The sequence below is a fragment of the Nostoc sp. DedQUE08 genome (assembly GCF_034530895.1).
In the GTDB taxonomy this organism is placed as follows: domain Bacteria; phylum Cyanobacteriota; class Cyanobacteriia; order Cyanobacteriales; family Nostocaceae; genus Nostoc.
The window spans coordinates 1-57,671 of record NZ_JAVRCD010000012.1 but is presented as its reverse complement, the minus strand read 5'-3'; the positions used below and the strand labels follow the sequence as shown (position 1 = coordinate 57,671).

The window sequence follows — 57,671 nt, the reverse complement described above, 5'->3', positions numbered from 1 at the left end:
ACAAAGGAAAACTGGACAATTAGCTGCACAAGCAGCAATAAAGCTTGCTAAAAATCGTAATGGTTCGCGTTCAGCTAATATTATTTTTGGTGGTGTTCCACATTCTGAAATATGTGTTAATTCTAAATATAATTCTTGAGCTATTTGATTAAATTGATGGCTATCATAACCGATTAGCCAATCATTTTGAGCTAGCTTATTAAGACAGTTTAAAGGTCGTTCCATAAACTTTGAAGCCAGGTTTCTTCTTGTTCAAAAAAATGGTCGATGCCAAAACCAATCGCTCTGTTGTTTTGGGATAATTCCGCCGCTAGTTGGAGTGCTGCAAGTCTACCGATCGCAGTTTCAAATACTGATGAAAATACAGTATCAATTTGATATTGGTGGCAAAATTTTCTTAGACGAGATGGCGATCCAACGATCCCAGGCTTGATGACAAAAATTCCTCGCCAACCTTGCTGATGACAGGTGGCGAGTTGTCCAAGTGTGGCAACAGATTCATCTATTGCGATCGCAGTTTCATAACTCGTACTCAATTCCAACATCCCCTGAAATTGCTCAACAGGTAGGGGTTGTTCGATAAATTCAATTTCTAGGGGTAGTTCTGAATTTGCCTTGAAATTGTCGCAAGTCCACAGCCATAATTTAGCTTCCTCATAGCTGAGTCCACCGTTGGCATCTAATCGCAGTTTGGTAAAGGCTGGTAAGGTTTGTATCAGTGACTCAAAAATTTCTAGTTCATCAGCGATCGCATCCACACCAATTTTCCACTTAAATGTGCGATATCCTTGCTGCCATAGAGTTTCCAATTGATTTAAAGCCGCTTTCCCAGATGGTAATAAGCCACTAAAAGATTGCGTATTGGGTATGGAAAAGAATTCACTTCCCCACTCGCAGGCTGACTCAAAGCCAAATTGACAAGCAGGTAACTCATCTCGGATGGAGAAAATTATCTCGTCTGTGATTCTTTCTGGGAGTTGGCGACAAAAATCTAAGGCTTGTTCTAGGGTTTCGGAACCAAACCAACTAATAGGGGCGATTTCTCCCCACCCGACTTTACCTGATTCATCAGTAAGGCGAAGAATAATACCTTCACGAATATCCCACTTACCATGATTAGTGGTAAGCGATCGCAAAAATCTTCGCTGATATGGACGAAATTTAAATTGATAACGCATCAATTAGTAATTGCTAAAGTATAAATCCCAGTCCAAGCAGCAAGCAAGCCCAGAAATGCACGGCTACGGCAATGAATTTACAGTTACTAACTTTGTCCGGCTGATTGTGATTTTCTTGGACATGGCGGCATAATTTGAAGGCAAAGGGTAAACTTACCCAACTTAGTAATGTCCAAACTGGAAAAATCCCCAATAGCACAAATAGCAAGGTGAGAGGATAAATGCTAGCAGTGAACCAAACTAGGAGTTTGGCCCCTTTTGCTGTTCCTAGACGGACGATAGGCGATCGCTTGCCTGCGGCTATGTCATCCTTAACTTGGTGAAAGTGCGAGCAAAACAAAATTAAGGTTGTGGCAATCCCGACAATCACTGAGGCTGCTAAACTTGTCATTGACCAAGTTTGCGTTTGGCTGTAATATGCTGCCTCCACTGCTAAGGGGCCAAAGGCAAAAAAGCAAATAATCTCGCCTAAACCCTGATATCCTAAGCGAAAGGGAGGCCCTTGGTACGTATAGCCTAAACCACAGCATAGTAAAATAATGCCGATAACAGTTAGGTCATGTTGCCAAAAGGCGATCGCTAGTATGCCCAGCAATCCCAAACCTAAACACAAATTTCCTATCCAAAATATTAATGGCTTATTGCCTGTTAAGTTCACCAGAGAATGGTGCTTATTTTGATCAATACCTGTTTCGGAATCAAACACATCATTACTGATATTTTCCCAGGCAAGAATTAAGATTGCCGCAGCTACAAAAGTAGAAAATACTACAGTATTGAAAGTTTTAGTTTCGGCAAATGCTACTGCTGTTCCCACCCAAATGGGCATAATGGCAACGCTATACATTGGCGGTTTAATCGCTGCCATCCATAACTTAGTGTTGGGATATAAAATTTGCTTGGTAGTCATCAGTTGTGATTAATTAAATTACCGGAATATTACTCACACTTGAGATTTTATGGTTTAAAGAGACGCTAGATATGGGTGATATACAAACAACTGTCACTTTTACTATGGCTTGTTAACCTGGTGTTGTTAATACTCACCCTCACGTTGCAGTCTCAGGCTGAAACTGTCTTATCATAGTCTGAGAACACCACAAATAAGGCAAACCCTACGCTGGTGAAATAGCAACTTAATATGTTACCTGTAAAAATACGACCACGATTAATTACACTTTAGGAAGTTAACTTAAAAAAAATTTACTATCGTTAAATCCATGACAGTTTTACCATGTCGTAGCAACTTCTTTGTAAAGCACAAAGATTTATATCAATTTCTGGTAGCAGTGCAAGAAAAGTGCGTCAAAAATAATTGCAGACAAATTGTCAGTGTTTCCCAAGAAATTGATTTAGTTGACCCTTTACTTGTATTAGATAAACTTACACAAGCAAATGAAATAAATTTTTACTTTGAGGACAGAGGTAAAGGAGAAGCGATCGCAGCAATTGATGCTGTAGCAAAATTACAGATTGATGGCTCAGACCGTTTTAATCAAGCAGAATATTTTATCAAATCTTGTCTAAAAAATATAATTAATTTTGGTAACGCAAACCAACCTTTTTCTGGGCCTCACTTTTTTTGTTATTTCAGCTTTTTTGATAAAAATGCCCAAGTAGATTATCCATTTCCATCTGCTACCATTTTTCTTCCACGTTGGCAAGTAGCTGTCAAAAATCAGCGTTGCATATTAGTAACAAATATAATTATCAATCCAAATGTAAATATTGAAAGATTGTTGGAGAAAATTCAAAATAAAATTGAATTTATCCAAACTTTAGAAAATTACTCTACTAATATTGATTATTTTTCTAGAAACTTATATAAAAAATCTCTCACAAATGCTGCCCAATTTAAACGTTCAGTAGTATCTGCTTTAGAAAAAATTCAGTCTAGTCATTTAAGCAAAATTGTATTAGCAGATATATTAGATGTAAAATCAAGCAACAACTTTAGCTTAGTTAAATCATTAAATAATCTTAGACAAAACCATCCTAATTGTTATATTTTTTCTACAAGTAATGGCAAAGGACAAAATTTTATTGGTGCAAGTCCAGAAAGATTAATTAGTATTAATAATCAACAGTTAATCACTGATGCTTTAGCTGGTTCTGCACCACGAGGTAAAACCCCTGCTGAAGATGCAGCTAATGCTAATCGCTTACTAAATAGTGAAAAAGAAAAGCATGAACATTCCCTAGTGCTTAATTTCATTACACAACGACTATGCCAACTAGGCTTATTACCGCAAATATTAGCACCCCGATTGCGACAATTATCGAATATCCAGCATTTATGGACACCAATCAGTGCTATGGTTCCCGCTGACATACACCCATTGAAGATTGTCGGACAATTGCATCCTACGCCAGCCGTTGCAGGTGCAGCACAAGATGTAGCTTGTGCCGAAATTCGTCGTTATGAAAGCTTCGAGAGAGGTTTATATGCTGCACCTCTGGGTTGGATAGATTCTCAGGGTAACTGTGAGTTTATTGTGGGAATTCGTTCAGCATTGATTGATGGCGATCGCGCCAGATTGTATGCTGGTGCTGGTATTGTGGCTGGCTCCGATCCTGACAAGGAGTTTGCAGAGGTGCAGCTTAAGCTTCAGGCATTACTGAAAGCATTAGTTTAAAGTTAATTACTAATCTTGTATGCCAGCTAAAGATATTTACCACAATTCTGTTAGAAACGCTCTTGAAAAAGAGAGTTGGCATATTACCAACGATCCATTTATCTTAAGATGGGGTGCAAGAGATTTATATATTGATTTAGGTGCCCAAAAGCTAATAGCAGCAGAGAAAAGCGGACAGAAAATAGCAGTAGAAGTTAAAAGCTTTATCGGTGCTTCTCCAGTAACCGATTTAGAAAAGGCTCTGGGACAATATATTTTATACTACGATATTCTCAGTCGCTTATAACCAGACCGCCGCTTGTATCTTGCTATTCGTCAACAAACATACTTAGAATTATTTCAAGAACCAATTGGTAAGATATTGATAGAAAATCAGCGTCTTTGTTTACTCGTCTTCGATTCAGAACTAGAGGTGATTCTAAAATGGATACCTTAGATAATTATCGCCAAATAATTGAAAAAATATTAACTGAATATGCCCAACTTCCTTACGCTCATGGAGAACTAGAAAGACAGCTAATTATTGATGAAAATGCAAACCATTACCTACTACTCACACTTGGCTGGGAAAACAAACAACGAGTACATGGGTGCCTTGTCCACGTTGATATTATCAACGATAAAATTTGGATTCAAAGAGATGGTACTGAAGATGGTATTGCTAACGAATTCGTCAGTGTCGGCATTCCTAGAGATCGTATCGTTCTAGCCTTTCAACCTACTGAAGTAAGAAAGTATACTGATTTTGCTGTTACATAAATTTTAAATCTAGCGATCGCGTGAGATTGTATGCTGGTGCTGGTATCGTGGCTGGCTCCGATCCTCACAAAGAGTTTGCAGAGGTGCAACTTAAACTTCAAGCTTTACTTAAAGCCTTAGTTTGACATTCAAAAAAGGGCGTTTTTAAACAGACTATTTGAGTTGATTTTAATTATCCAAAGAATTGTAGGCTTCATTCAGTTTGGCGGCTGACTCTTCTAATAAACGTTGTTCATGAGTATTTCTTGGTAACACCAGTTGGCGCTCAATACCTTGGGCGCTAATGATACATGGAAGTCCAAGAACAACTTCATTGCCAACTCCATAGTTAAAATCTGCTCTGGCCGATACTGGAAATATCTGCTTTTCATCTCGCAGGATGGTATCAACTAACTGACAAACTACTATTGATATGCCATAGCTAGTATTTCCTTTACGTTTAGAAATGTTATAACCTCGTTTACGGGTTAACTCTGCGTACTCTTGCTGAATTTGTTCCAGCGTTGCTCTTTGTGGTATAGGAAATTCAGCTAACAAAATTCCCCCAATAAATGCACTAGACCAAACGACAAATTCACTGTCTCCATGCTCTCCAATCACATAAACATGAACGTCTTGTTTACTAACGTTCAGTCGCTTACCAAGTTGATATCTTAGTCTAGCAGTATCAAGAACGGTTCCCGAACCCAAAATTAGGTTTTCTGCTCTAGTGGAACTGGCGATCGCAATCCGTGTTAGTACATCCACTGGATTGCTAACGATAAGTACGATTGAATTCGGTGCAACTCGATCCAATTCTTTCATCGTCGAACGCACAATCTCTGCATTATCGTTCAATATATCTAATCGGCTTTGTCCTTCTTTTTGCCGCACCCCAACAGTCACGACAATCACATCAGAATCAGCTAAATCTTCATACTGATTTGACGCTATAATTTCCATGTCTTTAAGTAAAGGAATGGTATCTTCAATATCCCATGCTTGCCCCTCAGCTTTTGATAAAGTTCGGTCAAAAAGGACGACTGTTACACATTTACCGAGTAGCACTAAAGCATTTGCTACATTTGCACCCACATTACCCGCACCAATAATACCGACCTTGGATATTTTGCTACTCATGCCAAATCTATTTTTTTGTAACTGGCCTGATAGGTTAATGTTAACTCTAGAACTAACCGTTTCGAGTCAAGATTCTTGAAGCGATCGCTTCGTCTCAAAGATTTGATATGTTGACGTAAGAGAGAATTGATAAGTGTTTTGTGTTCGACACCCTGGAATTGAAACCAAGCTATCATATCTGGATCAATCTGAATTAAGTTCTGTGCTTCAGTTGCTGGCAATCTCAACATTGCCTTCTCGAAAAACTCATCGTTTAATAATGGAATATTCAGAATAATCAACATCGTCATCTGACATCGATTTCAATGCTTCCCAATTAGCATGTGAGATATTGTTCAAATCGTTGGCGCTCATTATGTTTTAGTTTCAGTATCGTAGATGCTTTATGAAAATCGAAGTGGTAAAAGCTACTCAACAACAGAAGTCAGTGCTGTGTAATTTAATGGAACTATACCAGTATGACCTGAGTGAGATAGAAGCTAAAGATGTAGATAGCTGCGGCTTGTTTGGTTATCAATATCTTGATTACTATTGGACAGAACCTGAGCGACATCCATTTCTAGTTGAAGTTGACGAGAAACTGGCAGGGTTTATACTTATTAATCAGCACACCTATCTTTATCAAAATAACAATGCTATGTCTATTGCTGAGTTCTTTATCCTCAAGAAATATCGAAGTCAGGGTATTGGTGAACAGGTAGCTACTCAAATTTTTGACCAGTTTCCTGGCAATTGGGAGGTACGGCAGACTGCTTTTAACTTAGGTGCACAAGCCTTTTGGAGCAAGGTAATTAGTCAATACACTAATGGAGCTTTTAACGAGGTTTTATTAAATGATGATCGATGGCATGGCTCAATTAAAACTTTTGACAACTCAGATAAACTATTAACATAAAATATATACCGATTTATCTAGTCTATTTATAGTGAGACTCATTGATTCGATTACCGCATCATATTCTGTATATAAAATCCAAGTAAGCCACCCAATATTAAAATAAATGTATTACTAATCAACCCCAAAATATTAAAGCCGTTATAAACATTGAACTTAGCTGCTGATGAGACTAATTTTTGTAAATTGGGAAAAACAAATGCTAAAGATACAATTGCAGCAGGAGTAACACAAACTATAATTACATCCTGGAGAACTGTAACTTTGTTTAAATTAGCTCTGAGAATGACGCAAATAGCTGCAAATTAAATTTGTACGATAAAAGGAATAAAATAACCAACAATCGACCAAGGATTGATTAGTAATTCACTTAATGTTCCCCAAAAATTGATAAATATATTTATAAAAAAGGCTAAAAATGTTAAGTGAATATGCATCATTACATAGAAGATAATATAGGAATCCGGTTTGATTTTTGAAACGATCTACGTAGTCAGGGAATAGGGTACAGGAAAGAAGGCTTTCTAAGATGTACTGAGTTTTTTCAGAAATCAAATATGAGTCCTATAGTAAATTCGTAAAATATGCATAAACTTATGCAAAGTAGTAATCCGATTGAAAAATCTAAAAGCAATGGTTCAGTCATGAGTTTTTTTAAATGATGATTGATGCCATGTCTCAATTAAAAATTTTGATAACTTAAATAAACTATTAATATAAAAAATACACCGATTTATCCGGTGTATTTTTAGCGTTACTAAAGCCCATAATTTGGAGAATCTTTTACACTAAATCCTGATGAGTAAAAGCTTTAGCATTCGCCCCGGTGTAAGTAGCCACAATATGACCATCGCCAGTCATTTGATATTTATATGTAACTAATCCTTCTAAACCAACGGGGCCGCGGGGAGGCATTTGTTGCGTACTAATTCCTACTTCTGCACCGAAACCATAGCGGAAGCCATCAGCAAATCGGGTAGAACAATTGTGGAATATATTCGCTGAATTTACTAGTCCAAAGAAAGTTTCAACAGATGCTGGATCTTCAGAGATAATGGCATCGGTATGACGAGAACCATATTCGTTAATATGTGCGATCGCATCTTCTATAGAGTCTACAATCTTTATCGATAAAATAAAATCGCTGTATTCTGTTTCCCAGTCTATCTCTGTTGCAGGTACGATGTTAGGTAAAATTTTCAAGGTGTGTCGATCGCCTCTTAATTCTACATGGCGTTCTTCCAAAGCCTTAGCAACTTTTGGTAAAAATTCTGTAGCAATTGATTGGTGAACTAGCAAAGTTTCAATTGCATTACAAACAGCAGGATATTGTGCTTTAGCATCGACGGTAATCGGAACTGCTTTAGAAATATCGGCGGCTTTATCTATATAAAGATGACAAATTCCGTCGGCGTGACCTAGTACCGGAATCCGAGTATTTTCCTGTACAAATCTGACAAAGGAATTAGAACCTCTAGGAATAATTAAATCTACATATTTATCTAATTTCAAAAGTTCTAGAGTTTCTTCTCTAGTTGTGAGCAACTGTACCACATCTGGATTAACAGCAGTTTGCGATAATCCTTGTTTAATAGCTTTAACTATCGCTTCACAAGAACGTACTGCTTCCTTTCCACATTTAAGAATTACACCATTTCCAGATTTGATTGCTAAAGAAACAATTTGAATCGCTGCTTCTGGACGTGCTTCAAAAATAATTCCCAAAACACCTAAAGAACAGGTGATACGCTTCAGAACTAAGCCAGTGTCAAGTTCGCGGTGAATCTGCACTTTACCAATTGGATCGGCTAGCTTACCAACATCTCGTACTCCAGCGATCGCATCTCTTAATTTATGTTCATCCAACTGCAAGCGTTTATAAAGTGGTTGGGGAATTCCTTCGGCGCTAGCAGCTTTACAATCAGCAATATTTGCTTGTAAAATTTCATCTCTAGCTGATTCTAAAGCTTCTGCGATCGCCACAAGTGCCTGATTTTTTGCCTCAGTAGAGAGAATCGCTAGCTTACTTGCAGCTTGGCGGGTTTGTCCAGCGATCGCAGTTAGGGGAGAAGCAATATCAAAAATAGTCATAGTACAAATCTTTACTTTTTCCTCATCTTATCAATCTCAGGTTATGTTCATCATTCGTCTTCCTCCAATCGGGTGAACCATTTGGGTAATCAATAATTACTCTAATCGGGTGAAGTAAGGCTGGGTTGAAAACATGTATTCTCTAAATATCAACACGGACAAAGAGGTAGTAAGTTTACCGCAGCAAAAATATTATAAGTATTATTACAGGTTTTATTTGAAAGTCTTAAACATGATTTATGCGTTCCCCAGGCTAGAGAGACATAGTAATATATGTTTCTCTAGTCTTTTACTTAAGTAGATATTTTATACTGTTATTAATTAAATTTTTACGAAATTGCAGTGACATCGCTGGATCTATTGAGTATTGATAGATCAAATACCACTCCTTTAGTAGGGAGATCCTATGTCATTGCAATCTGCATTAAATGCCTTAAACCAAAAACGTTATCAAGAAGCGGCTGAATTACTCGAACAATTCTGCCGCGATTGCGCTGAACACAATTCCTCAGATTATCTTTCAGCACAGATGTGGCTGATGAAAGCTTATCAAGCCATAGGCGAAACCGAAAAAGCCAAGGCCTTGTGTCAAAAGTTAATCATGAGTGAAAATCCCCAGGTTCGCAGTTGGGCAGAACAAGCCAATCAATCCTTGGGCCAAACACCATCTAACGTTAGCCGAAAAGCTGGTCGCGCTGCTACGACTGGGATGAAATTAGCGATGGGGGGAGTGGGTGGTAGTTTGGCGTTAGCTTCTGGTGTCACCATGACCTTGCTGTTTGGCATGGTGTTGGCTTTAGGTTTGAGCTTAGTATTTATTTTGGGTAGCGATAATCCACTCCAAGGATTAGCGATCGCAATTGGTATTACCCTAGTTTTTAATATCGCCGCCTTTTTCATATCTCCATTCATCATGGACTTAACTCAAGGCTGGCTTTACCAAACTCGCTGGGTAGAGTTGGCAGAAGTTGAAACCCTCAGTCCAGAGACAGCTAAAGTTATTCGCCAAGTCTGCGAGCAGAAAAAGCTGAAAACGCCGCGTTTGGGAATTATTAATGACCAAAATCCCACAGCTTTTACTTATGGCTCATTGCCAAACAGCGCTCGTTTAGTCGTCAGTCAAGGACTTTTCACATACCTCGATGACGATGAAATTGCTACCGTCTACGCTCACGAATTGGGGCACATCGTCCACTGGGATTTTGCAGTGATGACAGTAGCTTCTACCTTAGTACAAATTTGTTACTTGATTTACAGTACAGCCAGAAGATTTGGGCGTGGTGGTGGCGATAGCAAAATTAAAGATGCGATGCAAACTGCTGCCTTAGTTGCTTACGTGTTTTATGTCGTCGGTACTTATCTAGTGCTGTACCTCTCTCGCACACGAGAATATTTTGCTGACCACTTTGCAGCCGAAAGTACGGGTAATCCCAATGGATTGTCCCGCGCTTTGGTGAAGATTGCTTATGGAATTTTAGAAGAAGGTTCGCGCACACAAGAACCCAGCCGTTTAATTGAAGGAACTCGCGCCTTGGGTATATATGACCATAAAGCCGCCGCTTCCACAGGAACCGCCTACCGCATTGCATCCGATACGCAAAAAATCGGTCGCGTCTTTCTGTGGGATATGTTTAACCCTTGGGGCTGGTGGATGGAGTTAAATTCCACTCATCCCTTGACAGGGAAACGAGTTCGTGCATTGAGCAACTATGCCGAACAATTGGGTTTACCGACTGAGTTTGATATGGGGCGAGTTATTGGAGAAGGAAAAACTCTTAATAAAAGTAGGCTTTACGGCAACTTCTTTTTAGATGTTGTATTGTACGGTGCTGAAACAATTGGTTTCTTCGTTGGCTTAGTAATGGCTGTGATTTTGTTGTCAAGTTCGCAAAACACAGGTTTAGTATTGGGTGCGCCACTAATTGGCTTAGGAATCGGAATTCTCATCAAAGCTTTGGTGATGTTCCCCGACTACAAGCAAGCACCAAAAACCGATATTCTCACCCTGATGTCAGACCCTTATGCCAGTCCGTTGCGTGGACAACCTGCAAAACTTGAAGGTCAACTAATTGGTCGTGGCGACGCTGGTTATAAATTTGGTTCCGATTTAAAAATTCAGGATCGTAGCGGAATGCTTTATCTGCATTACGCCTCACGCTTTGGCCCTATCGGCAATTTCCTGTTTGGGATGAAGCGAGTCCAAAGCTTGATAGGCGAACAAGTTGGGGCTGTAGGTTGGTTCCGTCGAGGTGTTGCGCCTTGGATGGATTTAATTCAACTCCAGAGCGAAAATGGCACTATCGTCAACAGTTACCATCGCTTCTGGTCATTCATCCTTGGCGGTGGATCGATTATCCTGGGAGTGGTCTTGATTATGTTTTTGAGCCGCAGCTAGCAAAGTTTCTAGGCTGCTGTCAAAGCATTTCTCAGTCCATCCAAGCTTTAATTTGTCAGGAGGTGGTTAGTAACTGCCTCCTTTTTTAATGCCACTTATAAATTCAATTCACGAAAACCCTGATATATATAAATTTACCTAAAACAGCAAGAAGGCTCACACTGAACCCGATCGGGTTCAGTGTTGAGATGAATTGCGTTTTTTATCCTCACCTATGCAAATCTTATCGTATACTACTATAAGTCTACCGATTTACAGCATATTAATACTAGGTGCAAAAATAGATGGCAGGAGCCACAAACTTTATCGAGATTATTGCAAATATTAAGCCATTACTGTTTCATCCCGACGTGTTAACAATCAATTACCCAACTTCCTAGAGGGTATTAAAAAAGGTTCTTCAGTACGTGTTATGCCAATTATTAGTTAAATATCAAAAATAATCTTGAAAACAAAGGTAAAAAGGCAAAATCAGTGCCAAAACCCTAACCTGAAACACATCGACTTCATCAATTTACAAATTAAGGAGTTAGACAATTACGCTATTTTTAGAGCCTTAGACGATCTAGATTTAGCTGTGATATCTGCATCCTTCCTTGTGCAAGCAAAGGTATCTCTAAACCCCATTGTGTTAGACGAGATTGGCATAGCTAACAAAAATTATGCGGTGGGTTTAGCAACTGTACAATCGAAAGCAAATGATTCCAACATCCAAAAATTAAATCAATTGGTTGTCGATCGCAAATTGAAAGACTATATCAATAACTATTTCAAGGGGACGATCGCACCTGTATTTTAAATCCCGATCCGGAGGGCTAATGAGTAAATCGAAGCAATTAAAACTAGGTGCTTTTATGCGCCCGGTAAGCATACATACAGGCGCTTGGCGCTATCCTGGGGCTTTGCCTGACGCTAATTTTAACTTTCCAGCACTGAAACGATTCATCCAGAAATTAGAGCAAGGCAAGTTTGACGCATTCTTTATGGCTGACCACTTAGCGGTGCTGAATATGCCAATCAACGCACTCAAGCGCAGCCATACTGTCACATCCTTTGAACCTTTTACCCTGCTTTCTGCCCTCGCCAGTGTCACCGAACACATTGGGCTAGTAGCCACCGCTTCCACGACCTATGACCAGCCTTACCACATCGCTCGCCGCTTCGCGTCTCTCGACCATATTAGTGGCGGTCGCGCTGGCTGGAACATCGTCACCACAGCCAATCCAGATGCAGCGCTCAACTTTGGATTAGAAGAAGAGATAGAGCATGATGAACGCTATCGGCGGGCTAGAGAATTTTATGATGTTGTCACGGGTCTTTGGGATTCCTTTGCTGACGATGCGTTTATTCGAGATGTGGAAGCCGGGATTTATTTTGACCCTGCAAAGCTTCACGTTCTGAATCATCAGGGAAAATATCTCTCGGTGCGAGGGCCATTGAACATCGCCAGACCTGTCCAAGGCTGGCCGGTAATCGTTCAGGCAGGCGCATCCGAAGCCGGACGGCAATTAGCTGCCGAAACCGCCGAGGCTGTGTTTGCACCTGCGGGTAATCTGGAAGCTGGCAAAGCTTTATTTGCAGACATTAAGGGACGGGCACGGACAATTGGACGTGACCCAGACAGTATAAAAATCCTTCCAGGTGCTTTAGTCGTTGTGGGGGAAACCGTTGCCGAGGCACAGGCAAAGCGTGTTTATTTAGATAGCCTCGTACATTATGACAGTGGAATTTCCAGCTTAAATAGTGCGCTTGGCTACGACGTTTCAGGTTTTGATCCAGACGGCCCCTTGCCAGAAATCCCACCGACTAACGCTGGTCACTCTTCACGAGAAAGAGTAATAGCCTTAGCGCAACGCGAGAATTTGACGATTCGACAACTGGCGCAACGTGTTGGCAGTTATGGCGGACTGGCTTTCGTTGGTACACCCCAAACCATCGCCGATCAGATGGAAAAGTGGCTGTTTGAGGAAGGCTCTGACGGTTTCAACATCATGTTCCCTTATCTTCCTGAAGGGTTGAACGATTTCGTAGATAAGGTTGTGCCAGAACTCCAACGCCGTGGGATTTTCCGCAAAGAGTATGAGGGTACAACGCTGCGTGAAAATCTCGGTCTGGCGCGCCCTGCTAATCGCTTCTTCCAGACTAGTCTGGTGTAAACTGCGATCGCGCTAGTATCACACCTATTGTTTCTTTTTTTTACCACTTGCATCAATAGCACCGTCATCCTCGCTGCTTGATTTTTAAATTAGCTTGTGGTAAAGTTCGTGCAATTATAATCTACTGTAACTTGGTCAAGTTGCAGTAGATTGTTTAGATGAGAGAGTTAGCAAACAAAGTCTAACCGCAAAATAAAAAATTTCCCATCTTGAACTTTTACATCATTCCAAAATCAGTTTTTTAATTAAAGCCTGTATTTTAAACCCCAGAAAATTGGTAATACATCATGGTAGCAATATCTAGAAAACGCAACTTTCTAATTTTATTAGTAGCTGGAATATTTACTCTCTCCACAACTTTAGTAAGTTGTAAAGCACCAGATACACGAGAAAAGGCAGCAGTTGCAGCTCCTAGTGGCATTAAGACAAAATTATTAAGAATTGGCTATTTTACTGCTGCGGATATCACCAAAAGTAGACAAGTTTTAGAGAAACGCTTGAATCCCTTGGGTATTCAAGTGCAGTGGGCGCAATTTACAGCTGGGCCACAGCTTTTAGAAGCAATAAATGTCGGCAGTTTGGATGTCGGTGCTGTTGGTGAAACTCCACCCATATTTGCCCAAGCAACTGGTATTCCTTTTGTTCTTCTTGCTAATACTATACCGGGTAGTGGTGAAGGTTCGGCGATCGTAGTACCGGAAGACTCCCCCATCAAAACTATAGCTGATTTAAAAGGTAAGGGAATTGCCTTTCAAAGAGCTACCGCTAGTCAATACTTTGTGGTTAAAGCTTTACAAGAAGGAGGACTAGAGCTAAAAGATGTCAAACATCTCAATCTGATAGCACCAGAAACTCGTGCAGCATTATCGCGTAAAAGCATTGATGCAGCTGTGCTAAGTGACCCCCACCTGGCTATATTTCAGAGAACGGAAAAAGTTCGGATTCTTCGTAATGCTAAAGGACTTTCAACCCAAGGAGGCTATTGGATAGCTGCACGTAGCTTCGTGAAAGAGAACCCTGAGCTAATAAAAATTGTCCTTGAAGAAGTCTACAAATTAGGCAATTGGTCTAAAGCAAATACGCGAGAAGTTGCCGAAATTGTCGGGCGTGATACCAAGCTTGATTTACCAACCTTAGAAACAATAGTCAAGCGTCGGCGTTTTGGCATCAGACCGATTACCGATAAGGTTATAGCAGGACAGCAAGAGATATCTGACTTGTTCTATAAGCAAAAATTCATCACTAAAAAGATTAATGTCAAGGATGTAACACTTACTCCTGAAGAATATGCTGCTATACTCCCGGCAGAAATCAAGCCCTGAGCATTTGCAGTCAAAAGAGGCAAGGGAGCAGGGGGCGGGGGGCAGGGGGAAAGACACTAGACGGAGCTTGTACTTTGCCCCAGTTCAAGCGGAATTTGTAATTGGGGAAAAGGGAACGAGGAACAGTTTCGTAGGGTGTATTATCGGTGTTCTCGTTATGCACCGCAAATCTTGGTGGTGACTAGAGCTAATTTATATAAGCGCATCCTACTTAACTATGAATCAATATGAAAATCTAAAATTCAATGACAGATGAAACAAGTCAGTTAAGAACCACTTTTGATCGAGTAGCACTGTTGTATGACCAAGTTCGACCAGGATATCCAGAAGCGCTTTTTGACGATGTGGTGTCTCTTTCAGAAATCACTCCAAACGGAAGGATATTAGAGATTGGTTGTGGTACTGGTCAGGCAACTGTGCCCTTTGCCCGCCGAGGTTATCGTATACTCTGTATTGAGTTGGGTGAGAATCTTGCTACGGTTGCCCAAAAAAATCTGGCTGCTTATCCGCAAGTAGAAGTGCGTAACACCGCTTTTGAGGATTGGGCGATCCAAGAAAATGCTTTTGATTTAGTGATTTCGGCGACTGCTTTCCACTGGCTTGACCTAAGTATTGCTTACAAAAAAACGGATCTTGCCCTCACATCTAAAGGAGCGATCGCGCTATTTTGGAATGAACACGTATATAGTGATGCTAGTAATGGCTTCTTTGAAGAAGTACAGGAGCTATATCAAAGTTTAGCTCCTCAACTGGTTAAAGACGATGAGCCTCCTTTGCGCGAACAGAAAGTCCCTAATAAAACAGCTGAGATTGAGCAAACAGGTTTGTTTGGTGAAGTAATTTATCGCTCTTATCGATGGGATACAACATACAACAGTGCAAGTTATCTCAATCTCTTAAATACTTACTCCGGTCATATAAATTTAGATCGCATTACAAAAGCGCGTTTTTTTGATGCGATCGCTGAATTAATTCATACCAAGTTCAATGGTCAAATTACTAAAGGTTACTTAACTACTTTATACGTAGCCCACCGATTGTAATCTTATTTAAATCATTTTGCAGATATGATTAAACAGTTATAGCAAGGGACTGGGGATTGGGTGAAAAGTCTTGTTGTGTCTAAGTTTTATCATCTGTTAATGTCCTAACCACGAAGGCTTGTGCTATACGTTTTGTAAGGGGGACTGTTACCCCAACACAAACACTTGTTGTATATGAGATTTTAAACCCCTTGAGTAGGATATTCAGTTTTCGGCTCCTATCACAGCTAACTCGTCGGAATTGCAAACTCTGTTCGATTTCATTGCTATAGGAGCAAGTGAGCGCGATCGCATCCAGCCTTCAGCAACGCCCACAAAATTAATAAACAGAAGTCAACAATTTATCGATCGCAGCCCGAAACGCTGTTGCTGCACCAGCGCTCATATCACGAGGAGCGCAGATGCGATTTCTTAAATATGCGAAAGTAATAGCACCCACAGCAGCGAAGATGGAATCAACGCTGCTATTTTTACCACCAGTCCTTCCACCTGGTAAAGTTGCACCATTGCCATGAATCAGATAATCAGCTAGTTGTCGCAGGTGAAAATCAACAGCGTCCTTAACTGTGGTAAAATCACCGTCTGCGGCTATTGCTTGGACTCCAGAATTTTTGATAATATCTGCGATCGCAACTTCCCGATTATCGCTCAATCTCTCAGCCGCTTCGGCACGATATTGAATTTTCTCACTATCTGCCACATCCAGAGGTAAAGGATTTCCAATCGGTTCTACACCCCATCTGCGACGCAACAATAAATTATTGGTGATATTATCCGACTTTACCCTGTGATAAGCAGGACGCTGATTAAGTGCGTCAAACCAAGCATTGATTCGAGGAAAGCGAGGATTCCCTTTGAGATGATATCCTCGATATACAGGTAAATTAGCCGCCAATCTATCTAGATGGGGGCTATACACAATATCAACTAAGCTAAATGTACTGACAAAGTAGGAGCCAGGGTATTTAGCCAAAGCTTGCTCAAGTTCATCTAACTTCGCCTCAAACGCTGTTTGTAAGTTAGCCAACTCATCAGCATCTACAGGTGCTTCTCTCAGAAATTTGTAAGCAATCTCTTTAAAACCGTTAGTCTCAGCTTCTTCAACCAACTGCCTAGCAACAGCGTTTTCCTCTGAATTCTCAGGCAATAATGCTGGATGTGGAAACCTTTCTTCTAAAGCCAAGAGAATATCTTTAGATTCATATACTAAATTACCCTCAATTTTGGCTGCTGGGACAAGGGTTGTGGGAACTAGGTCAGTGTACCATTTAGGTTTATTACTTAAATCAATAAACTCCGTTGCAAAGGGAATTTCCTTTTCTTCCAGAGCAAACCAAACTCGTTCGCAGAAAGGACACCAGGAATTAGTATCTCGATAAAGCAAGACTGACGGTTCTGTGTTTGGCGGAAGTTTATCTAAACTGCTGGGTATTGGTGCAGTAGAAGGAGATTGTCCTGTCCTCTTTACCCTACGCGCAGAGGTATTTTTTCTAGCAGTTTCTAAAACTTCTTCCCAAGTTGATACTGTGTTTTGAATTGACATTTTTTACCTCGCTTTACTAGGAATGCCGGAAAACACAAATAACTGTTGCTCTTTAGGTGCAGCCAAGTTTTCACCAAGGTATCGATGAAGACCAACACCCATATCTCCTGTAGCCGTAAGCTTGAAGTTTACTTCCTCAAATCCAGATGCACTTAAAATTTTTCGTACATTGTCAGAGTAGGTAATACCGTTGGAGTGTCCACGAGTCCAAATGACAAAAGCACCCGGTTTACTCAGAAAACTCAGGTTATCTGATAAGCGATTGAGTTCAGCTTCCTCAAGATTGCCAAAGACACCACACACAATCACAATATCTGCTGGTACTGCTCCTACATAGTTAGTGGCAAGAGTTGCATCACCATTGATAATCTCAATTTGCTTGGCTAAACCCAAAGACTCTATAGTTGCTCGTCCACGCTCAACTAGATTTGAATTTATTTCAACCAGTCGTGCAGAAACATTCTTCGCACGGGCGTGATTTTTTAAAGTTCCTAATAAATCTCGTCCATCACCCGCGCAAACACTTACGACACGGATAGTTCCAGATGGCGACGCATTCAAGCTGTAAGCAATATATTCCTGCACGATTTCTAGACGCTGCTGCAATTTTGGCTCAGTGTCGTATAGGTCGTGCCATTCATACCAATCTTTTGGCATAAGGCGTGATTCCCGTTTGATGCACACTGTGTAGTCAAAAACTACAATTACCCTATCAACTAACTGTAGTTTATAGATAAAAGCAGAGTATCACAGACATTTAGATAAAATCAAGTCTTATTCCCTGTTATGCCTATTTTCTGAGCAAAACTGATGTAGGCTTTAGGATTGTAAAATTAAGAAGTCAAAGCAATCGAGGTAGTGAGGTGCTAATGACATATCCAGAACTGCGCCAAAAGATTGAACAGCAACTAACTCAACTACCACCCAATCAGCTATCCCTGGTCAGTGACTTTCTAGATTCCCTTCAAAATAGAGACAGTAGTAGCGATCGCCCACTCCGTCGGTTAGCTACGATGAAGCGAGGAAGCAAAGCCGCGGATTTGTTAAAGTTTGCAGGAACATGGCAAGGCGATGATTGAGAAGAGTGCCTTCAATCCTTTCATAACAATCTTTTGGCACAAGGGATGATTACTATGTAATCTAAACTACGATTAATTTATCAATTAAATGTAGTTAATGCCTGAAAGCATGGTAATATAAGACTTTAGACGCAATAAAGTCTTAATTCTTTTAGCTGGGTTGGAAATGCGTTTAATCCTGGTAGATAGACTTGATGAAATCGGCGTAACTATTGATTGATTCTAACTAAGATCGCCATGAACCCTAGTTTTTTAACTGCCCATACTCCAACCACGATCGCTATTGTTGGCGGAGGTTTTAGTGGTTCTCTAGTCGCTACCCACCTATTGAAAACTGCCAGTCAACCCCTCACCATTAAGCTGATTGAGCGTAGCGATCAAATTGGCAAGGGAATCGCCTACAGCACCGATACCAACTGTCATTTGCTGAATGTATCGGCAGGTAACATGAGTGCATTTGCTCACGATCCAGGGCATTTGTTACGTTGGCTTCAACACAACCGAAATGAGTTAACAGTATTTTTTTCAGAAGAAGTAAATGCCAGTACCTTCATACCTCGTAAGGTCTATGGTTTATACATTCAATCGGTTTTAGCAGAAGCAGAAGCCACAGCGCCTAGTGATGTGCGACTAGAACGCTTCACCGATGAAGTGGTAGGGGTACAGCCTGAAGAAAAAGGCGCAATGATTTCTCTGCGTAGTGGTCGCTGTTTTGCCGCAGACAGAGTTGTGTTGGCATTGGGGAACTCACCTTCTGCACCCCCCGCTATTCAAAACCCAAACAGTAATGATGATTATCTGCGGAATGCTTGGTCAGCCGATGCCTTAGCAGACCTTGATGCTGATGCACCTGTGTTGCTAATTGGTACGGGACTGACGATGGTGGACATGGTTTTATCTCTGAGCGATCGCCAACATCGGGGTAAAATTTATGCTGTGTCCCGACGAGGATTATTTCCCCTCAAACATCAAGCGGCTCAACCTTATGCCTGCTTCTTGACGCTAGAAAATTCACCAAAAAGTGTGCGCGACTGGTTACGTCGGCTGCGTGCTGAGGTGGAAGTTGCGGCTACCCAAGGCTACGACTGGCGAGCAGTAATTGATTCTCTGCGTCCCATGATTCAGAAAATCTGGCAAAAACTACCGACTGGGGAACAGCAGCGTTTTTTGCGTCATCTGACACCTTATTGGGATGTGCATCGTCACCGCATTGCCCCAAAAGTCGCGGATGTTGTAACTGAAATGCTGGATTCAGGTCAACTCACCATTTCCGCAGGGCGGATTAGGGAATATCAAGCTTTGCCGGACGGTGTAGCTGTTACCGTCTGCCAGCGCAAAACCCAAACTAATAATATCTTGCACGTCCGCCGAGTGGTGAATTGTACAGGGGTAGCAGCAGATTATCGCCGATCGCCTCATCCTTTGATTACTGATTTGCGATCGCAGAAATTAGTTCGCCCCAATACCATCGGTTTAGGATTAGATACAGATACCCACGGTGCTTTATATGCAGCAGACGGTAATGTTTCGACGCTGTTTTATACCTTGGGAACTCCGCGCAAGGGCGACTTGTGGGAAACTATCGCTGTACCAGAATTACGAGGACAGGCGCAGGAACTATCTAAGACGTTGTTGCAATCGCTACCAGTGCGTGCGCGCCCTATTCCAACGATGCCTTTGTTAAGCGATGGCAGTGCAGAGATACCGCAATCAACTTTTCTATTTCGGCAATTTTTTGACCCTGCAACTAGTAGTTATACTTACTTAATTGGCGATCGCCACACAGGAGATGCTGTTCTAGTCGATCCTGTATTAGAGCAAGTTGACCGCGATTTGGAATCATTGGATGAATTGGGATTAAAGCTACGCTACTGTCTAGAAACTCACCTCCATGCCGATCATATTACAGGGGCAGGCAAACTCAGGCAAAAAACAGGCTGTGAGGTGATCGTTCCTCAGAATACTGCTGTGACAAAAGCCGATCGCTCCCTTGTTGGTGGCGAAATTCTAGAGGTGGGATCGGTAATCATCGAAACAATTTTTACACCAGGTCACACCGCCAGTCACATAACATATTTAACGAACAAAACCCATCTGTTAACTGGTGATGCCTTATTTATTCGTGGTTGTGGACGCACAGATTTTCAGGGAGGCGATCCTGGAACTTTATATGATGTGGTGACACAACGCTTATTTACCTTGCCAGATGATACGTTGGTATATCCTGCCCATGACTATAAAGGACGCACAGTTTCCACCATTGGCGAAGAAAAGCGGCTTAATCCCAGATTTAGCGATCGCAGCCGTAGTCAATTCATTACCATCATGAATAATCTTAAATTAAGTTATCCCCAGAAGATGAATGCGGCTGTACCTGCGAATGAATACTGTGGTGATTTTATTCCTCAAGAAAGCTTAGACTCGGCTACAAGTTCGGCAACAGATGAAGAACAGAAACAAATAGAACTCACAGTTATGACTAATACAGAAATTTACAATGATTACTTTGCTATGTATATCTAGAGCAGATTAAGCTTCCCCGCACGCTTCGTGACGGGGATTTCTGAAGAGTCCACAAAAGAACTTAAATTCTGTTTAAGTCCTGTTACTTCAAAGCACAATTCATGCCAATCACCCAATGGCTGATAACCAATTTCCTGGTAAATATGATTAGATATCGGGTTTGCTAAATCTGTAGATAGGAAACAGAATCGATATCCCTGGTTCAATAAAGTCTGACTCAAAGCTGCTACGCAAGCACTAGCGTAACCCAGGCGACGATACTTAGGTGGTGTGTACACCATATTTACTCGCGCACCATTGGGCGTTAGTCCACCACGACAAGCAATTGAAACCGGGACTTTATCCTGCCAAAGATAAGCAGTACCTTCCTTCAACCGATGTTTAGCCCAGCGTTCTGCTTCTGAGTCAATCTCGCCAAGGGTTTCTAGAGAAAAAGCTTCATACCAGTTTATCAAAAGTGTGCGATCGCTTTCTGTTGCTTGTCGTAAATAACCTGTAGCTGCGGAAATATGTCGTACTTTTTCCAGTTTAAAGGTACGCAACGCTAACTTTAATTGGTAAGATTGACCAGTTAAAGAATGCCAAGCTGAAGCAAAGGCTTGGGCTTCATCTACGGGAGCATTAACTCCCGTCAGTGATGGATAGGAAACAGATAAATTTTGAGCAAGTAGCTCTACTGCTTTCAAATCTTCAATCTGTGAGAGTAATAATGGGCGGGGTGGCGTTCTAATTGCTACTGCGACAATATTATTATCTATTTCCACAGCTGCCAAGTATGGAGTTTCTTCATAGCGTTCAGGATTGTGAATCAAGCTATTGCTAATTCCCAGCAGCAGACTATGGATTGGTTCTTGATTGAGCAAATAATCTTTCACCCAGGTATAAAATTGATTAGCATCTTGAAATTCATGAATTTTCATTTTATGTCATTACATTTAATTGTTGGCAATTTGTCATTGTGAGTGCAACAACAAAATCACAAAGTTATTGAGATTGGGTAGAGCATCAGCCAGATATTGCCATAAATCAGATAGTAAAAGCCTTTAAGGGACGCTCATGTTATATGTTGCCTAAAGAGTTCCCGCAATTATTAAAATTGCCTAGCCTATGGACTAATAGTTATTTTTACTTTACTGCTGGACAGGTTTCGGCAGATGTTATCAAAAGATATATCGAAGATCCACATCACGGATAATATTTACGGCGAATAAATTCGCCTATTCGCCTTCCTCAACTGCCTTAAGTCAAGTGGCTTCCGTGCTATTCGGCGATTTTCTTGTGAAAATCAAAATTTTTCTACCCAAGGTCGCAATTCAACTTCCCAAGTCCAAGCATTGCGAGGTTGGTTCAGAATGTTCAGGTAAGTTTGAGCGATCGCATCTGGATCGAGTAAACTATCTGGCCGATCGTCTGGTTCTATCCGGGTAGCAGAACGAATTCCTCCATCAATCACAAAATGCGCTACATGGATATTCTGAGGAGCCAATTCACGGGCAATGCTTTGAGCCAAACCCCGTAAAGCAAATTTACCCATTGCAAACGGTGCAGACTGAGGATAACCCTTAACACTGGCGGAAGCACCTGTAAAAAAGATCGCTCCCCCACCCGCAGCTAACTGACGTTTTGCCGCCGCTTGTGCTACTAAAAAGCCACCATAGGCAGTAATTTCTAGTGTTTTGGCAACATCGGCTGGGTCAAGTTCCACAAATGAACCCCGAACCCGCCAGCTAGGATTATACACAACCAATGTTGGTACTCCTAGTTTTTGTTCGACATCTGTAAATAGTTGTTCAACTTCATCTAGTTGAGAAGCATCAGCAGTAAAACTGACGGCTCCAATTTCATCAGACAATGCTTTGAGCTTATCAACTTGTCTTGCTGCTAAAGCAATAGTAAAGCCTTCTTTTGCTAATAAACGGGCTAATGAGGCACTGAGTCCACTACCAGCCCCAACAATCAATGCAATATTTGTCATATCCTCAAGTTCTCCCTTGTGATTTGAACCATAATTTGACCAAACGGTCACGAAATACTTCAAAAGCAGTTAGGACATTCCCCCTTTTCGAGGGTACATACAAAAAAACCTGTAAAGACATCAAGAATTGCAAAGGGTTAAAACAAAAGTAGAGCCAATAGCCAACATTGATTTAACAACCTCTGGCTCAATCCCTAAAGGCTTTAAACAAGTAATTTGATTCATCACTTCGAGCATACTATATTCTTTAATATCAAACCCTTGTTCATAAGCGAACTGTTTCACATGGTCGATGTTTTCAAAGTGATAATTATTAATAGCTCGACCTGAGACATTACTTGCAGTTTGATTAAGTCTTTGCAACCCAGGACTAATTTGCCGTAGTTGATTCAAGCCATCAAAAGTGGTTAGGTCAGGTGTAATCCATACACCGTCGTAAACTTGCAGTATCTCACGAACATTAGCAAACACTTTTTGCTTTTCTGCTAAGGTTAGGTATGTTAACAATCCTTCGCATAAAACAACTACAGGTTGATTTTGATGTAAATAATTTACGTTCAAAGGAAACTGACTAGGTTGATTAGTAGCATCAATTGCTTCAAAATACAAATTCTGCCGTTCTCCAATCAATCGTTTTACGAATTGCTGCTTCTGACTAATCATTGTAGGTAAATCACTTTCAACAAAAGTGATATTTTGATTTTGAGACATTGCCATACCACGAGGCAATAATCCAGATGCTAACTCGATAATTTGGGTAGTTTCAAATTGCAAGTGTTGAGATATTACTTGATTAACAGCTTTGTAACGAGCCTCAACAAGAACAGACACTTCACTCGGCTGACTTAATTGTTTTTGTTGCAGTTGTTCTATGAAGCTTTCGGCATTAACTAATTGAGATAATTCCTTGCCATAAGGGATATCAGTAAACTGCCTAGTATAAGCTACCATCAAAGCTGTGGGACTAATTGCATCAAAAGAGCTTGCTTGTGATTGAACCATCTGCTACCTTACATATAGTTTTTTATCTAATCTAATATTTGTGTATCTAATACATAATACGGTAAGACTATTGACTTAGCGTATTTGCCAAGCACATTTCTTAGAGAGAGTTTCAACCCTTTACCTGCTCTATCTTTACACCCATTCCTTGGTCTAGTTCTATGAACTTTGGTCCGGCGATCAAAACTACGATCATCATTAAAATACTCGTCACCATGATGATGCTCACGACGCTGGGATCTTCAAAATTACTTGTAGCTACTAACAATGCTGCGGCAAAATTACGTTGAGCTGTTCCTACTCCTAGCACTCGTTGGGTATCGATACCAGGGCCGCCCAAAAGATAACCCACGGTGAAGGAGAAGACTATGAAAACGGCACAAACCAAGATTGCACCTGTTTGTAATAAGCTAATGATATCGTTAGTGTGAACTATCAGCCTGACTACTAGACCTAAAAGTAATCCAGCATTAGATAATTTGAACAAAATCGGCTGGATAATGGGAGCGATCGCACTCAATTTTGCTTTGATGAATAACCCAATAAACAATGGGCTAACCATCATTAACAATAAGGGTTTGGCAATGTCCCAGGAGTTAATTTGCACACCTTCCACCACTAAGGGCAGTACAATCGGCATATAAAAAATTGTGCCTAGCATTAGTAACATCATTAACCCCACCGAGAAAGCTATATTGCCTTTGACTATGTGGGCAAGTTTAGGTAGTGCTGGAGGCCCTGATGCTACTGCCATAATCAGTAAACCATCTCTTAGTGGTTCACTTAAATGTACTACTTGTAGTAACAAATATACAAAAAGCGGCACTAGTACAAAATTTGTCAGCAGCGATGAGATAACTAAGCGGAGGTTGCGGAGTGGTTCCCAAATCTGTTGTACGGTGAGACTTAACCCTGCACCCAGCATGGTGAACACGATAAATGTGAAAAGTGCGAGTTTATCGATTAGTGACAAGATTTCATTCATGATTTTTTTTCACGCAGAGTTGCGGAGGGGCAGGGGTGGTGGGGAGACAAGGGGACAAGGGGACAAGAGGACAAGGGGACAAGAGGACAAGGGGACAAGGAGACAAGGGGGATAAGGGGACAAGTCTCTCCCTTGTCTCCCCCCTCTTCCTTGTCTACCTTGTCTCTTCCCCAATACCCAATCCTTATTACTTCAATTCCAGGGTGACTTGCTGTAAGTTACCGGTGAATGCAAAGGGTGTTTGGTAAGTATCTACCGCAGGTGTGCCAGTATCTTGACCAACATCAAAGGTTTCATCTAAACCAAATCGGTAGCCTACGGTTTTATCAATGCGACCTTCGGCAACCTGTTGATCGTTTATCGAGAGCTTACCAGTACCGCCTGCTCCCGGAGCGCCACCGTCATAAGCAAAGTCAAATTTGATTTGGGATTTGCCGATCGCAATTGGTTGAGAAGATTGAATGATTGTGCGATCGCTATTTAACAAGTTGTAAGCAAAGGTGGGTTTACCTTCTTCCAAGAAGAAACTCCAACCCGCAAAACGTCCGCCTTGGGTAACTAAAACGCCTTCAGTACCATCTTTGGCAGCATCTACATCGGCGGTGATGCTAAAGGAGCGATTCTTAATATTGGGAGCGCTGCCTTCGGGAATCCCTGCAACAGATGTGTAATAAGTAAAGCTATTGCGTCCTGTGATTAGGTTGGAACGGATTTTGACATCAAACCGTTGAAGTAAGCGATCGTCCAAGGGCAGAACTTTGTATTTCTTTGCTTCCTTCAAAAATAAATCTTGTAGTTGCGCTAACTTGTCAGGGTTCTGCTTGGCTAAATCGTTGGCTTCACTGAAGTCTTTGGTAATATCGTATAGTTCCCAATTATCTTCATCGAAGGTGGTTTTGGAGACACGCTCCCAAGGTAAGCGTCCATGACGGGCGGCTGCTACCCAACCTCGATCGTAAATGCCACGATTGCCAAACATCTCAAAATACTGGGTTTTGTGATGGGATGGTACAGCAGGATTATCAAAGCTATAAACAAGGCTAGTACCTTCGATGGGTTGTTGTTTTACACCGTTGACTACCTCTGGTTCTTCAATCCCCACAGCCTCCAGAATTGTGGGAGCAATATCAATTACATGATGGAATTGGCTTCGCAGTCCACCACGATTTTTGATGCGTTCGCCCCAAGCCACAACTAAACCATTACGGGTTCCGCCGAAGTGAGAAGCAATTTGTTTTGTCCATTGGAAGGGGCTATCCACTGCCCAAGCCCAAGCTGCATGAAAATGATTGAAGGTTTTTGGCCCACCTAAATCATCAAAAGCCGCGAGAACTTCTTGAGGACTTTCTGCTACGCCATTAAAGACTTTTAATTCATTAACACTACCTGTTAAGCCGCCTTCAGCACTCGCACCATTATCGCCGGCGATGAAAAAGACTAAGGTGTTATCCAATTCACCCAGTTGATCGATCGCATCAATAACTCTACCAATTTGTGCATCAGTATGGCTGAGGAAACCTGCAAATACTTCCGCCTGACGCGCATAAACTTTCTGCTCGGTGGGAGTGAGAGAATCCCAAGCTGGAAGTTCCGCCGGGCGAGGAGTCAGCTTAGTATCGGTGGGAATTACACCCAAGGCTAACTGACGAGCAAAGATGTCTTCGCGTAATTTATCCCAACCTCGATCAAATTTACCCTTATACTTGTCGATCCATTCCTTGGGCGCATGGTGTGGGGCATGGGTAGCGCCAGTGGCAAAGTAGGTAAAGAAGGGTTTATCAGGAGCGATCGCTTGCTGGGTACGAATCCACTTAATTGCATGATCTGCTAGATCGGGGGTGAGGTGATAATCAGGGCGATCGCTTGGTTTCTGAATATGTTGGGTATTTTCCACCAAGGCTGGACTCCATTGATTGGTATCACCGCCCAGAAATCCATAGAAGTACTCAAAACCTAAACCTGTCGGCCAGCGATCGAATGGGCCTGCCGCACTGGTTTCATAGTCTGGGGTATTGTGCCATTTGCCAAAAGCTGCGGTGTTATATCCATAATTTCGCAATACTTCAGCGATCGTTGCTGCACTTCTAGGTAAAATCGCAGTATAACCTGGATAGCCTGTGGCTAACTCCTCAACCACACCTGTATTCACAGAATGATGGTTGCGTCCCGTGAGCAATGCGGCTCTAGTAGGAGAGCAGAGTGCTGTAGTGTGGAATTGGTTATAACGCAATCCCCTTGCTGCTAGACGGTCTAAATTAGGCGTATCAATCGGGCCGCCAAAGGTGCTGGTTTGTCCAAAACCGACATCATCAAGCAACACCAGCAAAACGTTTGGTGCATTTTCTGGAGCCTTAATTGGTTTGGGGAAGTCTGGTTCGGATTCTTTATAAGTAATCCCAATTTTGCCTTGAAAAGATGGTTGGGGTAATGGCAATTTGTCGCCATAGTCCGCCCAAGCAGGTAGAGGTAAGAGACTAGAAAATATTAGCGTCAGGGCTGTCAAAAATGCGATTCTCCTTCGGAGACGCTGCGCGAACGCACCAGAAGTTAACTTCACAGATGGATACAAAGAATCTCTCTTGTGAGGATCAGTCATACAATTTTGGATTTTAGATTTGGAATTTTGGATTTATGGATAGTGTGCTGTCAGGCAAATTTTTAACTAGCCGAAACCCGATATGAGTAGTTCCCGTATCGGGTGATTCTGACTCCCGCGCCGCCGGACGAAAGCGGCTACAGTAATTAGGAGCGCAGAGATACGATCCCCCCTTGATTACGTGCAACTCTGATTCATTGGGCTTTTTGGGATCAAAGCTTTGATTTAAGGCAATAGGATTAATTCGATCGGATTTGCGATCGCGTCCAACTTGAAAGAAATCAGTAGTCCATTCCCACACATTGCCGGTCATGTCATAGAGTCCATAACCATTAGGTGCAAAAGAACCGACGGGAGCAATGCCCAAGTGACCATCGGCTTTGGTATTGAAAAAGGGAAAAATTCCTTGCCAAGTGTTGGCTCTATGTTCAGAATATTCATTGCCCCAAGCATAAATTGCACCATCTAAGCCACCACGGGCGGCATATTCCCATTGCGCTTCGGTGGGTAAGGATTTTCCTGACCATTTGGCGTAGGCTAGGGCATCTTCGTAAGCTATGTGAACAACTGGATAGTTGGATTTGCTAGCGATCGCACTGTCTGGGCCAAAGGGGTGTTGCCAATTCGCGCCAGTAGTCCAATGCCACCAACTCAGAAAGGAAACTTGCTTGACACCCGGTTTTGCCATCTTAAACACTAAAGAACCCGGTAATCGCTGCTCATCGGGTAAATCGGGAAACTGTTCTTGAGATAAGGGACGCTCTGCAACTGTCACATATCCTGTAAATTTGACAAATTCACCAAATTGTGCATTTGTTACCTCATATTTATCAATACAGAAGTTAGTCACCATTACATCTCCAGGCGATCGCTCTTCCATAAAATTGGAACTATCAGACCCCATTTTGAATGTTCCTCGTGAAATCATCGCCATACCTTCGGGACAGGGATTGACTGTGGCTGCCAATGCGGTTGTATTGATGAATAAAAGTGCGATCGCTATTCCCGAAATGAATATTAGTGTGAGAAAGTAATGTTTTTTCCCATCTCTAATATTCTCAATTTTGCTAGTTCTAATTGAATGCCTGTAGTTCATCAATAAGATTCAACTTTGCTTCAAACTTATATCATTTTGGTTTTAGATGAAAAATTCCCTTTTCATCGTAGTTATCAGTAATTTATTTTTCGCATTACATTATTTATTGTGGAAAAATCTATATTTTAATCAATAAATTTTAAGAAGATTTTCAATGTTTGATACTGTGCAGAAAATGTTAACTCTAAACTTAGGCTAATTTACAACAAAGATATTCATTTTTGCTAAAATACTAAAAACCGATTAAGTTACCGATGTTTTATCCAATATTGATAAATTACATCTTGTGAAAAGATAAGTCAAGCACTATATATATTTAGCGACGAAAAAGCTTAACACTACCTCAGTCAGATATTGGTGTAGCCCCAAAACCAGTTTTGATACTCTTCTTAAACCCAGTTTTTTCGTAAAACTGGAGTACTTCCTTGGTTTGCCTTCCACTTAGGAGCATTACTTTGTAACAATTATGACTCCATGCAGATTGTAACGCAATGTGAGTTCGACAAGCCCTTTTTTGACCTCTCCCCCAACTCCTCTCCGACACGGAGAGGGGAGCCAAAACTGTAGAGGGACAAATTATTTGACCAAAACAACAGATTTTTTGTCAACAATCCAAATTCTTCTATATTGCTTGTTCAAGCAACTTCTATAGCTTCATATCAGAAAGGCTAAAAATCAGATTCCTTTAGAGGAAGCTTACAAGCTTGAAGAACTTGACAAATTATTTATCGCTGTGGTCAAATAATTTGTCGCAGTAAAGCGAAACGCGAAAAATACAGTACGCGCTCCTTGAGCGCTATGTCCTGCAAGGTAAAATCAGTGTTAAGTACAAGAAAGATGCTATAAAAAAAGATGCATTACGAAAACACTATCTTTTTATAGGGGATGGTGCTAATAATCCTGATAAAGCACCCAAAGAACCAGTTCCAAGAGCGGTTAGAAGTTCAGGAATTTGTTTGTTGCCGTTTGCTTGTAGAGCAATTGCACCTATAAGGCAAATTAATACTGTAGAGGTCAGTGTACCAACAATCATGCGGTAAATCCAGGGGTCTGTTTGTATATAGTTTTGTGGCAGATTAAAAGTATTATTTACTGCCTCAGCGTTTTGTTGTACACCTTGCTGACCTTTTGAATCATTGAGAGTTGATGGTTGTTTACTTTCCTCAACTAAAGACTGTGTTTCGACTAAAGAGTTTTTTGCATTCTCTGTACTCATAGTTAGTGCATCCTTTTTATTTAATAAAAATAAGCGTTGGAAGTTTTCTATAATTGTTAATCACATTACGATTCCTCTTTTTCGGAAAAGTAGAAACAATCAGCAAAGTTTTTTTTGCAGTCAAGTGAGATCGCCCCTCTGTCCCTTGTGCCTCGATCGTTGGAGTGGGCTTAATTTTGGGTTTAAACAGGCTCTAGTAGGTTAGCTGTGGATTTATTGGCATCGCTGTAGGGGGTTGCAGGGTGTGTAGTAGGAGCGATCGCGCCCAATACCCAATGTCTCACTCCAAGATAAGTAATAAGCCATCTGAGTAATGGTAGTAGTCGGTTTTATCGATACAGTGGTCGAAAGTATGATTTCAGTTAACCACCGCCAGTCAATCGCACACCTGCTATCATTGTTAACCCAGATTTACACTTGCCCAGATACCCTTACCATTAGCAATGCCGATAGTTTTGCTGATGTATGGGCTTCTTCATGATGAAAGAGAATCTAGCCATCAACGTTTTCTAAAGTGGGTTTATATTTTTGTAGCTAAAACAACACTAATTTCCTGGTTTTTTACTTACAACACGGAGTTTGTGGTTTGCTACCTGCGCCTCATCTAATGCCAGTTGCTCTGTCTTCAAACCTTGAGAGTGAGCTTTTCCACTTGTTCTGTGCGGTATTAAGGATAAATCTTTAACCGGACACTAGATGATAAATTAATAGTGCTGACCTACTCAAACTGATTTGAGTTAATCCGCAAATACACGTATGCAGCTAGATGAATATTAGATTAGTAGATAACCGAAATATTACTGTAATTTTTGAAGGTTTTTATATATGTAAATGGTTGATTTCAGAGGATATACGGTAACGATAACCAAAGCGATCGCGGTACTTTAATTTTAATAAATCTTATATTATTCAAATTAAAAAACTCAGAAAAGATGACGAAAACAGAATGTAGAAGCTTAAGCTAATAATCAATTCTAGTCTAAAACTAGTACGGTAAAACTCTGACAAACGCCAAACGTAGTTCTCCTTGAGAATATGAGACTCACTCTCTAGGTGTATACGCATCTACAAAAGGTCTGAGGCTAAAAACCTCTTCTTTCGCACTTCAGGCTTTGATGAAGACTTGTGCAATATGTAGGTTTTTATGATGGAAATTTTAAATAATTTTTTCTCTACTAGCCAGTTTATTCCCCACGGACATTGCTACCTCTGGAAACCAGGATTGGTGTGGTTGCATCTGATTTCAGATGTGTTAACTGGACTTGCTTATTATTCAATTCCAGTGATGCTGGTTTATTTTGTCCGTAAACGGCGAGATATGCCTTTCGGCTGGATATTCCTAATGTTTAGCACATTCATCGTTGCTTGTGGCACAACTCATTTAATGGATGTATGGACGCTTTGGTATCCTACCTATTGGCTATCAGGGTTAGTCAAAGCTATCACCGCTTTTGTTTCCGTATTAACGGCTCTAGAGCTTGTGCCATTAATGCCACAGGTGCTAGCTCTACCGAGTCCTGCTCAACTAGAGGCTGCAAACTACCAACTAGCAAAAGAAATTGCTGAACGCATACGGACTGAAGAAGTGTTGAGAGAAAGCGAACAACGCTGGCAATTAGCTTTGCGAGGCAATAATGATGGAATTTGGGACTGGAATGTTAAAACCAATGAAGTTTTCTTCTCGGCTCGCTGGAAAGAAATGCTCGGTTACGAAAACCACGAAATTTCTAACCATTTAGATGAATGCGTGACACGAGTGCATCCGAACGATATTGAGCGGGTGAAACAAGCAGTTCAAGATCACTTTGCTCAGAAAACACCGTTTTACATTACCGAACATCGAGCTTTATGTAAAGACGGCACCTATAAATGGATTTTAGATCGAGGGCAAGCACTGTGGGATGAAAATGGTAATGTAGTACGAATGGCAGGCTCACATACTGACATTACCGATCGCAAGCAAGCAGAGGAGACACTAAATAGCCTACTTAACCAATTAGAAAGCAAGGTTGAGGAAAGGACAGCAGAGTTAACAAAAATCAACGAATCGCTACAGACAGAAATTACTGAACGCCAGCGAATAGAAGAAGCATTGCGAGAGAGCGAACAGCGATTTCGGGCTGCATTCCATCAAGCTGCTGTTGGCATTGCCCATGTCGCAATCGATGGAAGCTGGTTGTTAGTTAATCAGAAGCTTTGCGATATTCTCGGTTACACACTCGAAGAACTACAGTTGTTAACTTTCCAAGATATTACTCACCCGGACGACCTTAACACTAACCTGAAATATGTTGAGCAGATTTTAGCAGATAATATTCAAACTTACTCGATGGAAAAGCGCTATTTTCGCAAAGATAATTCCTTAGTTTGGGTTAATCTCACTGTGTCTTTAATGCGCGAATCTAGTGGGGAGCCAAAATATTTTATTTCTGTGGTCGAAGACATTAACGAACGGAAAGCCGCGCAGCGCGAACGCAAGCAGTGGGAGGAGCAAATTCAAGCATCACTATTAGAAAAAGAGGTGTTATTAAAAGAAATTTATCATCGGGTCAAAAACAATTTACAGGTTATTTCCAGTCTGCTAAACCTGCAATCTGCCTATATCAAAGACAAAGAAGATTTAGTAATATTTCAAAAAAGCCAGCAACGGATTGCATCAATGGCTCTGGTTCACGAAAAATTGTATCAATCTCAAGACTTAGCAAGGATTAATTTTGGTGAATATATTCGAGATTTGGTAACAAGTTTATTTACTGCTTATGAAGTCAATGAAGATGCGATCGCTTTGACAATAAATACGGAAGATTGTATTTTTCTCGGTTTAGATACAGCAATTCCTTGTAGCTTAATTATCCATGAACTTGTATCTAATTCTTTAAAATATGCATTTACCAAAGGTAGTGATGGTGCAATTAATATTGAAATAAAGAAAATAATTAATAATAATTTAATGCTAATAGTTCGTGATGACGGGATTGGCTTACCACCAAACTTTGATTTTAAAAAACTTGCATCATTAGGATGGGAGTTGGTGGATGCTTTAACCCATCAGTTAGCAGGAAATATAAATATTACAGGCTCTACTGGAGTAGAGTGCCAGTTGACATTTCCTTTAATATAAATAGACAATCAATAAAAGATGACAAGCGCAAAAATTTTAGTTGTGGAAGACGAAGCTATTGTTGCTAAAGACTTACAATATCGGCTTAATAAATTTGGTTATATAGTGCCTGCTATTGCTTCTTCAGGAGAAGAAGCGATTAATATAGCAAGAGAAATATCTCCAGATTTAGTTCTGATGGATATCAAGCTTAAAGGCTCAATGGACGGGATAGAAGCTGCTGAAGAAATCTATAAGCGTTTGGATATCCCAGTAATTTATTTGACTGCTTATGCAGATGAAAACACATTAGAACGAGCTAAGATAACTGAGCCGTTTGCTTACCTGCTGAAACCTTTTAAAGAAAGAGAACTACAAACAAATATTGAAATAACTTTGACTAAGCATGGTTTAGAAAGGCAATTAAAAGCTAATAAAAAATGGCTGGATGCACTTTTAAAAAGTATCAGCGATGGTGTAATTGCTAGCGATTTACAAGATGTAATCACTTTTATGAATCCGGTTGCGGAAAATCTGACTGGATGGAAACAAGAAGAAGCGTGTGGTAGAAATTCCTCAGAGATATTTAATATTGCTAATGGCGAAACTCATAACTCTATTGAAAGTCCGACTATAAAAGTTCTTCAAGATGGTATTATAGTTCATCTCCCCGCAGAAACAATTCTGATTAATAAAGATGGTGCAGAAATACCAATTGATGACAGCGCTGCACCAATTAAAGATGACAAAGATAATATTACAGGCGCTGTATTAGTGTTTCGAGATATTACTGAGCGCAAACGAGCGATTGAGGCGCGTCAAAAGCAAATTGAGCAAGAAAAACTTGTGGTGCAATGGAAGGAGATAAATCAACTAAAAAATGACTTTTTGAATTTAGTTTCTCACGAACTGCGATCGCCTCTGAGTAATATCAAGATGATGATTCAAATGATACAACTATCTAATAATACTGAGGATGCTCAACGCTATCTAAAATTAATGGAAAGCGAGTGTGATCGCGAACTAGAATTAGTTAACGATCTACTAGACTTACAACGGCTAGAAAGCTCATCCTATCCAGTTATTACACCTGATGCGTTGCTCTTACAACAGTGGTTACTTTGGATTATCGAGCCGTTTCAAATTCGTGTTCAACAACATCAGCAAACTCTACAGCCGAATCTCCCTGCAAATCTCCCGCCGCTATTCTCAGATAGCATTAGCTTAGAACGCATTATAGTAGAATTGCTCAATAATGCCTGTAAATACACACCTGCCGGTGGTGAAATTGTCTTAAGTGTAAGTCACAATTCCTCGGAAACACCTGCAAAAACAATTATTACTGTTAGTAATTCAGTAGAAATTCCGGTAATAGAGTTACCACGAATATTTGATAAATTTTACCGTCTACCCAATGCAGATATCTGGAATCAAGGTGGTTCGGGTTTAGGTTTATCTATAGTCCAGAAATTAGTGGAACAATTGCAAGGAAACATTCAAGTAGAAAGTGGCAATGGATGGACTACATTCACTCTTACATTAATTGATTTATAGTACTCAATAATCCAGAAATTGCTATAGCAATCCTAAATGAGATTGCGAAAATTTTTGTTATGCTTGTCCTTAGTCATTTGTCATTACAAAGGACAAATGACCAAGGACAAATGACTAATAACTGAACTTGATATGAGATAATTAAACCAAATTATTAAATATCGAAAAATGTCATTAACTATATCTTCTACACCTCAAGGTTTTAGTGCATTCATCACGAATTTGGGAATACGAGATACAACTGATGATTTTGTATTTATTAAATCATCAGTCCCTTGTGTTGCAGATGGAGTTTTCACTCAAAGTCTTTTTGCTGGGCCAAGTGTTACTATTAGCCGCGATAATTTAAAAGATTCACAAGCACAAGCAATTGTCGTTATATCTAAGAATGCAAATGTAGCTAATGGTTCGGTTGGCATCGCTGATGCTCAAGAAGTTCTGCAATTAGTTGCAACTGAAACTGGAATTGCTGCACATAATATCGCGATCGCTTCTACAGGTGTAATTGGCAGACGTTACCCGATTGAAAAAATCCGGGCTGGTTTATTAGGATTGGGCAAAAAATTGACTGATGCTGATTTTCATGCCGCCGCTCGTGGTATTATGACCACCGATACAGTAGCGAAACTAGCTACACGACAAATAGGAAATGCCAAGTTAGTAGGAATTGCCAAAGGCGTTGGCATGATTGAGCCGAATATGGCTACTCTTCTAACTTTCTTTTTTACTGACGCTGCAATTTCTGCAAATAGCCTTCGTTCTATTTTTCGCTCTACTATAGATAAAACTTTTAATTGCTTGAGTGTAGACACTGACACTTCTACTAGTGACTCTGCTGTGATTTTAGCTAATGGAATAGCTGGTGAAGTTTCAGAACCAGATTTTGCTAGGGCATTGCAAGAAGTTGCACAGGAATTAGTGTTGAAAATTGCACGAGATGCAGAAGGTGCTACTAAAATAATTGAGGTAACTGTAGATTCAGCGATTAACTATACACAAGCTAAAACAGTAGCGAAAGCAATTGTAAATTCCCCATTAGTAAAAACTGCTGTTTATGGAGCAGATCCGAATTGGGGAAGAGTTGCTATGGCGATAGGCAAATGTGAAAACGAACAGCAAATAAATCAAGATAAAGTTGTTATTAGTTTTGATAATGTGAAAGTTTATCCTAGTAGCTTAACTAATGAAAATCTAGAACAGTTACGGCAAATTATGTCTCAAGATAAAGTAGATATTCATGTTAGCCTTAATATTGGTGATGCCTCTGCAACTGTATGGGGTTGCGATCTTTCAGAGGGTTATATAGAAATTAATGGTAAATACTCAACTTGATTAGACTTGTTGCACAAATGCAAAATTTGCCCTCATCCCCCAACCCCTTCTCCCAATTTTGAGAGAAGGGGAGCGAATTTAAAAGTCACTCTTGAGTTGAGGAGTAGGTTGCCACTGGTTCATCAAATTTTTCCTTTGAATCTGTAGTATTTTAAACGAGATACTGTATGTAAAAAATTATTATAAAACGGTGGTTAAACAAAAATATTTTTTATAAACCTAATATTAATAATAATAAATATTGGAATGTTCATCAGAAACATTGCGACATTCCTGACAAACATTGCAATATTCATGGCAAACATTGCAATATTCATGGCAAACATCACGATATTAATACGAAATATTGCAACATAACTAATTAGGCGGACATTATGTAATATAATTTCCGCCTAATTACCCATAATAAAAGAACCCCACCCCCAACCCCTCCCCGCCTGCGGGGAGGGGAGACAAAGCACAGCTTTGGCGGGGTGGGGTTCTTCGGGTTTAATAAGCAATCAAGCGGACATGATATTACAGCTATTTTCAGCTAAATAGACCGCGTGGTAGGGGCGCAAGGGCTTGCGTCCCTACAACAGATGTGGTTCAAATAGATGATTTCTGCTGTAATTACAAACCGATTCGCTCACAACAACTTATCTGGTGTAATTGGCAGATCGCGAATCCGCTTACCTGTGGCATGATAAACTGCATTAGAGATGGCAGCCGCTACCCCCACAATCGGCAGTTCCCCTAAGCTTTTGGTTCCTAGTGCATTCACATAAGGATCGGGTTCTTCAATGAATTGCACTTCCATATTGGGGATATCTGCATGAACGGGAATTAGGTAATCGGAAAGGTTAGCACCAACTATTCTGCCTTGATTAGGATCTATGACAGTTTTCTCCATCAGCGCCATACCAATTCCCCAGGTAATTCCGCCGATAACTTGACTCCGCGCTGTCTTGAAGTTGAGAATTCGCCCAGCATCATAAACGCCTACGCAACGTCTAACTTTGATTTCTCCTAACAACTCATCAACTGCAACTTCGACAAATATCGCACCAAAAGAATGTTTGGCATATTGTTGGCTCTCTGGATTGAGTGAGGATTCTTCTGTAACTTCTAAACTTTCTAATCCATGACGGCGCAGAATATCGGTGTAGCTGTCTCGCTTTGATGAGTCTTGTTTTAAAAATATTTGCCCTGACTCAACGGCAATATCTTCTGCTTGCAAGCCGTAAAGCAAAGAATTAGAATCTTCGATCGCCATTTTAATTATCTTATCCCGTGCGGCGATCGCAGTTTGATGCACCGCCGGCGAAACACTCCCAACGGTAATTGAGTTCCCTGTAATCGGGGCTTTGGGAAGATTAGTATCACCTAATTCAAACTGCACTGGTAATCCCAATACTTCAGCAGCTACCTGCGTCATCACTGTATAAGTACCTGTACCGATATCTTGAGTACCGCTTTGTACTTTCACTTCTCCAGTGGCAAAAATTTCTACCTTGACTGATGCAGTTCTGGCATTGGTAGGAAATGTCGCACTTGCCATTCCCCAGCCAATCAGGAAATGATTGTCTCGCATGGAACGGGGAACTGGATTGCGTTGTGTCCATCCAAAAATTTCTGCCCCTTTTTGATAACATTCTTTCAGGGATTTACTTGACCAAGGTAATCCTTTGTGCGGATCGATATCTGCATGATTTCTTAATCTTAGTTCAATTGGATCGATATTTAAGGTGTATGCCAATTCATCCATTGCCGATTCTAAGGCAAACATTCCCGGTGCTTCTCCTGGCCCGCGCATAAAGGTTGGTGTGCCGGCGTTGATGCGTCCCAAACGGTATTTAATTTCCAAATTGGCACAGGCGTACATCATGGTTGTTGCTGCACCCACTGGTTCGGCAAAGTCATCAAATACGGAAGTTAAAGATGTCCCAATTTGCTCAATGATAGTTAGTTTACCTTCTTTGGTTGCACCTAGTGTTAGCTGCTGCTGAGTTTCAGAACGGTGGCCGCAAGCAGTGTACATTTGCGATCGCGTTAGTACTACTTTTACTGGGCGTTTTACTTGCCGAGCGGCGATCGCTGCTAAAATCGTATGCGATCGCAGCAGTGCTTTACAACCAAATCCACCACCTAAGTATTTGGAGATGACGCGGACATTTTCTTCGGGAATATTCAGAATAGATGCAATTCGGCTTTGGGTTGCAGAAACGCCTTGAGTGGTTTCATAGAGCGTCAAGTTATCTCCCTCCCACATAGCGATGGTTGCAGAAGGCTCTAGGGGATTATGATGTTCTACTGGCGTGCTATAAACTTGCTCTACCAAGACATCTGCCTGTACTTTCCCCGATTCAACATCCCCTCTAGTGATTTTAGCTGGCATCATGCCAAAAAATATTGATTCGGGTTCAAATAGCTCTGTATGTGCCATTGTGACTGTCGGAATGGCTTCTTCGTAGATAATTTTTATCTTACAGGCGGCAGTTTCGGCTTCTTCTAAAGTTTGGGCAATTACAACCCCCAAATGTTGACCATCGTAGTAGATATTATGGTCTTTTTCAGTTGACTGAGGTTGTGGAGGCCCAAAGAAAGGTATTTTTACCAGAGATGGGGTTTGTTGATAAGTAACGACATCTAGCACACCAGGAGAGACTGCGGCTGCGGATGTGTCTATTTGGATAACTTTACCGCTAGCGATCGCGCTTTGAAAAATCACTCCATAAGTTAAATTCTCGATTGGCACATCGGCTGTGTAAGGTGCTTCTCCCGTTACTTTCAACTTACCATCAACGCGATCGAGTGGTTTCCCAATAATTTTATTCATATCAATTAATTATTACTCCTCTTCCTTGTCCCCTTATCCCCTTGTCCCCTTGTCCCCTTGTCCCCTTGTCCCCTTCTACCACAACTGAGAGTGCGCGTACCAAAGCGCGTTTGACTAACTCAATTTTGAATTCATTATGCGTTTGCGGTTTTGCTTCTTTGACGGCTGCTGCTGCTGCGGCTGTAAAGATATCTTCGTTAATTTCTTTCCCTTTGAGGATCTCCTCAGCATCCCTTGCACGCCAAGGTTTGGGTGCTACTCCTCCAAAAGCGATACGTGCTGATTTTATCGTGTCTTGTTCTATATCTAAAGCAACAGCTACAGAAACGAGAGCAAATTCGTAAGAAGCTCGATCCCTTACTTTTAAATAATGGGACTTATATGCAAAATCTGGAACTTCAATAGCAACAATTAATTCTCCAGGCTGTAATAGAGTTTCTTTTACTGGTGTCTCACCTGGTAAGAGATAAAAATCATCAATTGAAATTCGCCGTGATTGTTCTATTCCTTGGATGCAAAGCACTGCATCTAATGCCGTCAAAGCTACAGCTAAATCGGAAGGATGAACGGCAATGCAATGTTCGCTAGCTCCGAAAATGGAATGCATTCGATTGTTACCTGTAATTGCCGAACAACCTATACCGGGAGTGCGTTTATTACAAGGAAAAACCGGATCGCGAAAGTAACCACAGCGGACTCGTTGCAGTAAATTTCCGCCCACTGTTGCCATATTTCGCAGTTGCGGTGAAGCGCTTTGTAATAAAGCTTGGCTAATTACCGGATAACATTCCTGAATTTTGGGATGAAAAGCTACATCGCTCATTCGAGAAATCGCACCAATGCGGATTCCTTGAGGTTGAAATTCAATATTTGCTAAGGGCAAACTATTAATATCAATTAATATATTCGCTGTTTGGACTCCATCTTTCATTAATCCCAGTAAATCTGTGCCCCCAGCAATAAATACAGCAGTTTTCTCTTGCTCAACTATTGCGATCGCCACTTCTTCTGAGGTGACTTTAGCATAACTAAATGGCTGCATCTTGCTTTTCCTCTAGCACATCTTGAATCGCCGCAATAATATTTGGATATGCTCCACAACGGCAAAGGTTCCCACTCATTTTTTCTCGAATTTCTGCTTCAGATTTTGGTGATTCTTCTAATATCATCCCTACGGCTGAGATAATTTGACCTGATGTACAGTAGCCACATTGAAAAGCATCATGAGTAATAAAGGCTGTTTGCATAGGATGGAGTTTACCATCTTGTGCTAATCCCTCAATTGTGGTAATTTCAGCACCGATGTGCATGATTGCCAAAGTCATACAAGAGTTAATACGCCGATTATTAACTAATACTGTACATGCACCACATTCACCGCGATCGCAAGCTTTTTTAGTGCCCATCAAACCCAGCTTTTCTCGAAGTGCATCTAGTAATGTCACACGAGGTTCTATCTTTAATGAGTAAGATGTATTATTAACATTCAGTGATAATTCTACTTCCTCTGAACCGAATATTTTCACTTCCTGAGTCAGTGAGTCTGAAGTTCTTGAAGCTAAGGAATTTTTTTCCATATCTCATGTAGATAATAATTACATCATTTACTATATTAGCGATAAAAGTCTGCGGTTGTTCTAGCGTTACTTCCTGACATTTAGAATCCAAGGTAACGGCAATAACGGATGGCAAAAGGAAGGCATAAAGAGCTAACCTTTCAAGCAATCACTTGTGGGGAATTTACAATAAGCGGCAATGAACTCACTTAAACCGATACATACAGAAGCTGCTTTAAATTTCATCCAAACTCTTTTTCACAATTTTGTTGAATATGAAAATGATACAGTAAGCTTAGTGAGCTTACAGGAAGTTTATGAAAATTAAAAGTCAAATTTAATGAATTTTAGGACTTACGCACAGGTAACGGAAAATCGAACCACAGAGACACAGAGTACACGGAGGAATAAGAGTTTGAGAGGTATTTTGCGTAAGTCCTGAATTTATCGCTCAAATCGGCGTAATGGTATTTATTTGCGTTTGTCGAATTAAGAAAAAATGCTGAAGTGTGCAGTTTTTGTTACTACCAGCAACTGCAAAATAAATTCAGGGTTGATTCTTAAGGAAGATTGACTAAAAAACTATTTAGGAGTCAAAGTAATGACTGTGGATATAGCTGAAAGATAAAGTTGACTTCAGATATGGAAGAAGTGTATATATTCGTGGGAATATTCTGAATTCTGACTTAATAATAATATGAACACAAATTTCACTCAGAAATTCTCCCAACCCATAGTAGAGAAAGTTGCTATTATCGGTGCTGGCCCAGGCGGTTTAGCTGCGGCGATCGCACTGAGAAGCCAAGGGATAGAGGTGCAAGTATACGAAAAAGCCCAAGAATTTCGTCCGGCGGGAACTGGACTAGGGCTAGCTCCCAACGGCTTGAATTCTCTAGATGCGATCGCGCCGGGAATTGTCGAAACTCTCAAAAGTTCGGGATGCGAGGTTCACCACACGGTTTTAAAGAGTATTCAGGGAGAAACAATCCGAACTAGCGCCACTAAATATTTAGAGCAATACGGACAACCGTTATTGACTGTTTGGTGGTATCGTCTACAACAAGTCTTAGCATCGAGATTGCCGTCTGATATCATTCACCTCAATCATCGCTGCATCGGCTTTGAGCAAGATGCAAAGGGTGTGAAAATTCATTTTGATGGCAAAAAATCGGTAGATGCAGATTTGCTGATTGGGGCTGATGGCGTTAACTCTGTCATCAGAGAAACTTTATTTGGCGAGGGTAAGCCTAATTATATCGGTAGTATGTGTTGGCGTGCCGTCATTGAGTATCGCCACGAGCTATTTAATGACTATGACCTAGTTTTTGCCAAAGGCAATCAACAGTTTATGTACCTTTTGAATGTGGGTGGCGGCTATACCAGTTGGATTAGTCGGAAGTTCTCGCCTGAGTACTCCCTTTCGCACAGCGCTGATGAAGTGAAGTCTCGTATTCTCCATGAATTAGCCGACTGGGATAAATCCTTTCGGGAGGTGGTAGAAGCGACACCAGCCGAAGAAATTTGGGAAGGGCCGATTTGCGATCGCCCACCGTTAACTCAATGGAGTCAAGGCAGAGTCACTCTCTTAGGCGATGCCGCTCATCCAATGGCACCTGCAATGGGACAAGGAGCCAATACCACTTTTGAAGATGCATACCAACTGCGAGAGTGTCTTTCTGATTCAGCTAATCTGCAAGAAGCTCTGACTAGCTACGAACAGTGTCGCATCGAGCGGACAAAACCCATTCAAGCTCGTAGTGCCTTGGGTGAAATGCGGTACTACGACATTAACACCGTGGCATCTACTGGGCAGACGCAAGAGCGGCAAATGAGTATGAATGATGATTTTCACAAATGGGTGTACGACTTTAAGCCATCTGTAAAAAGTTAAATTATAGTGTGGTATTAGTAAAGTTACTTTGAGCGCAGCTAGCGCTAATCTTATCGAGTAATTTGAGCCTATCAGAAGTGACTGTTTTTAGTCAAGCCCTCAAACACAACAAATTCGTTGACTAATTGAGAATTAGTCGCACAAAATCAACATAACTTAATCAAAGTGTTAATTTTTATGAAAAGCTAATAGCTATCCAATACAGTTCAGAATTAGGGATTACCAAGAAATAAATTATCCACTCTTGTGGGGTGGACATCTTGTCATTGGTGTCAACTTAGCGTGAAAGCCAGCCTATAACCAGCTTTTAGATATTGTCTCGTTCCCAGTCAAAGACTGGGAATGCCGTCCTAGAGGCGGAGCCTCCCTTTCTGGCGGCAGAGCCGCCAAGAGCAACATTTCCAGCCTAGAGGCTGGAAACGAGATTTGAAAAGGCTTTTAGCTTAACTTGACACCAATGACATCTTGTCCGCCCTATGAACTGGGCTTTCGTGTCGCCCAGCCCACAATAAAAGTTGTATATTTTTTTATTTGGAAATCCCTTAGCAACAAAATCCAGATGTAGAGACGCGATTTATCGCGTCTTGAAAAACCATTATCTACACGAATGACCTTTAACTCAAGCGTATTGGATCGCTATTAGCTTTTTGGGATAAATTGAAGTATTAAATCTCGCTTTGAAGTTGCTAATTTACCCCTATTTCCGGTTGAGATGAAGCGCAAGTAATCAGTTTAACGTCTAGTTTTCAGTTCCTGAAAATTCTCGATTGTCAAAAAGATTTCTTCATCAGCTATTTGACTATTGTAATCGATATTAATTTTAGTTGGATAGCCAAGTTTAGCATTGTATTCTACATCCAGGTTGAATGCCTTACGGTTGATAGCATCTTGAATCACATTAAAAAGTTCGGGAATTGTGTCATATTTTTGAAAGAATTCTGGATTAACTGGTTGACCTGTAGCTACAGAAGTGACTGAAATTGGTTGACCATTACGTACTTGAATAACTACTGGCCCTCTAGCATCTGGTATGCAGAAGCAACTGTTGCTAACCGTAATGCGATAGTTAGAAATATTTGCCTGCTCCCACAAACGCTTATTAAATTTCAATCGTCTTGAATTCAAGCTATTATTCGTTTGCGTTTGATATTGTGCTTTCTCTGCGCTAGTTTCGGATATAGCTGGTAGGTTCATACTTAGAGAAAGCAATAGTGTTGCACTGATAATGATAGGTAAACGCATATTAATCGATTTATTAGGTTACAAAATCTTTCTCTTATTAGAGTACAACAAAATTTAAGTCATTTACAATCTTGTGTTTAAATATATTTTATTTTTAATTAAAGTTCATCCATAATCTGACTTTCAAGACATAAATTAGGAACTTTTTCGGCATATTTTTGATCGCCTAAAATTGCCTCTTTTTCCAAAGCAATGTCTACGGCTGACTACGCCTTTGCAGCCTCGTACTTCATGCAAAAGAAAACTGCTGTATAATCCTCCCCATATTTAAAGTATGAGGAGGATTCAATTATCTTTAATTAGCAACATTGATGATTGCTAATTACTATTTCGCTGTCAGCTTGCAGACATGCCTTAGCTTCTATGGATTTTGAGAGATGTTTACGCAACGATCTCAAAGCTTGTCGCTGATAATAATGGTGGGGCTGTGAACTGATTGTTATCGTTATCAATGTTGGCAAACAAACTACCTGTCCCATAGCCTGGTGATGTCAAGTTTTGGTTGAAGAACAAGTTGCCAGTTCCAAGACTGTAAGTAATGAGTCCAGAGCTAGTTGCAGCTGCTGCATCATTAGCTACTATCTTAATTTGGGACAGATTATTGAGTCCGGCAAAAGTTGTCTTATCGAGGACAATTTTATCGCTAAAGTAGCTGAAGTCAGTAATTTTATCTACACCGAGATCGGCACCATTGTACCCAGCACCTGAGTTGAATACAAAGCGATCGCCACCAGCACCACCAGTCAGAATGTCATTACCTTTACCACCTCGTAAAATATCATTACCAGCATCTCCATAGAGTAAGTCATTGCCAGCACCACCATAGAGAACGTCATTTCCCTCACCACCAAAGGCTCTCAACGTTGTCGCTGTGCCACTACCATCCAGGAAGTCATTGCCAGCCCCGCCTGTGAACCAGACTGCATTTACAGAAGTTCCTGACAGGTTGTTGACATCGAGGATGTCATCACCGCCACCACCATTGATTTCAAACCTTTCTGCACTGTCTACAGTCAGAGTGAAAGGAACCAAGTTCAAGCGATCGAAGATTGCCCTACCTTGAGCATCTTGTTGCAGGCGGAAGTTGTCTCCCACACCCGCGCCATTGACTTCAACCACGTCAAAGCCTGCATTACCACTGATTCTATCGCTACCATCACCATTGTTCCAAATCAGGCGATCGTTGCCGTTTCCGCCAGTGAAGGTGTCATTGCCACGATTTCCAACTATGGTATCGTTCCCGTCCCCACCAGATAGAAAGTCGATACCATCGCCACCTCGTAACAGGTCATTATCGGCATCACCATAAAGGTTATCATTGCCAGTACCACCTGTGAGACTGTCATTACCCTCACCACCGAAGGCTCTCAACGGTGTTGTTGTGCCACTACCATCCAGCACATCATTGCCAGCCCCGCCTGTGAACCAGACTGCATTTACAGAAGTTCCTGACAGGTTGTTGACAGCGAGGGTGTCATCACCACCACCACCATTGATTTCAAACCTTTCTGCACTGTCTACAGTCAGAGTAAAGGGAACCAGGTTGAGGCGATCGAAGATTGCTCTGCCTTGAGCATCTTGTTGCAGGCGGAAGTTGTCTCCTACACCCGCGCCGTTGACCTCAACCACGTCATAGCCAGCGTTACCGCTGATTCTATCGCTACCGTCACCATTGTTCCAGATCAGGCGATCGTTGCCGTTTCCGCCGATGAAAGTGTCGTTACCACGATCTCCGATTAGGGTATCCTGTCCGTTCCCACCGGATAGAAAGTCGATACCATCGCCACCTCGTAACAGGTCATTACCAGCATTTCCAAAAAGGCTGTCATTTCCATCCAAACCATTGAAGTTATCAGAAGCGGCATTACTAATACCTACATCTGCTCCATTAGTCGGGCCTGGGCCTGGAATCCAAGTTACTGCCATGATTAATACTCCTAATTCTTAATTTATCTCAGCAAACAATGAGTTACTAATACTTCATTTTTAAGAAATGTTTGGAAGTACTAGTTTCTCTCTATGAACTAGAAAACTTATAGTTTTTAGCTGCTAAGTATTAATCAGAGATATTTTCTTGTTTTATGCAAAAGATTGGTTTTGTAAACTTTCTTCACTAGGAATTTTAGAGACATACCTGACTGTATCCTGACTTTTCACGTCATTTGAAAAAGAAAGAGTAACTCGTGAATGCCTTTAGCAGAGTAGCTTTCAACTGATTGAACGATTTTCGCTAAAGTTCAAACAAATGTAAGTAACGTTGAAGAAATGACGACATTAAATACTAATCCGTATTCGTATTGTGACTTTGCTGACAACTGCTTAATTCGTTGAATAGCATTAATAAGTGGGTGTTAATATGTAAAATATGGTAAGTTTTTGTTCAAATATTTATAAGTATCAGTGATTTCAAAGCACTTAATAAAAATCGATTTATTCAATCATTAACCTAGAATTTTGTTTAAGTTTGAGCATTTGTTATTACATTTACTCTCAAACAACTATTTATCCAATGAGTAAAATGTAATACTTTAATCTGATTCAATATTTTGGTTATAGAGTTACGTATAGCAAGGGACTGGGGACTGGTGACACTTCGGCAAGCTCAGTGCATCGCTGGGGATTGGGTGAAAAGTCTTGTTGTGTCTAAGTTTTATCATCTGTTAATGTCCTAACCACCAAGGCTTGTGCTATAAATTCGGCGGCTTATACCAATTTGAAAAAAGAATGCGACAGATACATACTCCCAAACCTTTGTTCTGTCTGGCTTTCTTAATTTTGAATTTTGAATTTTGAATTTTGAATTTTGAATTTTGAATTGGTATTATATCGTGTCCGCTGAATTGCCCATAATAAAAGAACCTCACCCTGGTTTTGCTAGGTAAAGCCAGGGTGAGGTTTAGAAGGACTTTTGGGTAATCAGATTACTTGTGTATACACCGTAAGCCTAGTAGGGGAGAGTCCACGCAATACGATTTGGTTAAAGACCGACCATTATTGTAGAGACGGCGATTCATCGCGTCTCCTGGCTTAACCGAACAGTATTTAAAGACCACGCAGGAATCACAAGTAATTTACCGGAGATATATCATTCCCTGGCTAACAGGCAGGGAATGAGAGAATACTAACTCGCGGCTAAATTGCTCCAACCGACGTAAGGTAATTTTGTCGCTGTTGCCCGAACTTGGTCAGCATTCGCCACCAACTGACCGCAAGCATCCCAAGTTCCAGAAATAAATGTGCTTCTTGTACCTTCACCGATCGCAACTGAAGCAATATAATCGCCAATTTGCACTTGCAAACTTTCCAAATCCACTGTCACGGCGGCTTGGGGATTAGCAGTGACTAAATCTTGCAGTTGTTTAACAGTCACAGCATCGGCTGTCAAACAAGGTATACCCATTGCCACACAGTTACCGAAAAAGATTTCCGCGAAGCTTTCACCAATTAAAGCTTGGATTCCCCATTTTGCGATCGCTTGAGGTGCATGTTCCCGTGATGAACCACAGCCAAAATTTCTATTGACTATTAAAATATTCGCGCCTTTGTATTGGGGTTGGTCAAAGGGATGTTCGCCTTTAAGTGCTGTCCGGTCATCGATAAATGCGCCTTCACCTAACCCATCAAAGGTAACGGCTTTCAAATATCGCGCCGGAATGATGCGATCGGTATCTATATCATTACCCACTAAAGGTATACCGCGTCCTGAAACTGTTTTAACTTCACTCACCATAAAACTTGACAAAGGGATTGGGGACTGGGGATTGGGGACTGGGGACTGGAGACTGGGGACTGGGGACTGGGGACTGGGGACTGGGGACTGGGGACTGGGGACTGGGGAAGAGAGGCAAAGGAGAATAATTCTATAACCAATGCCCCATGCCCCATGCCCAATGCCCAATGCCCAATGCCCTATGCTCAAAATTACAACAACTCACGTACATCAGAAACTTCGCCTTTAATTGCAGCCGTGGCGACCATCGCCGGACTCATTAATAATGTCCGACCGGAGGAGGAACCCTGTCTTCCTTTAAAGTTGCGGTTGGAGGAAGAAGCGCTGATTTGTCTTCCTTGCAGCTTATCGGGGTTCATAGCCAGGCACATAGAACATCCCGGTTCCCGCCACTCAAATCCGGCTTCCTGAAAGATTTTATCTAGTCCTTCAGCTTCCGCCTCTTCTTTCACCCGTTCCGAACCGGGGACAACAAAAGCTTTGATTCCTTCGGCAACGTGGCGACCTTTGGCGATTTTTGCCGCTTCTCGCAAATCGCTAATTCTACCGTTGGTGCAACTACCAATAAAGCAGACATCTATTTTAGTGCCCTTGATCGGTTGACCGGGATATAAATCCATGTAGCGGTAAGCTTCTTCGGCAATGAATCGGTCTTCTTCTAGCAGTTCTTCTGGTTGAGGTACTGACTGGTTGACACCGATACCTTGACCGGGAGTAATCCCCCAGGTGACGGTAGGAGGAATTTTTGCAGCGTCAAATACTACTACATCATCATATTGGGCATCTGCATCGCTCTTGATCGAGTCCCACCAAGCTACTGCTTTATCCCAATCTGCATCAATGGGTGCAAAATCTCTGCCTTTGAGGTAATCGTAGGTAACTCGATCGGGATTGACATAGCCGCATCTAGCACCGCCTTCGATCGCCATATTGCAGACAGTCATCCTCTCTTCCATATTCATTTGCTCAAATGTCGTACCGGCAAATTCGTAGGCATAACCCACGCCACCTTTAACACCAAGTGAACGGATGATATGTAAAATTACATCTTTGGCGTAAACACCAGGGTTGAGAGTGCCGTAAACTGCGATTTTGCGGACTTTCAGTTTGGAGAGGGCGAGGGTTTGAGAAGCGAGAACATCCCGGACTTGGCTAGTACCAATACCAAATGCGATCGCACCAAATGCTCCATGACTGGAAGTGTGACTATCTCCACAAGCGATCGTCATTCCTGGCTGAGTCAGTCCGAGTTCGGGAGCGATGACGTGAACTATACCCTGGCTACCAGAACCAATGTTGTAAAAAGTTATGTTATTTTCTTGACAGTTATTTTCCAGCGCCTGAATCATTTCCTCTGCCAAGTTATCGGCAAAGGGACGCGCCTGGTTTTCTGTGGGCACAATATGATCGACTGTGGCGACGGTACGCTGTGGAAAGAGTACTTTTAGACCTCTTTCGCGTAACATAGCAAAAGCCTGGGGACTGGTTACTTCATGAATTAGGTGAAGCCCGATAAATAGTTGCGTCAGCCCTGAGGGAAGTGTACCAACGGTGTGTAAGTCCCAAACTTTATCAAACAGGGTACCTTTGCTCATACGTCAATCAATATTTAAAGAGTCCGGTCTTAAATAGTATCAAAAAAAAGTCTTGGTTTTTACAGATTGCTTCATATTACTTACAGCTTTGGGTAAGGTCGTGGGGAATTGAGGGGTGAAGTTTAAACGCAGAGGCACGCTGAGGTAAGCGCAGAGGTACGCAGAGAATTCGCGATGTCATTCGATCGCCTTTGAGGTAGTAAATGCGAAAATTCTCCGAAATACTCAGATGCAAAGGTGTAAATAATTTTATCCTTTTCCACAAGGATATGTTAAGACAATACCAGATTATTGCACTACCAGGTTATGTCCTTAGATTTACGGGAATTTTATCAGGCTAGCGATCCCAGCAGAACTCTGTTTGTCAACAATAGCTCTGATGGCAAGTATTATATAGATTTTTCCTCGGTACGAGGTGGTGATATTCTGGGCAAGCTGAAGCAGAAAATCACCTTTTTTAAGCCGAATGAACCCACTTGCACTTTATTTACTGGGCATATTGGTTGTGGGAAATCTACAGAACTATTACGGTTACAGGCAGAACTGGAAAAGTTAGGTTTTCATGTGGTCTATTTTGAATCCAGTGATGACTTGGAAATGACCGATGTCGATATTGCTGATGTGCTGCTAGCGATCGCTCGGCGGGTGAGTCAAAGTCTGGATAAAATTACTTTGGAGTCACCCAATAAGTTTAATGAGTTGCTGCAAGGTGCTTGGAAAGTTTTAAACTCCGAGGTGACGGCGGGAAAAGTTAAGCTTCCGGTGGTGGGGGATGTCGGTTTATCGGCAGATAAAGATAAGTTTTCTCTGTCTGTGGGCATTGGGGAAATCACCGCGAAGATGAAAAATGACCCAGCGCTGCGAGAAAAACTCAATCAGTATTTAGCACCGCAAAAAACTAAACTGCTGGAAGCGATTAATCAAGAATTATTGGAACCTGCGATCGCAAAACTCAAACAGCAGGGTAAAAATGGTCTGGTGGTAATTGTCGATAATCTTGACCGCATAGATAATCGTGCCAAACCTTGGGGTCGTCCGCAGCAAGAATATTTATTTGTCGATCAGGGTGAGTTTTTGACGAAGCTGAATTGTCATCTGATCTACACCATGCCCTTATCTTTGAAGTTTTCCAATGATTACGGAATGCTGACTCAGCGTTTCCCAGAAGACCCCAAGGTGTTACCAATGGTTCCTATACAATGGGCTGATGGCAGCGTTCATACACAGGGAATGTCACTCATGCAGCAGATGGTGCTTGCTAGAGCTTTTCCTGACATGAAACCAGAGGAGCGTTTAAGTAAAGTTACCGAGATTTTTGATAGTGCTGCTAGCTTAGAGCGTTTATGTCAAATGAGCGGTGGTCATGTGCGAGATGTGCTGAGGCTGCTGAATACCTGGATTATGGAAGAGATGAGTCTTCCTCTAACCCGTGAAACCCTAGAGCAAGTTATTCGTTCTCGGCGGAATGAAATCATGTTGCCGATTTCTGAGGATGAGTGGCAATTGTTACGCCATGTCAAGGAAAGGAAAAAGGTAAGTGATGACCACGGATATCAAAAACTGATTCGCAGTCGATTTGTGTTTGAATATCGCGATGGTGGCGAGTCTTGGTTTGATGTTAATCCGGTTTTGGCTGAGGCAAGAGAGTTGAACGTTTCTTAAGGGTAGGGTGTGTTAAGGCTTCTGTAAAGCACCATCTTCGGTTTCGGCTGCGTTATGCTTCGCGGTACACACCCGATATCTGCTATTCGCCCTAGCTATTTAATCCAAAATCCAAAATTCCAAATTGGTATGACAGATTTACAGCAACCTGAAAATGAAAAGGGACTGCAACAATTAGCTTGGGCGATCGAATCCTCTGTGGGACAGTTTAAGCTGATATTGGCCCGGTGTAATTATGCCAGCTTGCGCGATCGCTTAATTTCCAGACTGCAAGAAATTTGTCAAGTCGAAATTCGTGTCTTGACGGTGCAGCAATCGAACAAGACTCTTTATACTGCGATTCAAGAAGAATTCGGCGCACAAATGCCAGCCTGTGTGATGGTTGTCGGTTTGGAATCCGTGCAGAATTTGCCTGTGATGTTAACTTCTGCAAATCAAGTGCGGGAGGAGTTTCGCAAGAATTTTGCTTTTCCCTTAGTGTTTTGGATTGACGATGAAATCTACAAGCATCTAATACAGCTGGCGCCAGATTTGGAAAGTTGGGCAACTACGAGAAATTTTGCCATATCAACACAGCAATTAGTAGATTTTATCATCGAAACGGCTAATCAATGGTTTAGTAATAACTTAAAATTTAGCTTCGATGTATATCTTAAGCTGGAAAATGAGTTAGAAGCAGCGCAAAGAGATTTAATTAAAAAGCCAGATATTTATAATTTAGATATTCAAGCTAACTTAGAAACTTTATTAGGTTTTGTTAAACAGATAAATGATCAAAAAGATTCGGCCTTAGAGCATTATCACAAAGCTTATAAGCTTTGGCAGCAAAGTCATAATTTAGAAAAGCAGGCAAAAGTCATCGGTGAGATTAGCTTTTGCTATTATCTCAAAGCTTTGAAGCATCAAGATATCAATTGTCAAGATGGGCAGACAACTTGGCATTATCTTCAAGAGTATATACATTTTATTAGCCAATTTAAAAGTCCAGATTTAATTGCTGACGCTGTAGTGAAGTTCGGTGATATTTTGCGAGACCTGAAAAAGTGGGAAATATTGCAGAGTCTTTCGGAACAAGCTTTAGTAATCCATCAAAATAACAAGCAGCCAAGAGAATTAGCCAAAGATTACGGTTTTTTAGCTGAGGTGGCTTTGGCTCAAAAAAACTGGATGAAAGCAAATCAGTTAGTCAAGCAAGCATTAGAAGTTTTTGCAGCGATTCCAAATCAGGAATCAGCTAATATATCAGGGATTTTATCTGATATTCCTGAAAGGGTTTTAAAATCAAAACAATTGAGTTTATATCAATTTATTTTAGGTCGTTCTCAATACTATTTAAGTCAAATAAAAGAGGCAACACTCAGCTTAGAAACTGCTAGGGATGTGGGTAATCCCTTAGAAGATGTCAGGCTTTACTTGGATATTATCAGGTTTTTGCAGCAGCTTTATTTTGAGCAGAAAGAATATCTCAAAGCATACAAAATTAAACAGCAACGGCGTTCCGTTGAACAGCAATTTGGCTTGCGGGCTTTTATTGGTGCGGGTAAGTTAGAAGCTACAAAACAGGCATTTGTCGAGACATTGCGCTTAAATTCTCCCCAAGGAAATATTGCCCCAGAAATTGCTGCATCTGGTCGTCTGTTGGATATAGAACGTTTAATCGAACGCATGGGTCGCCCTGATTATAAGTTGATAGTAATTCATGGGCAATCGGGTGTAGGCAAAAGTTCCCTGGTGAATGCGGGACTGGTGCCGGCTTTAAAGAATAAAGCGATCGGTACTCAAGATTATTTGCCGGTGGTAATGCGCGTTTACACCAACTGGGTGGAAGAGTTGGGGAGGCTTTTGGGAAATGAGGGGGATGAGGGGGACAAGGGGACAAGGGGACAAGGGGACAAGGGGGATGAGGGGGACAAGGGGACAAGGGGACAAGGGGACAAGGGGGATGGGGGAGAGTTAAAACTTCAAGTTTCGACCTCTGAACTCGGAACTTCGACCTCAGAAGGTCAACTTTCACCCTCAGAAGGTCAACTTTCACCCTCAGAAGGTCAACGTCGAGCCTCAGAAGGTCAACGTTCACCCTCAGAAGGTCAACTTTCATCCTCAGAAGGTCAACTTTCACCCTCAGAAGGTCAACTTTCACCCTCAGAAGGTCAACGTCGAGCCTCAGAAGGTCAACTTTCATCCTCAGAAGGTCAACTTCCACCCTCAGAAGGTCAACTTCCACCCTCAGAACTCAGAACTCCGCAATATTTGATATCCAGACTCAAAGAAAACGAACAGTGTAACCTCCGCACAGTGTTAATTTTCGATCAATTTGAGGAATTTTTCTTTGTTTACACCGAACCTGCACAAAGAAAGCAATTCTTTGAGTTTCTGGGAGAGTGTCTGAATGTTCTATCTGTGAAAGTTATCTTATCGCTGCGGGTAGATTACATCCATTACTTGCTAGAGTGCAATGATTTGTCGAGTCTCAAGATTATTGGCAATGACATACTCAGTAATAATGTACTTTACAAGTTGGGGAACTTCTCACTTGCTGATGCCAAGTCAATTATTCAGCGTTTAACTGAAAATACTAGCTTTCACTTAGAACCTGCTTTAGTTGAACAACTGGTGCAAGATTTAGCCGGAGAATTGGGTGAAGTTCGTCCCATTGAGTTGCAGGTTGTGGGGGCGCAACTGCAAACGGAGAATATTACAACTCTGGCAGAATATCGGCAGCGTGGCACTAAGGACGAATTGGTTAAGCGTTATTTGCATGAAGTTGTTAATGATTGCGGTGAAGAAAATCAGCAAGCAGCAGACATATTACTCTATTTGCTCACCGATGAAAAAGGAACTCGCCCACTCAAGACTCGCGCTGAGTTGGAACGCGATTTACTCCCGTACTTTTCGGAGATCCCCCCAACCCCCCTTAAAAAGGGGGGCTTCATTCTTTCTACCCCCTTTTTAAGGCGATCGCCGCAGGCGGGGGGATCGGAAGCTAGGGCAAAACAAGCTTCTGAAATCAGTAAATTAGATTTAATATTAGAGATTTTTGTCCAATCCGGCTTAGTGGTTTTGCTACCAGAAAACCCCGCCGACCGTTATCAACTGGTACATGATTACATCGCCACCTTTATCCGCCAGCAACAGGAACCGAAGTTAAAGCAGGTGATGGCGGAACTGGAAAAAGAACGAGAACAAAGAAAACTGAGTGAAGCAAAACTTAATCGTGTTCTCAAACGCGCCCTTTTTGGTTCCATAACCGCAGGTTTAGGATTTGCTGTTTTAGCTGCGGCAACATTCCAGTGGTCAGTAGAGGCAAATGTTCAGCTAATTAACGCCATCAATAATTCTTCAGAAGCCTTTTTTGCCTCTGGACAATATTCAGATGCTTTAATAACAGCCTTAAAAGCAGGTAGCAAACTCAAGCATACACTTTGGGCACAGCACAGAAGTGATATCCTAATGCAAACTGTGGCAACTTTACAGCAAGCGGTTTATTTAAAGCCAAATGAGCCAAAAGAAAATCGTGCGATCGAGGTGAATACTTTAGAAGGGCATAGCGATGAGGTTAATAGCGTCGCCTACAGTCCCAATGGACAACAGTTAGCTTCTGCTAGTACTGACAAGACGATCAAAATCTGGGATGCCAGCAGTGGTCAACTCCTCAAAACCCTGACTGGTCATAGCAATAGGGTCATTAACGTCGCGTACAGCCCGAATGGACAACAGTTAGCTTCTGCTAGTACTGACAAGACGATCAAAATCTGGGATGCCAGCAGTGGTCAACTCCTCAAAACCCTTACTGGTCATAGCAATTCGGTTACTAGCGTCGCCTTTAGCCCCAATGGGCAACAGTTAGCTTCTGCTAGTTTTGACAACACCATCAAAATCTGGGATGTTAGCAGTGGTAAACTCCTCAAAACCCTTACTGGTCATAACAAAGAGGTCAATAGCGTCACCTACAGCCCCAATGGACAACAGTTAGCTTCTGCTAGTGGTGACAAGACCATCAAAATTTGGGATGTCAGCAGTGGCAAACTCCTCAAAACCCTGACTGGTCATGGCAGTGCGGTCAGAAGCATCGCTTACAGCCCCAATGGAGAACAGTTAGCTTCTGCTAGTGATGACAAAACCATCAAAATTTGGGATGCCAGTAGTGGCAAACTCCTCAAAACCCTGACTGGTCATAGCGGTGAGGTTTATAGCGTCGCCTATAGCCCCAATGGACAACAGTTAGCTTCTGCTAGTTTTGACAGCACCATCAAAATCTGGGATATCAGCAGTGGTAAACCCCTCAACATCCTGACTGGTTATAGCAATGTGGTCATTAACGTCGCGTACAGCCCGAATGGACAACAGTTAGCTTCTGCTAGTTGGAACCTCACCATCAAAATCTGGGATATCAGCAGTGGCAAACCCCTCAAAACCCTTACTGGTCATAGCAGTGGGTTCATTCGTGTCGCGTACAGCCCGAATGGACAACAGTTAGCTTCTACTAGTGCTGACAAGACGATCAAAGTCTGGGATACCAGCAGTGGTAAACTCCTCAAAACCCTTACTGGTCATAGCGATTCGGTCAGTAACGTCGCCTACAGTCCTAATGGACAACAGTTAGCTTCTGCTAGTTTTGACAGCACCATCAAAATCTGGGATATCAGTAGTGGCAAACTCCTTAAAACCCTCACTGGTCATAGCAAAGAGGTCAATAGCGTCGCATACAACCCTAATGGACAACAGTTAGCTTCTGCTAGTTGGGACAAAACCATCAAAATCTGGGATGTCAGCAGTGGCAAACTCCTCAAAACCCTTACTGGTCATAGCAAAGAGGTCAATAGTGTCGCCTACAGCCCTAATGGACAACAGTTAGCTTCTGCTAGTCGGGACAAAACCATCAAAATCTGGGATGTCAGCAGTGGTAAACTCCTCAAAACCCTTACTGGTCATAGCAGTTGGGTCTGGAGCGTCGCCTACAGCCCCAATGAACAACAGTTAGCTTCTGCTAGTTTTGACAACACTATCAAAATCTGGGATGTCAGCAGTGGCAAACTCCTCAAAACCCTTACTGGTCATAGCAGTTTGATCATTGGCGTCGCGTACAGCCCCAATGGAAAACAGTTAGCTTCTGCTAGTTTTGATAGCACCATCAAAATCTGGGATATCAGCATTGGTAAATCCCTCAAAACCCTTACTGGTTATAGCAGTCAGGTCTATAGCGTTGCCTACAGCCCCAATGGAGAACAGTTAGCTTCTGCTAGTGCTGACAAAACAATAATTTTATGGGATTTCGATTTCGATAATTTATTATTCAGTGGTTGTAGTTTGCTGAATCACTACCTTATTGCCCATCCAGAAGTGTTAGAAGAGTTGCAATCATGCCAAACGCGATCGCGGTTGGCGCAAGGCGCTACAGTATTAGTTATCCAAGGTGAGAAGTTAGCGCGAAATGATGATATTAGTGGCGCTGTGGAAAAGTTTCGCAAAGCGCAACAGTGGGATAATAAATTAAAGTTTGATTCCCAGGCGAGAGCGAAAGAGTTGGCGCAAGGCAAGACAGACCTAACCCCCAGCCCCTTCCCTGCGAGGGAAGGGGAGTAATGTGACTTTACCCATAACTTTGCCGCTACTGGAACCATAACTTTGCCGCCAACAACACTATAATCCTCATTCTTGCGTCAGCTAATTTTGGATGAAATTGACAGTTTGGAACCATAACTTTGCCGCTAGTCCAAACTGGAAGGATAAGCTTGCCGTGAGTCCAATCAAGCATAGAAAGCAGGAAAGCGCCGGATTTTTTTAGAATGAATGGAACAGAAGCGGTTTATGCTGGTATAAGATAGAAAGTTTCAGCTATCCATCCGTTCTGAGTATGAGTAACTACTGGAGTATTAGAAGATCCTCCTAACCAGTGAGAATATTGCGAACAATAGCCTAAACTGGATTGCGACTCGAACCAAAGTAGTCGGCGATGACAATGAGGACAATTTTGCACAAGAGGATGTTGATGTATTAAACAAACTCTGACATCTCGAAATTTCCATCTATGGCAGCCATATTAATTCAAAGCGAGGAATATGTAGATTTAACGTTTAAGCTGAGAGGCGCACCAATTCCTCTTGACAACGGTCATCTTACCTACGCTGCGTTATCCCGTATTTGTCCCCCACTACATGAACTAAACAATATTGGGATTCATCCGATTGCTGGAATACCGACCAGAAACAATTTACTTGAACTCACTGCTCAATCTCGTCTAAAGATTCGGATTTATCATCAACAAATTCCTTTAATTTATTCTTATTTAGCGGGTCAAGCCTTTCATATAGGTCAAAATTTTTATCAACTAGATATTCCTGACTACAAACCGTTAATTTCCTCAGAAAGTGTCTATTCCAGATTAGTGGTAATTACAGGGTTTCAAGACTCTACTAGCTTTATTGAAGCTGTTCAACGGCAACTGGATAATTTAGGAATACAAGGAAAAATTGAACTTCTTACCCGACAAAACGGAACACCTCAACGAAGACAATTAACCATCAATAAAGAAGGGAAACAGTTTAAAGTTAGAGGATTTGGCGTAAAAATCAGCGAACTCAACCCAGAAGATTCCTTAATCCTGCAAGAACAGGGAATTGGCGGGAAACGAAAGATGATGTGTGGAATATTTGTTCCAGCGACTCGCAGCAAGTCAGAAGAGGAAACCTGATCATGGTTACTACCCAACCCAACATTTCCCTATCTCTCCATGCTGCGGATACGACAATAATGCACCGCGTCGGAATGACCGGACTTTACATGACTTTAAAGCGATTGGAAAAGCAATATCGCTTATTTCATGAACGGGGAGGACATATATCATGGATTTTGACTGCTGATACTATTAAATTATTCTGGGAAGGAAGTGATTTCGTTGCCCTATCTTGGCTAATTAATGAGTCTTTTAAATTAGATGATATAGGTTTAATCCATTTAGCAGGATTAGACAATGATGCAATAGATTTAAGTCAGAAAATTTATATTCATGAGGGAATGTGTGCTGTTTTTTTGCGTCATAATCAATTTTATCAAGCAGGAGAGCTAGTTAACACTGAACTAGAGGTTGAAGAAAAAAAAGTCGAGTATCAATACAAATCCCTAACTTGGTACGCACATCAAACCTTTGCAGAGAAGTTATGCGAGGCAGATACCCAACAACTCAGACATGATTACATTCAAATAACCAGTTGGTTGTATTTAGGGGGAATTGTTCGCCATGCTCGGACGCAGAATACTACAAAACTAGAAGAGAAACCTGAATACGCCTTAGCATTATTATTTGTACCAGTAGTTTGTCATTATTGCTTACTTCATATATCATCAGAAGACTTAAAAGAAAGGAAACCCCATCGCTACTTGGTGGTGATTCCAGAAATAAATGATTTTGAAGACGCTTCTCAAAGGCGATGGGGATTACAGCAATTAGAAACTAAACAGTTTCATGTTAGTAGCCTTGGGGAAGCAGGATTACTTTATTACAGTTTAGACGATATTCAGCCTGAAGTGGGCTACTATCAAGCTTGTCAAGTTTGGTTATATGAAAAAACAAATAAAGCTTCTC

The 57,671-nt window shown here is 41.4% G+C and carries 41 protein-coding genes and 3 pseudogenes (1 of these 44 running past the window's edge); 22 read left to right on the top strand and 22 right to left on the bottom strand.

Annotation, left to right across the window (positions count from 1 at the left end; translation table 11 throughout):
• The 3 genes in view from RMY64_RS10570 to menA are tightly spaced (at most 13 nt apart) and all read right to left on the bottom strand, a layout consistent with a single transcriptional unit that may run on beyond the window.
• Positions 1–225: the 5' portion of a 2-succinylbenzoate--CoA ligase gene (locus tag RMY64_RS10570; RefSeq protein WP_322699995.1), read on the bottom strand. 1,188 nt of this gene lie to the left of the window's left edge; 225 of the gene's 1,413 nt are visible here — the first part of the coding sequence; it begins with the start codon at positions 223–225; its stop codon lies beyond the left edge, outside the window.
• Positions 210–1,178: an o-succinylbenzoate synthase gene (locus RMY64_RS10565; RefSeq protein WP_322699994.1), complete on the bottom strand. Its 969-nt coding sequence runs from the start codon at positions 1,176–1,178 to the stop codon at positions 210–212. Before RMY64_RS10565 ends, RMY64_RS10570 begins: the two co-directional genes overlap by 16 nt.
• Positions 1,179–1,191: 13 nt before the next feature.
• A complete protein-coding gene (menA, locus tag RMY64_RS10560; RefSeq protein WP_322699993.1) occupies positions 1,192–2,088 on the bottom strand; it encodes a 2-carboxy-1,4-naphthoquinone phytyltransferase in 897 nt (298 codons plus the stop codon).
• A 310-nt stretch (positions 2,089–2,398) separates the two neighbouring features.
• Between menA and RMY64_RS10555 the strand changes: the two genes are divergently transcribed.
• From RMY64_RS10555 to RMY64_RS10540, 4 genes and pseudogenes are all read left to right on the top strand, one after another.
• Positions 2,399–3,814 (top strand): isochorismate synthase MenF, encoded by a 1,416-nt coding sequence (locus tag RMY64_RS10555; protein WP_322699992.1) that lies wholly within the window; start codon positions 2,399–2,401, stop codon positions 3,812–3,814.
• Between the two features lie 19 nt (positions 3,815–3,833).
• Positions 3,834–4,250 (top strand): annotated as a pseudogene (locus RMY64_RS10550) (element excision factor XisH family protein).
• Positions 4,238–4,573, top strand: coding sequence for a XisI protein (locus tag RMY64_RS10545; protein WP_322684672.1), 336 nt, complete (start codon positions 4,238–4,240; stop codon positions 4,571–4,573). The pseudogene RMY64_RS10550 and the gene RMY64_RS10545 overlap by 13 nt, the downstream one beginning before the upstream one ends.
• Positions 4,574–4,587: 14 nt before the next feature.
• Positions 4,588–4,698: pseudogene (locus RMY64_RS10540) on the top strand (chorismate-binding protein); the annotation flags it as partial.
• A 43-nt stretch (positions 4,699–4,741) separates the two neighbouring features.
• Here RMY64_RS10540 and RMY64_RS10535 read toward each other — a convergent pair.
• Positions 4,742–5,692 carry an L-lactate dehydrogenase gene (locus RMY64_RS10535; RefSeq protein ID WP_322699990.1) on the bottom strand — a complete coding sequence of 317 codons (951 nt, stop codon included), beginning with the start codon at positions 5,690–5,692 and terminating at the stop codon, positions 4,742–4,744.
• Positions 5,689–5,982 (bottom strand): hypothetical protein, encoded by a 294-nt coding sequence (locus RMY64_RS10530; RefSeq protein ID WP_322669636.1) that lies wholly within the window; start codon positions 5,980–5,982, stop codon positions 5,689–5,691. Before RMY64_RS10530 ends, RMY64_RS10535 begins: the two co-directional genes overlap by 4 nt.
• A 95-nt stretch (positions 5,983–6,077) precedes the next feature.
• Here RMY64_RS10530 and RMY64_RS10525 point away from each other — a divergent pair, with 95 nt between their 5' ends.
• Positions 6,078–6,587 carry a GNAT family N-acetyltransferase gene (locus RMY64_RS10525; protein ID WP_322699989.1) on the top strand — a complete coding sequence of 170 codons (510 nt, stop codon included), beginning with the start codon at positions 6,078–6,080 and terminating at the stop codon, positions 6,585–6,587.
• 783 nt (positions 6,588–7,370) lie between these two features.
• On the opposite strand, the gene RMY64_RS10520 is transcribed toward RMY64_RS10525, so the two are convergent.
• Entirely contained in the window at positions 7,371–8,678 is a 1,308-nt protein-coding gene (locus RMY64_RS10520; protein ID WP_322699988.1) for a glutamate-5-semialdehyde dehydrogenase, read from the bottom strand.
• A gap of 406 nt (positions 8,679–9,084) precedes the next feature.
• On the opposite strand from RMY64_RS10520, the gene RMY64_RS10515 reads away from it, so the two are divergent.
• The 5 genes from RMY64_RS10515 to RMY64_RS10495 all read left to right on the top strand — a co-directional run bounded on the left by RMY64_RS10515 (position 9,085) and on the right by RMY64_RS10495 (position 15,594).
• Positions 9,085–11,073 (top strand): zinc metalloprotease HtpX, encoded by a 1,989-nt coding sequence (locus RMY64_RS10515; protein ID WP_322699987.1) that lies wholly within the window; start codon positions 9,085–9,087, stop codon positions 11,071–11,073.
• Positions 11,074–11,518: 445 nt separating this feature from the next.
• Positions 11,519–11,872 carry a MetQ/NlpA family ABC transporter substrate-binding protein gene (locus RMY64_RS10510; RefSeq protein WP_322684678.1) on the top strand — a complete coding sequence of 118 codons (354 nt, stop codon included), beginning with the start codon at positions 11,519–11,521 and terminating at the stop codon, positions 11,870–11,872.
• 19 nt (positions 11,873–11,891) lie between these two features.
• A complete protein-coding gene (locus RMY64_RS10505; RefSeq protein WP_322699986.1) occupies positions 11,892–13,229 on the top strand; it encodes an LLM class flavin-dependent oxidoreductase in 1,338 nt (445 codons plus the stop codon).
• A 287-nt stretch (positions 13,230–13,516) separates the two neighbouring features.
• Positions 13,517–14,551, top strand: coding sequence for an aliphatic sulfonate ABC transporter substrate-binding protein (locus tag RMY64_RS10500; RefSeq protein ID WP_322699985.1), 1,035 nt, complete (start codon positions 13,517–13,519; stop codon positions 14,549–14,551).
• A 245-nt stretch (positions 14,552–14,796) separates the two neighbouring features.
• Positions 14,797–15,594: a class I SAM-dependent methyltransferase gene (locus RMY64_RS10495; protein ID WP_322699984.1), complete on the top strand. Its 798-nt coding sequence runs from the start codon at positions 14,797–14,799 to the stop codon at positions 15,592–15,594.
• A 319-nt stretch (positions 15,595–15,913) separates the two neighbouring features.
• On the opposite strand, the gene RMY64_RS10490 is transcribed toward RMY64_RS10495, so the two are convergent.
• Entirely contained in the window at positions 15,914–17,137 is a 1,224-nt protein-coding gene (locus tag RMY64_RS10490) for a glutathione S-transferase family protein (protein WP_322699983.1), read from the bottom strand.
• A gap of 3 nt (positions 17,138–17,140) precedes the next feature.
• Positions 17,141–17,794: a class I SAM-dependent methyltransferase family protein gene (locus RMY64_RS10485; protein WP_322699982.1), complete on the bottom strand. Its 654-nt coding sequence runs from the start codon at positions 17,792–17,794 to the stop codon at positions 17,141–17,143.
• Between the two features lie 212 nt (positions 17,795–18,006).
• Between RMY64_RS10485 and RMY64_RS10480 the strand changes: the two genes are divergently transcribed.
• Together RMY64_RS10480 and RMY64_RS10475 are read left to right on the top strand one after the other, a co-directional pair.
• Positions 18,007–18,216: a hypothetical protein gene (locus RMY64_RS10480; protein ID WP_322699981.1), complete on the top strand. Its 210-nt coding sequence runs from the start codon at positions 18,007–18,009 to the stop codon at positions 18,214–18,216.
• Positions 18,217–18,453: 237 nt separating this feature from the next.
• Entirely contained in the window at positions 18,454–20,739 is a 2,286-nt protein-coding gene (locus tag RMY64_RS10475) for an FAD/NAD(P)-binding protein (protein WP_322699980.1), read from the top strand.
• Here the strand turns inward: RMY64_RS10475 and RMY64_RS10470 are convergent.
• The gene (locus RMY64_RS10470; protein ID WP_322669624.1) at positions 20,736–21,659 is read right to left on the bottom strand and encodes a GNAT family N-acetyltransferase; all 924 of its coding nucleotides are present in this window, start codon (positions 21,657–21,659) and stop codon (positions 20,736–20,738) included. The two genes, RMY64_RS10475 and RMY64_RS10470, sit on opposite strands and share 4 nt — an antisense overlap.
• Positions 21,660–21,733: 74 nt before the next feature.
• On the opposite strand from RMY64_RS10470, the pseudogene tnpA reads away from it, so the two are divergent.
• Positions 21,734–21,934 (top strand): annotated as a pseudogene (gene tnpA, locus RMY64_RS10465) (IS200/IS605 family transposase); the annotation flags it as partial.
• A gap of 90 nt (positions 21,935–22,024) precedes the next feature.
• Here tnpA and RMY64_RS10460 read toward each other — a convergent pair.
• The 6 genes from RMY64_RS10460 to RMY64_RS10435 all read right to left on the bottom strand — a co-directional run bounded on the left by RMY64_RS10460 (position 22,025) and on the right by RMY64_RS10435 (position 29,609).
• Entirely contained in the window at positions 22,025–22,714 is a 690-nt protein-coding gene (locus RMY64_RS10460; RefSeq protein WP_322699979.1) for an SDR family NAD(P)-dependent oxidoreductase, read from the bottom strand.
• A 120-nt stretch (positions 22,715–22,834) separates the two neighbouring features.
• Positions 22,835–23,716: a class I SAM-dependent methyltransferase gene (locus RMY64_RS10455; protein ID WP_322699978.1), complete on the bottom strand. Its 882-nt coding sequence runs from the start codon at positions 23,714–23,716 to the stop codon at positions 22,835–22,837.
• Positions 23,717–23,828: 112 nt separating this feature from the next.
• The gene (locus RMY64_RS10450) at positions 23,829–24,701 is read right to left on the bottom strand and encodes a bile acid:sodium symporter family protein (protein WP_322691765.1); all 873 of its coding nucleotides are present in this window, start codon (positions 24,699–24,701) and stop codon (positions 23,829–23,831) included.
• 187 nt (positions 24,702–24,888) lie between these two features.
• Positions 24,889–27,297 carry a sulfatase-like hydrolase/transferase gene (locus tag RMY64_RS10445; RefSeq protein ID WP_322699977.1) on the bottom strand — a complete coding sequence of 803 codons (2,409 nt, stop codon included), beginning with the start codon at positions 27,295–27,297 and terminating at the stop codon, positions 24,889–24,891.
• 13 nt (positions 27,298–27,310) lie between these two features.
• Entirely contained in the window at positions 27,311–28,393 is a 1,083-nt protein-coding gene (locus RMY64_RS10440) for a formylglycine-generating enzyme family protein (RefSeq protein WP_322699976.1), read from the bottom strand.
• A gap of 868 nt (positions 28,394–29,261) precedes the next feature.
• Entirely contained in the window at positions 29,262–29,609 is a 348-nt protein-coding gene (locus tag RMY64_RS10435) for a hypothetical protein (protein ID WP_322699975.1), read from the bottom strand.
• 313 nt (positions 29,610–29,922) lie between these two features.
• On the opposite strand from RMY64_RS10435, the gene RMY64_RS10430 reads away from it, so the two are divergent.
• The 4 genes from RMY64_RS10430 (at position 29,923) to argJ (ending at position 35,595) form a co-directional block, all read left to right on the top strand.
• Positions 29,923–30,090 carry a hypothetical protein gene (locus RMY64_RS10430; protein ID WP_322699974.1) on the top strand — a complete coding sequence of 56 codons (168 nt, stop codon included), beginning with the start codon at positions 29,923–29,925 and terminating at the stop codon, positions 30,088–30,090.
• A gap of 663 nt (positions 30,091–30,753) precedes the next feature.
• Positions 30,754–32,730: a PAS domain S-box protein gene (locus RMY64_RS36795; RefSeq protein WP_416212138.1), complete on the top strand. Its 1,977-nt coding sequence runs from the start codon at positions 30,754–30,756 to the stop codon at positions 32,728–32,730.
• Between the two features lie 18 nt (positions 32,731–32,748).
• Entirely contained in the window at positions 32,749–34,263 is a 1,515-nt protein-coding gene (locus RMY64_RS10415; protein WP_322669617.1) for a response regulator, read from the top strand.
• Between the two features lie 168 nt (positions 34,264–34,431).
• On the top strand, positions 34,432–35,595 hold the full coding sequence (gene argJ, locus RMY64_RS10410) for a bifunctional glutamate N-acetyltransferase/amino-acid acetyltransferase ArgJ (RefSeq protein ID WP_322669616.1): 1,164 nt from the start codon (positions 34,432–34,434) through the stop codon (positions 35,593–35,595).
• Positions 35,596–36,223: 628 nt separating this feature from the next.
• On the opposite strand, the gene RMY64_RS10405 is transcribed toward argJ, so the two are convergent.
• From RMY64_RS10405 to RMY64_RS10395, 3 genes are read right to left on the bottom strand one after another with little or no spacing between them, the layout of a single operon-like run.
• Positions 36,224–38,413: a xanthine dehydrogenase family protein molybdopterin-binding subunit gene (locus RMY64_RS10405; protein WP_322699973.1), complete on the bottom strand. Its 2,190-nt coding sequence runs from the start codon at positions 38,411–38,413 to the stop codon at positions 36,224–36,226.
• 1 nt (position 38,414) lies between these two features.
• The gene (locus tag RMY64_RS10400) at positions 38,415–39,455 is read right to left on the bottom strand and encodes a xanthine dehydrogenase family protein subunit M (protein ID WP_322699972.1); all 1,041 of its coding nucleotides are present in this window, start codon (positions 39,453–39,455) and stop codon (positions 38,415–38,417) included.
• Complete coding sequence (locus tag RMY64_RS10395; protein WP_322699971.1) at positions 39,442–39,990, bottom strand: (2Fe-2S)-binding protein; 549 nt, start codon at positions 39,988–39,990, stop codon at positions 39,442–39,444. The genes RMY64_RS10400 and RMY64_RS10395 overlap by 14 nt, the downstream gene beginning before the upstream one ends.
• Positions 39,991–40,666: 676 nt before the next feature.
• Here RMY64_RS10395 and RMY64_RS10390 point away from each other — a divergent pair.
• Complete coding sequence (locus tag RMY64_RS10390) at positions 40,667–41,860, top strand: FAD-dependent oxidoreductase (protein WP_322699970.1); 1,194 nt, start codon at positions 40,667–40,669, stop codon at positions 41,858–41,860.
• Positions 41,861–42,592: 732 nt separating this feature from the next.
• Here RMY64_RS10390 and RMY64_RS10385 read toward each other — a convergent pair.
• The 4 genes from RMY64_RS10385 to leuC all read right to left on the bottom strand — a co-directional run bounded on the left by RMY64_RS10385 (position 42,593) and on the right by leuC (position 48,427).
• Entirely contained in the window at positions 42,593–43,102 is a 510-nt protein-coding gene (locus RMY64_RS10385) for a DUF6174 domain-containing protein (protein ID WP_322699969.1), read from the bottom strand.
• Between the two features lie 381 nt (positions 43,103–43,483).
• Positions 43,484–45,028: a calcium-binding protein gene (locus RMY64_RS10380; protein ID WP_322699968.1), complete on the bottom strand. Its 1,545-nt coding sequence runs from the start codon at positions 45,026–45,028 to the stop codon at positions 43,484–43,486.
• 1,195 nt (positions 45,029–46,223) lie between these two features.
• Positions 46,224–46,832, bottom strand: a complete 609-nt coding sequence (gene leuD, locus RMY64_RS10375) for a 3-isopropylmalate dehydratase small subunit (protein ID WP_322669609.1) — start codon at positions 46,830–46,832, stop codon at positions 46,224–46,226.
• A 191-nt stretch (positions 46,833–47,023) separates the two neighbouring features.
• Complete coding sequence (gene leuC / locus RMY64_RS10370; protein ID WP_322684700.1) at positions 47,024–48,427, bottom strand: 3-isopropylmalate dehydratase large subunit; 1,404 nt, start codon at positions 48,425–48,427, stop codon at positions 47,024–47,026.
• Positions 48,428–48,733: 306 nt separating this feature from the next.
• On the opposite strand from leuC, the gene RMY64_RS10365 reads away from it, so the two are divergent.
• The 4 genes from RMY64_RS10365 to cas8a1 form a co-directional block, all read left to right on the top strand.
• Positions 48,734–50,089 (top strand): P-loop NTPase fold protein, encoded by a 1,356-nt coding sequence (locus RMY64_RS10365; RefSeq protein ID WP_322699967.1) that lies wholly within the window; start codon positions 48,734–48,736, stop codon positions 50,087–50,089.
• 54 nt (positions 50,090–50,143) lie between these two features.
• The gene (locus tag RMY64_RS10360; protein WP_322699966.1) at positions 50,144–55,672 is read left to right on the top strand and encodes a ribosome assembly protein 4; all 5,529 of its coding nucleotides are present in this window, start codon (positions 50,144–50,146) and stop codon (positions 55,670–55,672) included.
• A 445-nt stretch (positions 55,673–56,117) separates the two neighbouring features.
• Positions 56,118–56,780 (top strand): type I-MYXAN CRISPR-associated protein Cas6/Cmx6, encoded by a 663-nt coding sequence (gene cas6 / locus RMY64_RS10355; protein ID WP_322699965.1) that lies wholly within the window; start codon positions 56,118–56,120, stop codon positions 56,778–56,780.
• Positions 56,781–56,782: 2 nt separating this feature from the next.
• Positions 56,783–57,671, top strand: an 889-nt coding sequence (gene cas8a1 / locus RMY64_RS10350; protein ID WP_322699964.1) for a type I-MYXAN CRISPR-associated Cas8a1/Cmx1, incomplete at its 3' end; no start/stop codon positions are given.

Excerpts from the sequence above, each read along its gene's own strand:
- leuD (WP_322669609.1), bottom strand. The coding sequence starts at position 46,832 with ATGGTGAGTGAAGTTAAAACAGTTTCAGGACGCGGTATACCTTTAGTG.
- RMY64_RS36795 (WP_416212138.1), top strand. The coding sequence starts at position 30,754 with ATGATGGAAATTTTAAATAATTTTTTCTCTACTAGCCAGTTTATTCCC.
- RMY64_RS10415 (WP_322669617.1), top strand. The coding sequence starts at position 32,749 with ATGACAAGCGCAAAAATTTTAGTTGTGGAAGACGAAGCTATTGTTGCT.
- RMY64_RS10360 (WP_322699966.1), top strand. The coding sequence starts at position 50,144 with ATGCTTCGCGGTACACACCCGATATCTGCTATTCGCCCTAGCTATTTA.
- RMY64_RS10440 (WP_322699976.1), bottom strand. The coding sequence starts at position 28,393 with ATGAACTACAGGCATTCAATTAGAACTAGCAAAATTGAGAATATTAGA.
- RMY64_RS10475 (WP_322699980.1), top strand. The coding sequence starts at position 18,454 with ATGAACCCTAGTTTTTTAACTGCCCATACTCCAACCACGATCGCTATT.
- RMY64_RS10365 (WP_322699967.1), top strand. The coding sequence starts at position 48,734 with ATGTCCTTAGATTTACGGGAATTTTATCAGGCTAGCGATCCCAGCAGA.
- RMY64_RS10395 (WP_322699971.1), bottom strand. The coding sequence starts at position 39,990 with ATGGAAAAAAATTCCTTAGCTTCAAGAACTTCAGACTCACTGACTCAG.
- RMY64_RS10385 (WP_322699969.1), bottom strand. The coding sequence starts at position 43,102 with ATGCGTTTACCTATCATTATCAGTGCAACACTATTGCTTTCTCTAAGT.
- RMY64_RS10430 (WP_322699974.1), top strand. The coding sequence starts at position 29,923 with ATGGTAGTAGTCGGTTTTATCGATACAGTGGTCGAAAGTATGATTTCA.
- RMY64_RS10500 (WP_322699985.1), top strand. The coding sequence starts at position 13,517 with ATGGTAGCAATATCTAGAAAACGCAACTTTCTAATTTTATTAGTAGCT.
- RMY64_RS10380 (WP_322699968.1), bottom strand. The coding sequence starts at position 45,028 with ATGGCAGTAACTTGGATTCCAGGCCCAGGCCCGACTAATGGAGCAGAT.
- leuC (WP_322684700.1), bottom strand. The coding sequence starts at position 48,427 with ATGAGCAAAGGTACCCTGTTTGATAAAGTTTGGGACTTACACACCGTT.
- RMY64_RS10555 (WP_322699992.1), top strand. The coding sequence starts at position 2,399 with ATGACAGTTTTACCATGTCGTAGCAACTTCTTTGTAAAGCACAAAGAT.
- cas6 (WP_322699965.1), top strand. The coding sequence starts at position 56,118 with ATGGCAGCCATATTAATTCAAAGCGAGGAATATGTAGATTTAACGTTT.
- RMY64_RS10445 (WP_322699977.1), bottom strand. The coding sequence starts at position 27,297 with ATGACTGATCCTCACAAGAGAGATTCTTTGTATCCATCTGTGAAGTTA.
- RMY64_RS10400 (WP_322699972.1), bottom strand. The coding sequence starts at position 39,455 with ATGCAGCCATTTAGTTATGCTAAAGTCACCTCAGAAGAAGTGGCGATC.
- RMY64_RS10525 (WP_322699989.1), top strand. The coding sequence starts at position 6,078 with ATGAAAATCGAAGTGGTAAAAGCTACTCAACAACAGAAGTCAGTGCTG.
- RMY64_RS10405 (WP_322699973.1), bottom strand. The coding sequence starts at position 38,413 with ATGAATAAAATTATTGGGAAACCACTCGATCGCGTTGATGGTAAGTTG.
- RMY64_RS10435 (WP_322699975.1), bottom strand. The coding sequence starts at position 29,609 with ATGAGTACAGAGAATGCAAAAAACTCTTTAGTCGAAACACAGTCTTTA.
- RMY64_RS10545 (WP_322684672.1), top strand. The coding sequence starts at position 4,238 with ATGGATACCTTAGATAATTATCGCCAAATAATTGAAAAAATATTAACT.
- RMY64_RS10495 (WP_322699984.1), top strand. The coding sequence starts at position 14,797 with ATGACAGATGAAACAAGTCAGTTAAGAACCACTTTTGATCGAGTAGCA.
- RMY64_RS10390 (WP_322699970.1), top strand. The coding sequence starts at position 40,667 with ATGAACACAAATTTCACTCAGAAATTCTCCCAACCCATAGTAGAGAAA.
- RMY64_RS10520 (WP_322699988.1), bottom strand. The coding sequence starts at position 8,678 with ATGACTATTTTTGATATTGCTTCTCCCCTAACTGCGATCGCTGGACAA.
- menA (WP_322699993.1), bottom strand. The coding sequence starts at position 2,088 with ATGACTACCAAGCAAATTTTATATCCCAACACTAAGTTATGGATGGCA.
- RMY64_RS10530 (WP_322669636.1), bottom strand. The coding sequence starts at position 5,982 with ATGACGATGTTGATTATTCTGAATATTCCATTATTAAACGATGAGTTT.
- RMY64_RS10470 (WP_322669624.1), bottom strand. The coding sequence starts at position 21,659 with ATGAAAATTCATGAATTTCAAGATGCTAATCAATTTTATACCTGGGTG.
- RMY64_RS10485 (WP_322699982.1), bottom strand. The coding sequence starts at position 17,794 with ATGCCAAAAGATTGGTATGAATGGCACGACCTATACGACACTGAGCCA.
- RMY64_RS10505 (WP_322699986.1), top strand. The coding sequence starts at position 11,892 with ATGAGTAAATCGAAGCAATTAAAACTAGGTGCTTTTATGCGCCCGGTA.
- RMY64_RS10480 (WP_322699981.1), top strand. The coding sequence starts at position 18,007 with ATGACATATCCAGAACTGCGCCAAAAGATTGAACAGCAACTAACTCAA.
- RMY64_RS10455 (WP_322699978.1), bottom strand. The coding sequence starts at position 23,716 with ATGGTTCAATCACAAGCAAGCTCTTTTGATGCAATTAGTCCCACAGCT.
- RMY64_RS10535 (WP_322699990.1), bottom strand. The coding sequence starts at position 5,692 with ATGAGTAGCAAAATATCCAAGGTCGGTATTATTGGTGCGGGTAATGTG.
- argJ (WP_322669616.1), top strand. The coding sequence starts at position 34,432 with ATGTCATTAACTATATCTTCTACACCTCAAGGTTTTAGTGCATTCATC.
- RMY64_RS10460 (WP_322699979.1), bottom strand. The coding sequence starts at position 22,714 with ATGACAAATATTGCATTGATTGTTGGGGCTGGTAGTGGACTCAGTGCC.
- RMY64_RS10515 (WP_322699987.1), top strand. The coding sequence starts at position 9,085 with ATGTCATTGCAATCTGCATTAAATGCCTTAAACCAAAAACGTTATCAA.
- RMY64_RS10450 (WP_322691765.1), bottom strand. The coding sequence starts at position 24,701 with ATGAATGAAATCTTGTCACTAATCGATAAACTCGCACTTTTCACATTT.
- RMY64_RS10490 (WP_322699983.1), bottom strand. The coding sequence starts at position 17,137 with ATGTCAATTCAAAACACAGTATCAACTTGGGAAGAAGTTTTAGAAACT.
- RMY64_RS10565 (WP_322699994.1), bottom strand. The coding sequence starts at position 1,178 with ATGCGTTATCAATTTAAATTTCGTCCATATCAGCGAAGATTTTTGCGA.